This is a genomic window from Glycomyces terrestris, from assembly GCF_003933745.1.
GTDB lineage: Bacteria > Actinomycetota > Actinomycetes > Mycobacteriales > Micromonosporaceae > Glycomyces > Glycomyces terrestris.
Genome location: NZ_RSEB01000002.1, coordinates 457,585 through 512,070, shown reverse-complemented (window position 1 = coordinate 512,070; position 54,486 = coordinate 457,585). Strand labels below are relative to the sequence as shown.

54 protein-coding genes and 1 pseudogene (2 of these 55 cut by a window edge) are annotated in these 54,486 nt (G+C 72.9%); 25 read left to right on the top strand and 30 right to left on the bottom strand.

All coding sequences use genetic code 11. The annotated features are described in order from the left end of the window. A protein-coding gene (locus EIW28_RS07905) for an RICIN domain-containing protein (RefSeq protein ID WP_125247156.1) crosses the window boundary here: on the top strand, window positions 1-1,109 show its final stretch. It extends 1,864 nt beyond the left edge of the window; the window shows 1,109 of its 2,973 coding nt (coding positions 1,865-2,973); the start codon falls outside the window, past its left edge; the stop codon is at window positions 1,107-1,109. A gap of 69 nt (window positions 1,110-1,178) precedes the next feature. Here the strand turns inward: EIW28_RS07905 and EIW28_RS07900 are convergent, their stop codons facing one another. Together EIW28_RS07900 and EIW28_RS07895 are read right to left on the bottom strand one after the other, a co-directional pair. Continuing rightward, a complete protein-coding gene (locus EIW28_RS07900; protein WP_125247155.1) occupies window positions 1,179-2,120 on the bottom strand; it encodes an aldo/keto reductase in 942 nt (313 codons plus the stop codon). 140 nt (window positions 2,121-2,260) lie between these two features. After that, a complete protein-coding gene (locus tag EIW28_RS07895) occupies window positions 2,261-3,037 on the bottom strand; it encodes an SDR family oxidoreductase (protein WP_125247154.1) in 777 nt (258 codons plus the stop codon). A 168-nt stretch (window positions 3,038-3,205) separates the two neighbouring features. Between EIW28_RS07895 and EIW28_RS07890 the strand changes: the two genes are divergently transcribed. From EIW28_RS07890 to EIW28_RS07880, 3 genes are all read left to right on the top strand, one after another. Further along, on the top strand, window positions 3,206-4,057 hold the full coding sequence (locus EIW28_RS07890; protein ID WP_125247153.1) for a helix-turn-helix transcriptional regulator: 852 nt from the start codon (window positions 3,206-3,208) through the stop codon (window positions 4,055-4,057). Window positions 4,058-4,126: 69 nt separating this feature from the next. Beyond that, complete coding sequence (locus EIW28_RS07885; RefSeq protein WP_125247152.1) at window positions 4,127-4,672, top strand: hypothetical protein; 546 nt, start codon at window positions 4,127-4,129, stop codon at window positions 4,670-4,672. 152 nt (window positions 4,673-4,824) lie between these two features. Further along, window positions 4,825-5,640: a class I SAM-dependent methyltransferase gene (locus EIW28_RS07880; protein ID WP_125247151.1), complete on the top strand. Its 816-nt coding sequence runs from the start codon at window positions 4,825-4,827 to the stop codon at window positions 5,638-5,640. Here EIW28_RS07880 and EIW28_RS07875 read toward each other — a convergent pair. Next, window positions 5,622-6,596, bottom strand: a complete 975-nt coding sequence (locus EIW28_RS07875) for an NADP-dependent oxidoreductase (protein WP_125247150.1) — start codon at window positions 6,594-6,596, stop codon at window positions 5,622-5,624. The two genes, EIW28_RS07880 and EIW28_RS07875, sit on opposite strands and share 19 nt — an antisense overlap. Before the next feature lie 408 nt (window positions 6,597-7,004). Between EIW28_RS07875 and EIW28_RS07870 the strand changes: the two genes are divergently transcribed. After that, window positions 7,005-7,616 (top strand): cellulose binding domain-containing protein, encoded by a 612-nt coding sequence (locus EIW28_RS07870; RefSeq protein WP_125247149.1) that lies wholly within the window; start codon window positions 7,005-7,007, stop codon window positions 7,614-7,616. On the opposite strand, the gene EIW28_RS07865 is transcribed toward EIW28_RS07870, so the two are convergent. The 3 genes from EIW28_RS07865 to EIW28_RS07855 form a co-directional block, all read right to left on the bottom strand. After that, on the bottom strand, window positions 7,613-8,095 hold the full coding sequence (locus EIW28_RS07865) for an OsmC family protein (protein WP_125247148.1): 483 nt from the start codon (window positions 8,093-8,095) through the stop codon (window positions 7,613-7,615). The two genes, EIW28_RS07870 and EIW28_RS07865, sit on opposite strands and share 4 nt — an antisense overlap. 61 nt (window positions 8,096-8,156) lie before the next feature. Continuing rightward, on the bottom strand, window positions 8,157-9,302 hold the full coding sequence (locus EIW28_RS07860; protein WP_125247147.1) for a winged helix DNA-binding domain-containing protein: 1,146 nt from the start codon (window positions 9,300-9,302) through the stop codon (window positions 8,157-8,159). A 112-nt stretch (window positions 9,303-9,414) separates the two neighbouring features. After that, window positions 9,415-9,840, bottom strand: coding sequence for an SRPBCC family protein (locus EIW28_RS07855; RefSeq protein ID WP_125247146.1), 426 nt, complete (start codon window positions 9,838-9,840; stop codon window positions 9,415-9,417). Window positions 9,841-10,150: 310 nt separating this feature from the next. Between EIW28_RS07855 and EIW28_RS07850 the strand changes: the two genes are divergently transcribed. Further along, the gene (locus EIW28_RS07850) at window positions 10,151-11,272 is read left to right on the top strand and encodes a caspase, EACC1-associated type (protein WP_125247145.1); all 1,122 of its coding nucleotides are present in this window, start codon (window positions 10,151-10,153) and stop codon (window positions 11,270-11,272) included. 39 nt (window positions 11,273-11,311) lie between these two features. Here EIW28_RS07850 and EIW28_RS07845 read toward each other — a convergent pair whose 3' ends face one another. After that, on the bottom strand, window positions 11,312-12,436 hold the full coding sequence (locus EIW28_RS07845) for an FAD-dependent monooxygenase (protein ID WP_125247144.1): 1,125 nt from the start codon (window positions 12,434-12,436) through the stop codon (window positions 11,312-11,314). A gap of 170 nt (window positions 12,437-12,606) precedes the next feature. Between EIW28_RS07845 and EIW28_RS07840 the strand changes: the two genes are divergently transcribed. The 5 genes from EIW28_RS07840 (at window position 12,607) to EIW28_RS24865 (ending at window position 17,337) form a co-directional block, all read left to right on the top strand. Further along, on the top strand, window positions 12,607-13,548 hold the full coding sequence (locus tag EIW28_RS07840) for a GntR family transcriptional regulator (protein WP_125247143.1): 942 nt from the start codon (window positions 12,607-12,609) through the stop codon (window positions 13,546-13,548). Between the two features lie 129 nt (window positions 13,549-13,677). Continuing rightward, window positions 13,678-14,598 carry an NAD-dependent epimerase/dehydratase family protein gene (locus EIW28_RS07835; RefSeq protein WP_125247142.1) on the top strand — a complete coding sequence of 307 codons (921 nt, stop codon included), beginning with the start codon at window positions 13,678-13,680 and terminating at the stop codon, window positions 14,596-14,598. A gap of 73 nt (window positions 14,599-14,671) precedes the next feature. Then, on the top strand, window positions 14,672-14,989 hold the full coding sequence (locus EIW28_RS07830) for a DUF4190 domain-containing protein (RefSeq protein WP_125247141.1): 318 nt from the start codon (window positions 14,672-14,674) through the stop codon (window positions 14,987-14,989). Window positions 14,990-15,074: 85 nt separating this feature from the next. Then, window positions 15,075-16,220: a trypsin-like serine peptidase gene (locus tag EIW28_RS07825; protein WP_125247140.1), complete on the top strand. Its 1,146-nt coding sequence runs from the start codon at window positions 15,075-15,077 to the stop codon at window positions 16,218-16,220. Between the two features lie 106 nt (window positions 16,221-16,326). After that, entirely contained in the window at window positions 16,327-17,337 is a 1,011-nt protein-coding gene (locus EIW28_RS24865; protein ID WP_187350594.1) for a hypothetical protein, read from the top strand. Between the two features lie 66 nt (window positions 17,338-17,403). Here EIW28_RS24865 and proC read toward each other — a convergent pair. Together proC and EIW28_RS07815 are read right to left on the bottom strand one after the other, a co-directional pair. Beyond that, window positions 17,404-18,123: pseudogene (gene proC / locus EIW28_RS25625) on the bottom strand (pyrroline-5-carboxylate reductase); the annotation flags it as partial. Between the two features lie 122 nt (window positions 18,124-18,245). After that, complete coding sequence (locus EIW28_RS07815) at window positions 18,246-18,815, bottom strand: GNAT family N-acetyltransferase (RefSeq protein WP_125247139.1); 570 nt, start codon at window positions 18,813-18,815, stop codon at window positions 18,246-18,248. A gap of 148 nt (window positions 18,816-18,963) precedes the next feature. On the opposite strand from EIW28_RS07815, the gene EIW28_RS07810 reads away from it, so the two are divergent. From EIW28_RS07810 to EIW28_RS07800, 3 genes are all read left to right on the top strand, one after another. Further along, the gene (locus EIW28_RS07810) at window positions 18,964-20,064 is read left to right on the top strand and encodes a sensor histidine kinase (RefSeq protein ID WP_125247138.1); all 1,101 of its coding nucleotides are present in this window, start codon (window positions 18,964-18,966) and stop codon (window positions 20,062-20,064) included. Beyond that, window positions 20,061-20,720 carry a response regulator gene (locus tag EIW28_RS07805; protein WP_125247137.1) on the top strand — a complete coding sequence of 220 codons (660 nt, stop codon included), beginning with the start codon at window positions 20,061-20,063 and terminating at the stop codon, window positions 20,718-20,720. Before EIW28_RS07810 ends, EIW28_RS07805 begins: the two co-directional genes overlap by 4 nt. 120 nt (window positions 20,721-20,840) lie before the next feature. Further along, a complete protein-coding gene (locus EIW28_RS07800) occupies window positions 20,841-23,711 on the top strand; it encodes a hypothetical protein (RefSeq protein ID WP_125247136.1) in 2,871 nt (956 codons plus the stop codon). 33 nt (window positions 23,712-23,744) lie between these two features. Here the strand turns inward: EIW28_RS07800 and EIW28_RS07795 are convergent, their stop codons facing one another. From EIW28_RS07795 to EIW28_RS07775, 5 genes are all read right to left on the bottom strand, one after another. Then, on the bottom strand, window positions 23,745-24,077 hold the full coding sequence (locus EIW28_RS07795) for a TfoX/Sxy family protein (RefSeq protein WP_125247135.1): 333 nt from the start codon (window positions 24,075-24,077) through the stop codon (window positions 23,745-23,747). 198 nt (window positions 24,078-24,275) lie between these two features. Further along, the gene (locus EIW28_RS07790) at window positions 24,276-24,683 is read right to left on the bottom strand and encodes a VOC family protein (protein ID WP_125247134.1); all 408 of its coding nucleotides are present in this window, start codon (window positions 24,681-24,683) and stop codon (window positions 24,276-24,278) included. Continuing rightward, window positions 24,683-25,297, bottom strand: a complete 615-nt coding sequence (locus tag EIW28_RS07785) for a VOC family protein (RefSeq protein ID WP_125247133.1) — start codon at window positions 25,295-25,297, stop codon at window positions 24,683-24,685. The genes EIW28_RS07790 and EIW28_RS07785 overlap by 1 nt, the downstream gene beginning before the upstream one ends. Before the next feature lie 75 nt (window positions 25,298-25,372). Next, on the bottom strand, window positions 25,373-26,779 hold the full coding sequence (locus EIW28_RS07780; RefSeq protein WP_125247564.1) for a glycoside hydrolase family 43 protein: 1,407 nt from the start codon (window positions 26,777-26,779) through the stop codon (window positions 25,373-25,375). Between the two features lie 233 nt (window positions 26,780-27,012). Further along, complete coding sequence (locus EIW28_RS07775) at window positions 27,013-27,792, bottom strand: helix-turn-helix transcriptional regulator (RefSeq protein ID WP_232013845.1); 780 nt, start codon at window positions 27,790-27,792, stop codon at window positions 27,013-27,015. 50 nt (window positions 27,793-27,842) lie between these two features. On the opposite strand from EIW28_RS07775, the gene EIW28_RS07770 reads away from it, so the two are divergent. Beyond that, on the top strand, window positions 27,843-28,265 hold the full coding sequence (locus EIW28_RS07770; RefSeq protein ID WP_125247132.1) for a DUF2000 domain-containing protein: 423 nt from the start codon (window positions 27,843-27,845) through the stop codon (window positions 28,263-28,265). 107 nt (window positions 28,266-28,372) lie between these two features. After that, window positions 28,373-28,780, top strand: a complete 408-nt coding sequence (locus tag EIW28_RS07765) for an LIC_13387 family protein (protein WP_125247131.1) — start codon at window positions 28,373-28,375, stop codon at window positions 28,778-28,780. A gap of 4 nt (window positions 28,781-28,784) precedes the next feature. On the opposite strand, the gene EIW28_RS07760 is transcribed toward EIW28_RS07765, so the two are convergent. Together EIW28_RS07760 and EIW28_RS07755 are read right to left on the bottom strand one after the other, a co-directional pair. Continuing rightward, window positions 28,785-29,201: a hypothetical protein gene (locus EIW28_RS07760; protein ID WP_125247130.1), complete on the bottom strand. Its 417-nt coding sequence runs from the start codon at window positions 29,199-29,201 to the stop codon at window positions 28,785-28,787. 234 nt (window positions 29,202-29,435) lie between these two features. Further along, the gene (locus EIW28_RS07755) at window positions 29,436-31,775 is read right to left on the bottom strand and encodes an endo-1,4-beta-xylanase (protein ID WP_158630319.1); all 2,340 of its coding nucleotides are present in this window, start codon (window positions 31,773-31,775) and stop codon (window positions 29,436-29,438) included. 213 nt (window positions 31,776-31,988) lie between these two features. Here EIW28_RS07755 and EIW28_RS24125 point away from each other — a divergent pair, with 213 nt between their 5' ends. Further along, the gene (locus tag EIW28_RS24125; protein ID WP_158630318.1) at window positions 31,989-32,456 is read left to right on the top strand and encodes a hypothetical protein; all 468 of its coding nucleotides are present in this window, start codon (window positions 31,989-31,991) and stop codon (window positions 32,454-32,456) included. On the opposite strand, the gene EIW28_RS07745 is transcribed toward EIW28_RS24125, so the two are convergent. Continuing rightward, window positions 32,435-33,070, bottom strand: coding sequence for a TetR/AcrR family transcriptional regulator (locus EIW28_RS07745; protein ID WP_125247128.1), 636 nt, complete (start codon window positions 33,068-33,070; stop codon window positions 32,435-32,437). The genes EIW28_RS24125 and EIW28_RS07745 overlap by 22 nt on opposite strands. Window positions 33,071-33,149: 79 nt before the next feature. On the opposite strand from EIW28_RS07745, the gene EIW28_RS07740 reads away from it, so the two are divergent. Both EIW28_RS07740 and EIW28_RS07735 read left to right on the top strand, forming a co-directional pair. Continuing rightward, window positions 33,150-33,527 (top strand): DUF1761 family protein, encoded by a 378-nt coding sequence (locus EIW28_RS07740; RefSeq protein ID WP_125247127.1) that lies wholly within the window; start codon window positions 33,150-33,152, stop codon window positions 33,525-33,527. 19 nt (window positions 33,528-33,546) lie between these two features. Then, window positions 33,547-33,828: a DUF1905 domain-containing protein gene (locus EIW28_RS07735; protein ID WP_125247126.1), complete on the top strand. Its 282-nt coding sequence runs from the start codon at window positions 33,547-33,549 to the stop codon at window positions 33,826-33,828. A 62-nt stretch (window positions 33,829-33,890) separates the two neighbouring features. Here EIW28_RS07735 and EIW28_RS07730 read toward each other — a convergent pair whose 3' ends face one another. From EIW28_RS07730 to EIW28_RS07720, 3 genes are all read right to left on the bottom strand, one after another. Further along, the gene (locus EIW28_RS07730; RefSeq protein WP_125247125.1) at window positions 33,891-36,578 is read right to left on the bottom strand and encodes a DNA/RNA non-specific endonuclease; all 2,688 of its coding nucleotides are present in this window, start codon (window positions 36,576-36,578) and stop codon (window positions 33,891-33,893) included. Between the two features lie 119 nt (window positions 36,579-36,697). Continuing rightward, window positions 36,698-37,072 carry a RidA family protein gene (locus EIW28_RS07725; protein WP_197717144.1) on the bottom strand — a complete coding sequence of 125 codons (375 nt, stop codon included), beginning with the start codon at window positions 37,070-37,072 and terminating at the stop codon, window positions 36,698-36,700. A gap of 380 nt (window positions 37,073-37,452) precedes the next feature. Beyond that, the gene (locus EIW28_RS07720; protein WP_197717143.1) at window positions 37,453-38,097 is read right to left on the bottom strand and encodes a TetR/AcrR family transcriptional regulator; all 645 of its coding nucleotides are present in this window, start codon (window positions 38,095-38,097) and stop codon (window positions 37,453-37,455) included. A 96-nt stretch (window positions 38,098-38,193) separates the two neighbouring features. Between EIW28_RS07720 and EIW28_RS07715 the strand changes: the two genes are divergently transcribed. Both EIW28_RS07715 and EIW28_RS07710 read left to right on the top strand, forming a co-directional pair. Further along, entirely contained in the window at window positions 38,194-40,371 is a 2,178-nt protein-coding gene (locus EIW28_RS07715) for an MMPL family transporter (RefSeq protein WP_125247123.1), read from the top strand. A gap of 114 nt (window positions 40,372-40,485) precedes the next feature. After that, on the top strand, window positions 40,486-40,896 hold the full coding sequence (locus EIW28_RS07710; protein WP_125247122.1) for a hypothetical protein: 411 nt from the start codon (window positions 40,486-40,488) through the stop codon (window positions 40,894-40,896). A gap of 124 nt (window positions 40,897-41,020) precedes the next feature. Here EIW28_RS07710 and EIW28_RS07705 read toward each other — a convergent pair whose 3' ends face one another. Both EIW28_RS07705 and EIW28_RS07700 read right to left on the bottom strand, forming a co-directional pair. Further along, a complete protein-coding gene (locus tag EIW28_RS07705) occupies window positions 41,021-41,614 on the bottom strand; it encodes a GrpB family protein (RefSeq protein WP_125247121.1) in 594 nt (197 codons plus the stop codon). 142 nt (window positions 41,615-41,756) lie between these two features. Then, window positions 41,757-42,968: a cytochrome P450 gene (locus EIW28_RS07700; RefSeq protein ID WP_125247120.1), complete on the bottom strand. Its 1,212-nt coding sequence runs from the start codon at window positions 42,966-42,968 to the stop codon at window positions 41,757-41,759. Between the two features lie 364 nt (window positions 42,969-43,332). On the opposite strand from EIW28_RS07700, the gene EIW28_RS07695 reads away from it, so the two are divergent. After that, window positions 43,333-43,809, top strand: a complete 477-nt coding sequence (locus EIW28_RS07695; protein ID WP_197717142.1) for an RDD family protein — start codon at window positions 43,333-43,335, stop codon at window positions 43,807-43,809. Between the two features lie 32 nt (window positions 43,810-43,841). Here EIW28_RS07695 and EIW28_RS07690 read toward each other — a convergent pair whose 3' ends face one another. Both EIW28_RS07690 and EIW28_RS07685 read right to left on the bottom strand, forming a co-directional pair. After that, on the bottom strand, window positions 43,842-44,384 hold the full coding sequence (locus tag EIW28_RS07690; RefSeq protein ID WP_125247118.1) for a GNAT family N-acetyltransferase: 543 nt from the start codon (window positions 44,382-44,384) through the stop codon (window positions 43,842-43,844). Window positions 44,385-44,474: 90 nt separating this feature from the next. Next, complete coding sequence (locus EIW28_RS07685; RefSeq protein WP_125247117.1) at window positions 44,475-45,755, bottom strand: heparan-alpha-glucosaminide N-acetyltransferase domain-containing protein; 1,281 nt, start codon at window positions 45,753-45,755, stop codon at window positions 44,475-44,477. Between the two features lie 225 nt (window positions 45,756-45,980). Here EIW28_RS07685 and EIW28_RS07680 point away from each other — a divergent pair, with 225 nt between their 5' ends. From EIW28_RS07680 to EIW28_RS07670, 3 genes are all read left to right on the top strand, one after another. Then, window positions 45,981-46,643, top strand: a complete 663-nt coding sequence (locus tag EIW28_RS07680; protein ID WP_125247116.1) for a response regulator — start codon at window positions 45,981-45,983, stop codon at window positions 46,641-46,643. Then, window positions 46,640-47,773, top strand: coding sequence for a sensor histidine kinase (locus tag EIW28_RS07675; RefSeq protein ID WP_197717141.1), 1,134 nt, complete (start codon window positions 46,640-46,642; stop codon window positions 47,771-47,773). Before EIW28_RS07680 ends, EIW28_RS07675 begins: the two co-directional genes overlap by 4 nt. Before the next feature lie 187 nt (window positions 47,774-47,960). Further along, window positions 47,961-48,680: a glycoside hydrolase family 11 protein gene (locus tag EIW28_RS07670; protein ID WP_125247115.1), complete on the top strand. Its 720-nt coding sequence runs from the start codon at window positions 47,961-47,963 to the stop codon at window positions 48,678-48,680. A 119-nt stretch (window positions 48,681-48,799) separates the two neighbouring features. Here the strand turns inward: EIW28_RS07670 and EIW28_RS07665 are convergent, their stop codons facing one another. The 6 genes from EIW28_RS07665 to EIW28_RS07640 all read right to left on the bottom strand — a co-directional run. Then, window positions 48,800-50,344, bottom strand: coding sequence for an MDR family MFS transporter (locus EIW28_RS07665; protein ID WP_125247114.1), 1,545 nt, complete (start codon window positions 50,342-50,344; stop codon window positions 48,800-48,802). Beyond that, window positions 50,334-50,918, bottom strand: a complete 585-nt coding sequence (locus tag EIW28_RS07660) for a TetR/AcrR family transcriptional regulator (protein WP_158630317.1) — start codon at window positions 50,916-50,918, stop codon at window positions 50,334-50,336. The genes EIW28_RS07665 and EIW28_RS07660 overlap by 11 nt, the downstream gene beginning before the upstream one ends. Before the next feature lie 200 nt (window positions 50,919-51,118). After that, entirely contained in the window at window positions 51,119-52,720 is a 1,602-nt protein-coding gene (locus tag EIW28_RS07655) for a CotH kinase family protein (RefSeq protein WP_125247112.1), read from the bottom strand. Between the two features lie 2 nt (window positions 52,721-52,722). After that, window positions 52,723-53,406, bottom strand: a complete 684-nt coding sequence (locus EIW28_RS07650; protein ID WP_125247111.1) for a DUF4956 domain-containing protein — start codon at window positions 53,404-53,406, stop codon at window positions 52,723-52,725. A gap of 58 nt (window positions 53,407-53,464) precedes the next feature. Beyond that, window positions 53,465-54,319, bottom strand: a complete 855-nt coding sequence (locus tag EIW28_RS07645; RefSeq protein WP_125247110.1) for a polyphosphate polymerase domain-containing protein — start codon at window positions 54,317-54,319, stop codon at window positions 53,465-53,467. Between the two features lie 150 nt (window positions 54,320-54,469). Continuing rightward, window positions 54,470-54,486, bottom strand: partial view of a sensor histidine kinase gene (locus EIW28_RS07640; RefSeq protein ID WP_197717140.1) — the 3' end only. The gene runs 1,492 nt beyond the window's last position; the window shows 17 of its 1,509 coding nt (coding positions 1,493-1,509); its start codon lies beyond the right edge, outside the window — the gene reads right to left on this strand; it ends in the stop codon at window positions 54,470-54,472.

Genomic DNA, 54,486 nt, shown 5'->3' with positions numbered 1-54,486 from the left:
AACCCGGTGGGGGCGATCCGTCGGAGGCGGCGCAGTGGTACCTGTCGTCCACCGGCGACGGCACGTTCGTGCCGGTGAACGTCGGCACGGGCCTGGTCCTGGACGTGTGGGGCGAGGCGACGGCGGACGGTTCGCCGGTGCAGACGTACACGCCGACGTCGGCGGCCAACCAGCGCTGGGGCGTGGTGGACGAGACGGTGCTGCGGGCGCAGCAGGTGCGCTCGTACACGGTGCCGGGGTACGTGCCGGAGCTGCCGGCGACGGTGCCGGGCGTGTACCGGGACGGCGCGCGCGGCGCGCTGCCGGTGGAGTGGGAGCTGCCGAGCGAGTCCACGTGGGACCGGGTCAGGACGGTGACGGTGTGGGGCGAGGCGGTCGACGCGCTCGGGAACACGTTCCGCGCCAAGGCGAAGGTCGCCGTGGACACGTTCTCGGAGACGGCGCCGGCGTCGGCGGTGACGTACCCGGGCTTCACGCCGCCGCTGCCGGCGACGGTGACGGCCTTGGGCGACAACGGGACCGAGGCGTCGGTGCCGGTGGTGTGGGAGGAGCCCGCCGAGGGCGCCTTCGACGACTACGGGACCGTGCAGGTCGCGGGCACCGCGGTGCTCGTGGACGGCACGGAGCTGCCGGCGGTGGTGAACGTGGAGGTCACCGATCCGGTCGAGGCGAACGTGGCGCTCGGCGAGGGGGTCGCGATCTCGGCGACGTACACCGAGCCGGGCTACTCGACGGCCGGGCTGCGCAACGGGGTCCTGACGGACAAGGCGTGGTCGAACTGGAAGTCGGGGCCGTTCAACACCGAGGAGGCGATCACGGTGGAGCTGCCGGAGGCGCGGGACGTGACGCGGGTCGTGTCCCACTTCTGGAGCGACGGCGGCCGCCCGTCCTATGCGGACACGTTGACGGTGCAGTACCTCGACGCGGACGGGAACTGGGTCGACGCGGGCTTCGTGGACGTGCCGACCGACGAGGTCCCGGTGATCGACGTGGAGGTGAACGCGAAGACGTCCGCCGTGCGGTTGGTCATGACCGCCGGTTCCGGCGGGACCGCGGGGTGGATCATCCTGAGCGAGATCGAGGTCTACGCGAAGGCCCCGGCCGCTTAGCGTCCGGGTGGAACACGTCGGGGCCCCCACCGCAGGTCGGCGGTGGGGGCCCCAACGCGTTCGGTTCCGCTAGGCGCCGTAGGCGTCCGAGAGCGCGGTCAGGCCCTCGGCCTCGTCCCGGGTCAGCTCGATCTCGGCCGAGGCGAGGAGCGGGGCGAGCTGGTCGAGCTCGCGGGCCCCGGCGATCGGGGCCGCGATGCCGGGGCGCGTGCGCGTCCAGGCGAGGGCGACCGAGGCGATCGCGGCGCCGCGGTCGCGGGCGATCTCGGCGAGGCGGTCGATGATCGCGAGGCCGGCGGCGTTCAGGTTCTTCCCGGCGGCGGCGCCGCGCACGGACCGCTCCAGGTCGGCCTCGGTGCGGTACTTGCCGGTGAGGAAGCCGCTGGCGAGCGCGTGGTAGGGGAACACGCTGAGGTCGGCGGCGACGGCGATGTCGCGCAGGCCGGGCTCGAAGGTCTCGCGGCTGACGAGGCTGTACTTGGGCTGGAGGGCGACCGGGCGGGCGGCGCCGGTGCGCTCGGTGATGTCGAGCCATTCGCGCAGGCGCTCGGGGCTGTAGTTGGAGACGGCGATGTGGCGCACCTTGCCTTCGGTGACGAGCGCGTCGAAGGCGGCGACGGTCTCCTCCAGCGGGGTGGCGGGGTCGTCGAAGTGGGCGTAGTAGACGTCGATGGCGTCGGCGCCGAGGCGCTTGAGGGAGGCGTCGGCGGCGGCCTTGACGTTCGCGGCCGAGAGGCCCTTGTACTCGGGGTGCTGGGACACCTTGGTGGCGATGAGGAGGCGGTCGCGGTTCCTGGCGAGCCAGGTGCCGATGACGGTCTCGGACTCGCCGCCGGCGTTGCCGGGGGCCCAGGCCGAGTAGGAGTCGGCGGTGTCGACGAGGGTGCCGCCGGCGTCGGCGAAGGCGTCGAGGATGCGGTGGGCCTCGGCTTCCGGAGTGGTCCAGCCGAAGGTGTTGGTGCCGAGGACGAGCGGGTGGATCTCGATGCCGGTCCTGCCGAGCTTGGCCATGTGGTGACCTCCAGGGTCGTTTCCCGGGGCGCACGGTGCTGCGCCGCTGCGGTCCGGCGGAAGCCGGGCCGATTTCTGAAGCGATTCTTTCATACACCCCGGGAACGCCGCGACGGAATCCGGACGACTGTGCGAGCGGCCTAGCTCGCCTGCGTCGTCGGCATGATGACGACCTGCTGGAGGTTGACACGCGGCGGGAGTGCGGCGAGGTGGGCGAGCGCCTCGGCGACGTCCCCGGCTTCGAGGACCTCCATGGTCTTGAAGGTGTCGGTGAGCCAGTCGACCGCGTCGGGCTCGGTGACGTGGGCCTGGAGCTCGGTGCGGACGATGCCGGGCTCGATGACGGCGACGCGCACGCCCTGGGCGCCGAGCTCGGCGCGGAGGGTCCGCGAGTAGTGGCTGACGAACGCCTTCGTGCCGCTGTAGACCTCGAAGGTCGGGAAGAGGTTCTGGGCGGCGATCGAAGAGGTGTTCACCAGGTCGGCGACGCCGCGCTCGGCGGCCGCCCGCAGCAGCTGCGGGGTGAACGCGGCGACGGCGTTGAGCAGGCCCTGGATGTTGACGTCGACCTGGCGCCGCCACAGGTCCTCGCGGACCTCGCCGATCTTGGCGGGGAGCATGACGCCGGCGTTGTTGAACAGGAGATCGGCGGTGCCGAGTTCGGCCTCGACGCGGGCGGCGGCGGCCTTGACGGCGTCGGCGTCGGTGACGTCGGCTTGGAGTGCCAGGGCGGTGCCGCCGTTCGCCGCGACGCGCTCGACGAGGGCGTCGAGGCGGTCGGTGCGGCGGGCGATGACGGCGACCTTCGCGCCGCGGGCGGCGAGGAGCTCGGCGGCGGCCTCGCCGAGGCCGCTGGAGGCCCCGGTGACGACGGCGACGCGGCCCGCGAGCGGCAGAAAGGTGTTCACAGTAGACATGCTGGTTCCTTCGGTGTCGTTGACGTCCAGGGCGTTCGCTCGCCCTGCAATCGAGTACAGCACCGGATCGGGCCCGAAAAGGGGCCCAGGAATCCCCTCTCGTGACTGGTACCGGCAGTACCAGTCGAGCGCCGCCCCGGACCGCGGGCGCGGGGCAGAATTGAGGGCATGGACCAGCGCGCTGAGATCTCGGACTTCCTGCGGAGCCGCCGCGCCCGCGTGCACCCGCGGGACGCGGGCGTCGCCGACGACGGCAGGGTGCGGCGGGTGCCGGGGCTGCGCCGCGACGAGGTGGCGCGGCTGGCGAACATGAGCGTGGAGTACTACACGCGCCTGGAGCAGGGCCGGGCCGGGAACCCGTCGCCGGAGGTCCTGGAGGCGCTCGCGGAGGCGCTGCGGCTCGACCGCTCCGAGCGCGACCACCTCGTGGACCTGGCGGGCCGGCGCGCCCCGAAGCGCCGCGGGCCGATCGCGGCGCAGCGGGTGCGGCCGGGGCTGCTGCTGACGCTCCAGAGCCTGGACTCGGTGCCGGCGTTCATCATCGGCAGGCGCATGGACGTGCTCGCGTCGAACCGGCTCGCGAAGGCGGTCCTCACGGACTTCGACGCGCTCCCGGCGCGCAAGCGGAACCTGGCGCGCTGGTACCTGCTCGACCCGGAGGCGCGCGAGCGGGTCGTGGACTGGGAGACGATCGCCCGCGACTCGGTCGCGGTGCTGCGCTTCGACGCGGGCCGGCACCCGGACGACCGGCAGCTCGCCGACCTCATCGGCGAGCTGACGCTCGGCTGCCCGGAGTTCAGCGGCTGGTGGAACGACCACCAGGTGCTGCGGCGCACGCACGGCACCAAGGGGTACCGGCACCCGGTGGCCGGCGAGATCGAGTTCGCGTACGAGGGCTTCGAGCTCCCCGACGACCCCGACCAGACGCTGTGCGTCTACAACGTCCAGCCCGACTCGCCGAGCGCCGAGGCCCTGCGCCTCCTCGACTCCTGGACAGCCCCGGCGGCCCAGCGCGGCTGACGCCGGGGGCACGGTGTGATGAACCACTACCTTCGCCTGAATTGCCCGTACTGGTTATGATTCACGGCCATGACGTACATCTTCGATGTCATCACCTGGGGCCGGGACGGGAACACGCTCGACGGGCGACTGACCAGCCTCATCGGCAGAGACGCCAGGTTCTACCGCGGGCCCGAGTTCGGGCTCCAGCTCCTCATGGACGCGTGGTTCCAGGGCTTCGGCGCCGTCGACATCGACGACGGCACCGCCAAGGAGTTCGAGGAGTGCTTCGAGCTGTTCCTCGGCAAGCGGGTGTGGATCGACGCCAAGGGCAACGTGCTCGACGAGCACACGAAGGAGCCGGTCGAGCCGAAGGTCAACGCGTACAAGGCGTACGAGGGCCAGCTCGACGGCAGCGCGGGCGCCTGGGGGAAGTACACGATCCTGACGACCAAGCCGCGGGGCGAGGAGTTCCTCAAGCGCACCGAGGCCATCATCGCCTCGTTCGCGATCGAGCCCGAGGGCGACGGCGAGCACGCCGAGTTCACGATCCAGGTCACCGACCCGAGGTACCTGGCGCACATGGGGAAGCACGCGAGCTTCGAGACGGCGTTCACCGGCCACGTGCCGCGGTAGCGGCCCGCGGTTCGCGCGGGCCATGTGCCGCGGTAGCGGGCCGCGGTTCGTGCGCGTCGGCCGCCGCGACCGCGAGCGCCGGCGCCGCCCCTGGCACCCGCACGGGGGAAATGCGCTCGGTCCGCGGACCGGGCGCCGGTAGCATCCTGCGGATGACCTCTTGGGAATGGGACGAGACGCTGTTCGCGGGCGCGGCCGTCCACTACGGACTGGGCCGCGTCCCGTACCCCGCGGACCTGGCCGACGCCGTGCGCGACGCGCTCGGCCTGGACGGCGCCGGCCGGCTGCTGGACGTGGGCTGCGGGCCCGGGTCGCTGACCGTCCTCCTCGCGCCCCTGTTCGCCGAGGCCGTGGGGGTCGACGCCGATCCCGGCATGATCGCCGAGGCCCGGCTCAGGGCGCCCGGCATCCGCTGGGAGCGGATGCGGGCCGAGGAGCTCCCCGCGGACCTGGGGACGTTCCGGGTGGTGTCGTTCGCGCAGTCCTTCCACTGGATGGACCGCGAGCTCGTGGCCGAGCGGGTGCGCGGCATGATCGCGCCCGGCGGCGCCTGGGTCCACATCGGAGCGACGACGCACCGCGGGATCGACGGCGGCGGGCCGCTGCCGCACCCCGCGCCCCCGTGGGACGCCGTCGAGGCGCTCGTCGCCGACTACCTCGGCCCGGTGCGCCGCGCCGGGCAGGGCTTCCTGCCCGAGGGCACCGCCTGGGGCGAGGAGGAGGTGATGCGCCGCGCCGGGTACGCCGGCCCGGAGGTCGTCAGCGTCGGCGCGGGCCGGGTCGAGACGCGCAGTGAGGACGAGGTCGTGGCCGCGGTGCTCTCGCTGTCGAGCTCGGCCCCGCACCTGTTCGGCGACCGGCTCGCCGCGTTCGAATCCGACCTGCGCCAGGTCCTGCGGGAGGCGGCCCCGGACGGCCGCTTTGCCGAGCGCTTCCGCGACGTCGGGATCTACATCTGGCGGCCCTGATCGGCGTCGACCACGAGGACGGTCTTGCCGCGGGATCGGCCGGCCTTGATGCGATCGAGCGCGGCGGCGGCCTCCTCCAGCGGGACCTCGTGGTCGATCCGCAACCGCAGCTGTCCTCTCTGGACTGACTCGGCGAGGGAGGCGAGGGTCGCGGGCCTGGCGTTCGCGTACAGGTTCGAGCCGCGCAGGCCGCGGGCGGCGAAGCGCTCGAGGTCGACGGCGCCGTTCGCGGACACGATGGCGCCGTTCGGCTTCAGGAGCGAGGCGATCGCGTCGATCTCCACGGCCGTGGAGACGAGGTCGATCACGGCGTCGATGCCGTCCGGGTGGGCCTCGCGGACCTGCTCGTCGGTGGGCCCGGCGGTGAAGTCGACGGTCTCGGCGGCGCCGAGCTCGCGCAGCAGCGCGGCCGTGTCGGGGTCGGTGGTGGCGATGACGCGGATGCCCTGGCCGGCGGCGAGCTGCACCGCGGCCTGGCCGACCCCGCCGGAGGCGCCGTTCACGAGGAGGCACTGGCCCGGCCCGGCCCCGGTGCCCTCCACGAAGTCGTGAGCGGCGGCGCCCGCGGTCGGCAGGGCCGCGGCGGTGGCGAAGTCGAGCTTGTCGGGCAGGCGGGCGAGCTTCGCGGCGGGCGCGATCGCGTACTCGGCATAGGAGCCGCGCCCGCGCTGGACGTCCATGAACTGGCCGAAGACGCGCTCCCCGGGCTCGAAGCGCGGGTCGGTGAGGCCGGGCTCGCCGGCGCTGATGACCGTGCCGGCGCCGTCGGAGCCGAGGACGAGCGGGAACAGGTGGTCGACCGCGTCGCGCATGGCGCCCTCGACGACCTTCCAGTCGAAGGGGTTCACGCCCGCGGCGGCGATCTTGACCAGGACCTCCCCCGGGCCGGGTTCGGGGACGGGGAGGTCCGCGAGGCTCGGCTCGGTGTGGAAGTCGGTGACGACGACAGCGCGCATCTCAGGGGTCCCCTTCGGTCTCGCCCGGCGGGCGCCCGGCTGCGCCCGGCCTGAATCTACACCGGTGCGTACCCACCGGAGGCGGTTCGAATGCGGGGAGCGCGGAATGCCGTCCCGAACCCCCGCCCGCCTCTGAGGGGCCGGCCTCGGCGACGCTCGCGAGCCGGTGAGGCGCACGGCCGCCGGCGGGTCCGGCGGCGACCGGGCCCTCCCGCGAACGGCACCCGGACGCGGGACCCGCTCGAAACCGGAATCACAGCGCCCCAACCGGACCGAGACAGGCCAATCGGGGCGTTTCGCCAGCGCATCAGGGCCTTGTACGCTTCAACGTGGACACGACCCCCTCTTCCGCGGTCCCTTGCGCGCGAACGCGTCCGCCCTGCCCTGCCGACCCCTCGGAGGAGACCCATGCGTGCTTGGTCGCACCGCGGCGTGCTGCGCGGAAGGATCCACGGCCGCCTGCTCCTGGTCCTCGTCGCGGTCGCCGCGATCGCCTCGGCCGCCGCCGTGTGGCAGTTCGGGAGCCTGCGCGACGACCACGACCCCGACCTGGCCGAGGCCCAGCTGCCTGCGGGCCCGCAGTTCACCGGGGCCGGCGAGAGCGCGACCCCGAGCCCGTCGGCCTCGCCGTCCGAGACGCCCCCGTCGTCGGCCGCGCCCACGAGCGCCGAGCCGACCACGGCCGAGGCCGAGACGAGCGAGGCGGACCCGGCCGAGACCGTGCCGCCGTGCACCGCCTCCCTGCGCCTGGACAGCGAGTCGGACGACTCGGTCTCGGTGACCGTGGAGGTCGCGAACACCGGGACGGAGCCGATCGACGGCTGGGAGGTCGTGCTCGACCTCAAGCACCTGGAGGTGACCACCACGTGGGGCCTCCAGCACATCGACGGCGACCGCTACGGCGACATCCTGTTCAACGCGGCGATCGAGCCCGGCGACAGCGTCGAGCCGAGCTTCCAGGCCGACACGCAGGGCGCGTGGGAGCTGCCGGCGACCGTGCCGTGCACCCCGGCCGGTTAGGCGCCGCCCTCGACGAGGGTGGTGGGGCGGTGGAGGACGGGGAAGTTCACCGAGTTCGCGATGAAGCAGGTCTTGTTGGCGTCGTGGTGGAGCTCGGCGGCCCGCTCGGCGCGCTCCGGGTCGGCGACGGTGACGACGGGGTTGAGGACGACCTCGGTGATGCGGCCGGAGTAGCCGCCGTCCTCGGTCATGGTGCCGGTGGCGGCGTCCCGGTAGGCGGTGACAACGATCCGCTCCCGCGCGCACAGCGACAGGAACGTGAGCATGTGGCATTCGGAGAGCGAGGCGACGAGGAGCTCCTCGGGGTTCCAGCGGTCCTTCTGGCCCCGGAACGCGGGGTCGGCGCTGCCCTGGAGGAGGGGCTTGCCGGGCGCAGTGATGTCGTGGTCGCGCCCGTAGGAGAGGTACGAGGCGGTGCCCTTGCCGGTGTTGCCGGTCCAGTCGACGGTGACCTCGTAGTGGTGCTCGCGGCCGCTCATGCGGGGCTCCTTCCGATCGGGTTGCCCGAATCGTAGCCGGGGCGGGGGCCGGGCGGCCGGGTCATGCTCCGGAGAGGAGGACGGTCTCGTGGTCGGGGAGCTTGTCCCACCAGTGGCGGTGGCGGCGGTACACGTCGGGTTCGCGGCCGGCGAGCAGCGCGGTGAGGCCCTTCGCTTCGGCGGCGAGGGCGTCCCAGGCGTCGTCGGGGAGCGGGTGGAAGGCGGTGGCCTCCACGCCGCCTTCGACGGTGCGCCAGACGCCCGCGGCGAAGCCGTCGACGAAGAGGATCGGGAGGACGTCGCCGTTGTTGCGGATGAGCGTGGTCCGGTAGTCGGGCGGGACGGTGCGGGCGCGGTCATGGAAGGCGAGGAACACGTTGTCCCACATGGCCATCAGCCGCGGCGGGGCCGGCACGTCCTCGTCGGGGAGGGTCGCGCCGGGAAGGTCGTGGAGGACTTCGCCGTTCGGGCCCTCGTGGACGACGAGGTCGAGGCCGGCGATCGCCTGCTTGACGCGGCCGCGCTGGACCATCGCGAACTGGGCGACGTCGGCGATGCTCACGGGCCCGAAGCCTTCGATGTGGCGCAGGACGAGCGCGGCGAGGGCGCGGTCGGCGGCGTCCTGGTCGCGCAGGGCCGGCGGGTCCGGGAGGGCGGTGTAGGCGACGGTGTCGGCGAAGCCCCACGGGCCGCCGTTCGGGGCGCGCAGGAGCGGCGCGTACTGGCGGATGCCGGGCCAGACCTGCTTGGCGGTGTCGGGGTCGAGGCGCTCGGCGAGCCAGGCCTCGCATTCGCGGGCGGTGCGGACCTCGCCGTGCGCGAAGAGGGCGTCCATGAGCGCTTCGGTGAGCGCGAACGCCTCGGCGCCGGAGAGGCCGGCCGAGGCGATGCGGCCGCCGAGCTTGGCGGCGTACAGGGACGGGTCGGTGGCCTCGCGGAAGGTGCGGTACTCGGCGGCGGCGACGGTGTGGAGGGTCATGCGGACGGGGTTGCCGCGCAGGAGGCGGCCGTCGGCGTAGGCGGCGTCGAGGTCGGCGGGGTCGAAGTCCGCGACGCGGTTCCACAGGCCGATGTACGGCGACACCGGCGTCTGGGACTGAAGGGCGACCGCGCCGCGGACGGCGGCGACCACGTCGATGTCGGCCCGGCGCAGGAGCGACTGGCGGTCGAGGGTGGCGCGATTCAGCCGCCGGGTCGTGAGCTGCATGGTGCGAGGCTATCCGCCGGGACCGACAGGAACGCGGCGTCCGGGCGCGATGGGGTCGATGGCCGCACGGGAGCGGGGCCGGGCCCTGCCGCCCGGCCCCGCGGAGGGGAGGTCAGATTTTCCCGACGTAGGCGGCGCAGGAGTCGAGGAGCATCTGGGTGCCCTCTTTGGCCATGTCGTGCTGCTCCTGGGTGGCGAGGGTCTGCGAGACGACCAGGCGGGTGCGGCCTCCGTCGAGTTCGGCGAGGTCGAGGCGCATGACCTCTTCGCCGTCGGGGGTGTCCATGCCCATGACCAGGGTCTCGTGCTCGACCACGTCGATGTAGCGGCCGGTGATGGGGAACTCCTGGCCGTCGGGGGTGACGACGGTGGCGGTGTAGCGGCCGCCGGGGGTCACGTCGAGGGCGACGGAGCCGGGCTTGGAGTAGCTCCACGCCTCGTAGTGGGGGTTCTCGGTCCAGGCGGTCCACACGGTGGCGACGGGGACGTCGACTTCGGTGGTGAGCGTGTAGCTGTAGCCGTTCTCGTTGGCGGTCATGTCTCGGTCCTCCTATGTTCGGGGCGTTTCGTTTACGTCCATGAAGACGGGGCGGGCGGCGGGGATTCATCGCGCCCGCCGAGGTTTTTCTCCGGGGCGCCGGGGACGGTGCCGGGCCGGGGCCGTGGCGGGGGTTTGCCAGTATTGGAGTCCCCTTTCGAACGGAGGCCGCGATGGCGAACCGATCCGCTGGCGAAGCTGATGTCGACGGCGCTCGGCCGGGTGCGGCCGCACGGGCCGGCGCCGGCGCGGCGCCCGCCGACACGTCCGCTCCGGTGGCGGGTGTCCGAGTGGCCGGCGGGATCGGCTGATGCGCCTTCCTGACGGCGCGAGGTCGCGGGCGCTGCTCCTGGGGACCGCCGCGTACGACCACCTCGCCCCGGTGCCGGCGGCGGTGAACAATGTGGAGGCGATGCGCGAGGCGCTGGTGCGGCGCACCGGGATTCCGGCCGCGCACTGCGAGGCGCTCACCAACGCGAACGACCTGACCGAGGTCGGCGCCGCGGTCGAGCGGGCGGCCCAGGGGGCGAAGGACCTGCTGCTGGTGTACTTCAGCGGCCACGGCCTCGTGGACGACACCGGGATGCTCCATCTCGCGCTGCCGCAGACCTCGCAGGGGCTGCTGCCCTGGAGCGGGGTCCCGTTCGCGTTCCTGCACCGGGCGATCCAGACGGCCCGGGCCGAGGCGAAGGTGATCGTCCTCGACTGCTGCTTCTCGGGGATCGCGACCCAGGTCCTCGCCGACGCGGAGTCGCTGATCCTCGGGCAGATCCGCGTCTCCGGGCACGTCACGCTCACCTCCTCGCCCGCGAACTCGCCGTCGTACGCGTTCGAGGGCAAGCGGCACACCGCGTTCACGCAGGCGTTCCTCGACGTCCTCAAACACGGCAGCCGGCGGGCCGGCGCGCTCCTGACGCTGGACGACGTCTTCCTGGAGCTGGAGCGCCTGGCCGTCGAACGGGACCTGCCGCGGCCGCAGAAGTGCGTCACGCACACCGCCGACAAGCTCGCGCTGGCCGAGAACCGGTACCAGGTGGCGAGGGGCTCCGGTCCGATCGACGACCACGCCTCGCGGCTCGGATCGCGCCCGGCGACCGAGGAGCCGGAACCGCCGGTCGTGCCCGCTCCCCCGGACCAGGCGCTCATCTCGGCCGGGGCGGTCCGGGACGTGCGGTTCAAGACGGTGCGGCTGACCGAGGGCTACGACGAGGACGAGGTGGACGCGTTCCTCGACCAGGTGGCGCTCGCGCTGCTCGAACCGGCCGAGGGGCCGCAGCGGCTCAGCGCCGAGGAGGTGCGGGCCTCGCTGTTCACGACCACGCGGCTGCGCGAGGGCTACGACATGGAGGAGGTCGACTCGTTCCTCGACCTGATCGAGTCCGAGTTCGAACGGCGCCAAGCGATCACGGCCCCGGAGACCGGGAAGGCGTGACGGCGGCCGCGCTCCGCGGGAGCGCGGCCCCGTCCGTCCTCAGTCGATCTCGGCGTCGAGGTCGATGAGGTCCTTGACCGCGTCGGTGCGGCGGGCGGACTCCTCCGGGTCGACGGTCTGGCGGTCGATGAAGGCGAGCTCCTGGTTCGCCTCCGCGAAGGGGCGCATGCGGGTCTCGTAGCGGGCGAAGGCGAGCGCGTGGTCGCCGGTGCGGCCGAGTTCGTCGGCGAGGACGTAGGCGCCGACGAGGGCGAGGCTGGTGCCCTGGCCCGAGAGCGGGGCGGCGCAGTGGGCGGCGTCGCCGACGAGGACGACGCGCCCGGCCGACCAGGCGTCCATGCGGATCTGCGCCATGGAGTCGAAGTAGAAGTCCTCGGCCTTCATCATGCGTTCGATGAAGGTCGGGACCTCCCAGCCGAAGCCGGTGACGCGCTCGGCGACGAGGCGCTTCTGGGCGGCGGTGTCGCGGTGGTCGTACTCGATGGGCTCGGACGCGAAGCCGAGGAAGATGCGCAGTTCGGCGTTGTCGCGCACGGTCATCACGACGCCGCCGTTGACGCCGTCGTTGAACCAGGTCTGCCAGCGGTCGAGGCCGAGGTAGTTCTCCTCGCTGAACACCGAGAGGTAGGTGCCGAGGTGGTTGATGTAGTCCTGCTCGGGGCCGAAGGCGAGGCGGCGGGTGTTGGAGTGGAGGCCGTCGGCGCCGGCGACGAGGTCGAAGCGGCGCGGCGCGGCGTGCTCGAACTCGACGGTGACGCCGTCGTCCTCCTGGTGGATCGCGGCGATCGAGTCGCCGTACAGGTGCTCGACGCCGTCGTTCTTCGCGTGCATGAGGTCGACGAGGTCTTCGCGGAGGATCTCGATGTCGTCGGAGTCGAGGCTGCCGGAGGAGAGCGCGAACTCCTCGGAGCGGAACAGCTCGTTGCCGGCGGGGTCGACGACCGACATGCCGTCGCAGTGGTTGGCGAGGGCGCGGGCCTCGGCTTCGAGTCCCATGCGGCGCAGGACGGTGAGGGCGGCGCCGCGGACGTCGACGGCCTGGCCGCCGCGGCGCTGCGCGGGGGCGCGCTCGAGGACGACGGGGGTGTGGCCCTGTTCGCGGAGCCAGTAGGCGAGTGCGGTGCCGGCGACGCTGGAGCCTGAGATGAGCACGGTCTTCTTCACGGGGGTTCCTCCCTGGGGACTTCCTTGACTGGACTTCCTCGATCGAGACCACCGTAGGAAACATGCCTCTGACCTGCAAATACGCGCCGGAACTGGTCTAGGACAGCGGGGCGCGGGAAGGGCCGCTCGCACTAGGATCTGTCGTAGGACAGACCGAGGAGGGGGCCGCCGTGGCCGAGTCGACCGAGCCGCCGTACGCGCGCATCGCCGCCGAGCTGAGCAGGCGCATCGCGGACCGGGAGCTGTCGCCGGGCGACAGGGTGCCGTCCACGCGGCAGGTCGCCCAGGAATTCGGTGTGGCTCTCGCCACAGCGGCGAAGGCGTTGGACGTGCTGCGGGCCGGGGGCCTGGTGATCACGCGGCCGCGATCGGGCACGGTGGTGGCGCCGCGGCGGGCGGGGAAGGCCGGGGAGCCGGCCGAGCTCACCCGCGAGCGGGTGCTCGCGGAGGCGGTCGAGATCGCGGACACCGAAGGGCTGGAAGCGGTCTCGATGCGGGCGGTGGCCGGGCGCTGCGGCGTGGCCCCGATGACGCTGTACCGGTTCGTGGAGGACAAGGACGACCTGCTCATGGCGATGTCCGATGCCGTCTACGGCGAACTGTCCTATGAGGACGACGAGGGCGCGCCGTGGCGGGAGCGCGTCGAGGCGATCGCGACCGAGCTGTGGCGGGTCCACCGGGCGCACCCGTGGCTCGGGCAGGTCCACCCGCTCACCCGGCCGCTGCCGCTGCCGAACCTCCTCGGCATCGGCGACAGCCTCCTGGGCGCGCTCGAAGGGCTCGGGCTGCCGCCGCGACTCCAGTTCGACGTGCACGTGCTCCTGTACAGCCACATCATCGGCCTGGCCGCGAACTTCGAGCGCGAGGACGAGGCCGTCTCCGACACGGGCCTGTCCGCGGAGGAGTGGACCGACCTGCGGTACGTGCCGACGATGAACGACGACGGGATCATGAACCGCTACCCGCACTTCGCGAAGCTGTTCGGCCACTTCGGGTCCCTCCCCGACGGCTACGACATGGACCTCGACGGGATGTTCCGCCTCGGCCTCGGCCTCCTGCTCGACGGCGTCGAGGCCCTCGCGGCCCGGTGCCGGGCCGAACCGGCACGGTGAGCCGGGCCGCCTGGCACCTGATCGGCTGGGGCGCAAGGGGCCGGGGTGTATAACGGTTCCAGCCGACGCAAGCCCTCATCGGCCGCCCCGGTCCTCCCGGACCGCCCGACTCACGTACGGAGCACCCCCATGACCGATCTCCACGTCGTCCTCGGCGCCACCGGGGCCGTCGGCGCCGCCGTCGCCGCCGAGCTGGCCGCGCGCGGGCACCGGGTGCGGGCCGTCAGCCGCCGCCCGCAGGGCCCCGACGGGTTCGCCGCCGACGTCACCACCCCCGAGGGCGCGGCCGCGGCGTGCGAGGGCGCCGCCGTCGTCTACCAGTGCGCGCAGCCGCCGTACGCGAAATGGGCCGCGGAGTTCCCCGGGTTCACCGACACCGTGCTCAGCGGCGTCGAGCGGGCCGGGGCCCGCCTCGTGATGGCCGACAACCTGTACATGTACGGGCCCGTCAAGGGCCCCATGACCGAGAACCTGCCGTACGCGGCGGCCAACCCGAAGGGCCGGGCCCGCGCGGAGGTCGCGACGCTCGTCCTCGACGCCCACCGCGAGGGCCGCGTGCGCGCCGCGCTCGGCCGCGCCTCCGACTACTTCGGGCCCGGCGGCGTCAACACCATCCTGGGGCCCACGGTCTTCGCAGCGGCCGCGGCCGGGAAGACCGCCCGCTGGGTCGGCGACCTCGACGTCCTCCACACCGTCTCGTACCTGCCCGACATCGCCGCGGGCCTGGTCACCCTCGGGGAGCGCCCCGAGGCGGACGGCAGCGCCTGGCACCTGCCGGTGCTCCCCGCGCCGACCGGCCGCGAATTCCTCGACATGGTGCGTGACGCCGCCGGCGGACGCCTGAAGACCGCCGCGCTCGGGCGCGGCACGCAGCGGCTCCTCGGCCTGTTCAGCCCGGTCGTCAAGGAGCTCGGCGAGACCTGGTACCAGCGCGACCGCGACTGGGTCGTGGACGACACCGCGTTCCGCGCGGCCTTCGGCGAGCCGCGCCTGACCCCGCACGAGGACGCCGTGGCCGCCACCCTCGCCTGGTTCCGCGCGCGGGCCTGATTCGGCGAAAACGCGCCTCCCGGGCCCCCGGGCTTCGTACACTGCGCACATTTCCGTCTCCATTGGAGGGCACATGACGCAGGAATACGACCAGGCCGGGGCCCCGGCGAGGCTGCCCCGGGAGATGAACGGGCTCGCGATCGCCGCGTTCGTGCTCGCCATCGTCGGATGGTGCAGCCCGATCGGCATCCTCGGGCTCATCCTCGGCTACGTCGCCAAGGGCCAGATCGCGCGGCGCAACAACTCCGGCGAGGGGCTCGCGCGGGCCGCGATCATCCTCGGCTGGATCTCGATCATCGCGTTCATCCTCCTCGTCGTGCTGGGCGTCGCCGCCGGCGTCTTCACCGACTGGGACCAGTGGCGCGACGACTGGAAGGACCAGTACAACTAGGCCGGCAGGGCGGGGCCGCCGGCCCCGCCCCCGAATTCGGCCGATCCCCCGCCCGCGCCCCGACCGTCACCTACGCTTCGGGGCCATGGGATCAGACAGGACGAAGAGGACGGTCACCGCGCTCGCCGCGGGCGTCCTCGCCGGGGCCGCGCTGACCGCGGCACCCGCGGCCGCGACCGAGGCCCCGCGGTACCGGGCCGACCAGATCGCGCAGCTCGAGACCGCGGACGTGCCGCTCGCGGCCGGCGAGACCGAGACCGTCGCGCACGAGGACGCCGCGTTCATCAAGGCCCGCTTCGACGGCGTCGTGCTCGGCGGGCGCGACCGGATCACCGTCGCGAGCCCGGACGGGTCCGAGTCCCACGAGTTCGGCGCCGCCGACGTCGCGGACGGCGTCCTGCGGGCCCTGTCGATCGAGGGCGACACCGCCGAGATCCGGCTGTGGGACGCCGCCGACGGCGTGGCCGCGACCGCCCGGCTCGCCGCGTACGCGCGGGGCCTGAACGAGGACGAGCTCGCGTCCCGGCCCGGCGGGGCCGGCCCCGAGAGCGTCTGCGGGCGCGACGACTCGGAGAACGCCGCCTGCTACCGGGAGACCGATCCGGCCGCGTGGGACGCGAGCCGCTCGGTCGCGCGGCTCATCATCGAGGACGAGTACTACTGCACGGCGTGGATCGCCGACGACTCGAACCGGATCATGACGAACAACCACTGCGTGGGCTCGCAGGCCGAGGCGCGGGCCACCGAGGTGCAGTTCGGGTACGAGTGCGTCGAATGCGCGGGCGGCGACACCCGCACGCCCCTGAAGGTGCGCGGCGCGGACGTGCTCGCGACGCACTACACGCTCGACTTCACGCTGTTCACCGTGGACGACTACGCGGCCATCGCGCACCTGCCGCACCTGGTCATCGACCCGCGGCACGCCGAGGTCGGCGAGAAGGTCTTCATCCCCGGGCACCCGGGCGGGAAGCCGCTGCGGATCTCCAGCGAGGACCGGCGGACCCTCGGCGGGCAGTGCCTCATCGACGACAACCGGGCCGACGGGCGCGGGTACGCGACCGACCTGTCGTACTACTGCGACACGCAGGGCGGATCCTCCGGGTCGCCGGTGCTCAGCCGCACCAGCGGGGCCGTCGTGGGCCTGCACCACCTCGGCGGCTGCCCCAACAGCGCGGCGCGGATGGACCTCGTCTACCCGATGATCGCGCCCTACCTGGAGTGGGACTTCTGAGTTTGGGGGCGGCGGGCGGCGGGGCACTCCCCCGCCGCCCGTCCCGTTTCCCGGCGGCGGGCGCCCGCCCTGGCTAGGGTGGGCACCAGCCGATGTGGAGGTTCCCGTGAGCGAGACGGAGCGCGAGGCGGCCGAGGCCGCGCCCGATGAGGAGCCGGAGCGGACGCTCGGGGAGGGCCGCGGGGGCGGGATCGGGCGGGCCGTCCGCTGGGTCGTGGCCGTGCTCGCGTGCGTCCTCGCCGTCGTGGCGGTCACCGGCGCGGTCGCCGCCTACTATGCGCGACTGGAGCTCCTGACGACCGACCGGTTCGTGGAGCGCACCGAGCCGATCGCCGCGGACGAGCGGGTCCAGGCGGCCGTCGCGGACATGGTCACCACCGAGATCACGAACGCGATCGACGTCGACGCGATCGCCGAACGGGCCGCCGGCTGGGCCGGGACCGAGAACCCGCCCGCGTACATCCGGGAGCTCATCGCCTCCGCCGCGGCGACCCTGCGCGCCTACATCGAGACCGAGGTGAACGAGTTCGTCGCGAGCCCCTCGTTCCTGAAGGTGTGGGACGCGGCGGTGACCGAGGCGCACGCCTCGCTCGTCTCGGCGCTGGAGGGCGAGAACGCCGGCTCGCTCAAGGCCGAGGGGAACACGCTCACGCTCGACCTGGGCCGGGTGGTCGAGGTCGTGAAGGAGCGGTTGGCGGAGAACGACTTCGCGTACGCCGCCGACATCCCCGCGGTCGAGGCCGAGTACGTGCTGCTCGACTCGGCGCAGGTGCCCGAGCTCCAGGAGCGGACCGCGCAGCTCGAGTGGGCCGCGACGTGGCTGCCGTGGATCGCGTTGGGCCTCTTGCTGGTCGCGGTGGTGCTCGCGCCGCGCCGGTGGGTGGCGGCGCTCATCGTCGGGGTCCTGGGCGCGGTCCTGGCGGCGGTGGCGCTCGCCGCGCTCGCGGCGGGCCGGGAGCGGTTCATCGAGCAGGCCGGGGACGCGTCCTTCGCGCCGCTGACGTACGACGCGTTCACCTCGGGTCTCAAGGGGACGTACACGGCGATGCTGGTGGCGGCGGTCGTCGTCGCGGTCGTGGCGGTCGCGGCGCTGTTCCTGCGCCGCCGGCGGGCCTAACCGGGCGAGGTCGCGGCCGCGCCTGGCGGCGGCGCCGACCGCGCGCTTGACGGTGTCGTCCACGGCGGCCGCGGTGAGGACGTCGAGGGCGGCGGCCGTGGTGCCGCCGGGCGTGTTCACGCTGTCGAGGAGGTCGGCGGCCGGCCGGTCGCTCGACTGGAGGTGCAGGCACGCGCCGAGGAGCATCTGGTCGACCATGACGCGCGCGGCGGCGCGGTCCATGCCGCCCTCGACCGCGGCCTCCGTCATGGCGTCGGCCAGGTAGAACAGGAACGCCGGGCCCGAGCCGCCGACGGCGGTCACGACGTCCATCATGGGCTCCTCGACGACGACCGTGACGCCGACGCGGTCGAACAGGTCCTCGATCTCGGTCAGGTCGGTGCCGTCGGGGGCGGTGAGCGCGGTCGCGGCCTCGCGGGCGCGGGCGGCGACGTTCGTCATGGCGCGCACCGCGGTCACGCCGTCGGGGAGGCGCCGGGCGAGGGTCGCGAGCGGGACGCCGGCGGCGAGCGAGACGACCGTGGCGTCCGGTTCGAGGGCGGGCGCGATCTCCTGGAGGACGCCTTCGACGGCGCCGGGCCGGACGGCGACGAGCACGACGTCGGCTTCGGCGACGGCGCCCGCGTTGTCGGTGCCGACCTCGACGCCGTACGCGCCGGCGAGGGCGGCGGCGCGCTCGGCGGGCTGGGCGGTGGCCCAGATCTGCGCGGGCGGCAGGCCCGAGTCGAGCAGCCCGGCGAGGACGGCCTCGCCGAGATGGCCGACGCCGAGTATCGCGATGTCCATGGCGCACCTCCTCCGGAATCGCAATCTAACGGCCCCCGCCCACCGGGCTCAGCGTTTCGAACGAATCGGGCGCCGCGCTGGCGCCCCGGTCACGGCCGGGCGCCGCCGGCCGCGCGCGTCCTTCAAGTCCAGTCCCACGGGTGCTCCGCCCGCGGGTTCGACGCCTCGAACAGGACGTGGTCGCGCAGGCGCCCGGTGTTCAGCGAGTAGCACGGCGTGATGCCGAGGCGCCGGAAGCCGTTGCGGGACAGCACGGCCTGGGACGCCAGGTTGTCCGGGAGGGTCTCGGCGCGGAGCTGGTCGAGCGCGAGCTCCCCGAACGCGAGGGCCTTCGCGAGGCGCACGGCCTCGGTGGCGATGCCGCGCCCGGTCTCGGCCGCGGCGACCCAGTAGCCGACGGAGCACGTGCGCACGTACGGGCCCTGGACGATCGAGTTGAACAGGAGTCCGCCCACGGGGCGGCCGCGCTCCAGGATGACGTAGGAGCGGCCGGTGCCCGCCGCGGTGCGGGCCAGCGCGGCGGCGATGGCGTCGCGGACGCCGGGGAGCGTGTAGGTGGCGTCGTCCTCGTCGGGCTCCCAGCGGGCGAGGTGGCCGCGGCTGGCGGCGCGGAGCGCGGCGATGTCCTCGGCGTCCTCGGGGGCGATGGGGCGCAGCGCGACGGCGGGCGGTGCGGGGACGCGGTCGTGCATCGGTCTGTCCCTTCCATCGGTGCCGACCGGTCGAGGCTACTCCCCCGCGCGGGGAAGCGCGCGACCTTCGGATGGCGCCGGGCCGACTTCGGTATGGGATCGGGGCGGAACCGTTGGCCGGGCGGCGCGGGGCGGCTAGGTTCGGCGCATGGGTGCGGAGCGGCGCGGGGCGCGCGGGTGGGCGGCGGACACGGCGCTGTTCGCGGTCGGCGTGTTCCTGTGGCTGTACCTGGCGGCGGACCGGATGCGGATCGGGCTGCCGGACCCGCCGTGGCTGTTCGAGCTGGACCAGCTCGCGGGCCTGGTGGGGCTGGGGCTGCTGTGGCTGCGGCGGCGGTGGCCGACGCAGGCGGCGGTCGCGGCGGTGGTGCTGTCGACGTTCTCGGAGACGACGGCGTTCCCGCTGCTGGTGCTGCTGTTCGCGGTGGTGGTGCGGCGGCCGCTGCGGACGGCGGCGTGGGTGTACGCGGGGGCGCTGGGGGCGGCCTGCGTGTACGCGTGGCTGCGGCCGCAGGAGCTGGGGCTGGTCGGGAACGTGGTGTTCGCGGTGGTCCTGTACGGGGCGGTCGCAGGCTGGGGCATGTTCTCGCGGTACCGGCGGGCGCTGCGGGCGCGGGCGGCCGAGCAGGAGCGGGACGAGCGGGAGCGGGCGCGGCAGCGGGCGCGGGAGGAGCTGGCGCGGGAGCTGCACGACCTGCTGGGGCACCGGTTGTCGCTGCTGAGCCTGCACGCGGGCGCGATGGAGTACCGGGCGGACCTCTCGCCGGAGGAGCTGGCGGGCGCGGCCGGGGTGGTGCGGGAGCAGTCGCGGTTGGCGATGCGGGACCTGCGGGAGGTGATCGCGGTGCTGCGGGCGCCGATCGGGGAGCTGCCGCAGCCGTCGATGGCGGACCTGCGGGCGCTGGTGGAGGAGGCCCGGCCGGGGTCCCGGATCGCGTTCACCTCCACTGTGGAAGGTGACGCGCCGGAGCGGTCGGGGCGGACCGCGTACCGGATCGTGCAGGAGGCGCTGACGAACGCGCGCAAGCACGCCGAGGGCGCGCCGGTCGCGGTGACGGTGTCGGGCGGGCCGGGCGAGGGGCTGCTGGTGGAGGTGGTCTCGGGGCCGGGCCGGGACGCCGGGGAGGGGTCGGGCCACGGCCTCATCGGCCTGGAGGAGCGGGCGGCGCTCGCGGGCGGGCGGCTGGAGTACGGGCCGACCGGGGACGGCGGCTGGAGGGTCGGGGCGTGGCTACCCTGGACGGCATGAGCGAGCGCGTGAAGGTCCTGGTCGTGGACGACGACCCGCTGGTGCGGGCGGGTCTGCGGATGATCCTCGGGGGCGCCGCCGACGTGGAGGTCGTGGGCGAGGCGGGCAGCGGCGCGGACGTGCCGCCGCTGGTCGCCGAGCTGCGGCCGGACGTGGTGCTCATGGACCTGCACATGCCGGGCGTCGACGGGCTCGCGGCGACCGAGCGGCTGCGCGCGGCCCCGGGCGCGCCGGAGGTGCTGGTGCTCACCGCGTTCGAGGCGGACGGGCACGTGCGGCGGGCGCTGCGCGCGGGCGCGGGCGGGTTCCTGCTCAAGGACACGCCGCCGGCGGCGATCGTCGCGGCGGTGCGGAAGGTGGCGGCCGGGGAGCCGGTCCTGTCGCCGGAGGTCACGCGGCGGCTCATCGGGCTCGCGGTCGGCGGCGCCGACGACCGGCGCGCCCCGGCGCGGGAGCGCCTGCGGGCCTTGAACACCCGTGAGACCGAGGTCGCGGCCGAGGTCGGCCGGGGCCGCTCGAACGCCGAGATCGCGGCGGCCCTGCACCTGAGCGTGCCGACGGTGAAGACCCACGTCTCGGCGGCCCTCGCGAAGCTCGGGCTGAACAACCGCGTGCAGCTGGCGCTGCTGGTCAACGACGCGGGCCTGGTGGACTGACCGGGTTCTCGCGGCAGAGTCGCGGACCGCGCCGCCCGGCCGGGCCGGGCCACGGGCGGGCCACGGCCCGCACCCTGGCAGAATGCTGGCACCGACGATCCCCCACCGGACGGAAACCCCATGAGCGATACCGACGCACTCCGTAAGCGCCTCAACGAGATCCGCTGGCAGCTCCGGGGGGAGGCCCGCCTGGCCGCCCTGGAGGAGCACCTGGTCGCCGTCGAGGCGGACGGCGACCAGCCCCTGCTGAACGCCGTACTGGACGCCCTCGTGGACTGCTACGAGTTCTCCCCCGACTCGACGCGGCTCCTCGTCCCGTACGCGCGGCTCCTGCACAACCTCGACACCGCCCCCGAGCACTTCGACGCCGCGCTCCTGCGCTCGGTGTACTGGCAGTTCAAGTGGATCGTGTACAAGCTGCGCGACCACCCGGACGTGCCGCTGGCGTCCATCGAGGACGCCCTGGCGCAGTTCCGGCGCCGGTACGCCGAGGCCGGGCACTCGCTGCACCCGTACTGGGAGGCCGAGCACTGGTTCGCGTACTACATCGGGGACACCGAGCGGGCAGCGCGCGCCGCCGCGATGGTGCGCACGACCGAGCCGGACGACATGAGCGACTGCGAGGCGTGCCGCGTCAACGACATCGGGGACATGGCCGCATGCGCCGGGGACGACGAGGGCGCGATCGCGGCCTGGCGGCCGCTCCTCGACGGCGAGCTGCGGTGCTCGCACGAGCCGCACAACACGCTCGCGGACTCGCTGCTGCCGCTCGCGCGCCTCGGCCGCCTCGACGAGGCCCGCGCCAACCACCACCACGGCTACCGGATCTGCCGCGACAAGGACGACATGCTCGACTACGTCGCCCGGCACATCCGGTTCTGCGCGCTCACCGGGAACGAGGCCCGCGGCATCGAGATCCTGGCCGCCGAGCGGCGCGCCTGGGAGCTGACGCTCAGCCCCGACTCGCGGCAGGAGTGGCTCGAGGGCGTGCAGACCCTCGCCGCAGCCCTGCGCGGGCGCGGCATGGGCGGCGCGCTGCTGGCCGGGCCGGGCGGCCGCGACTGGACCGCCGACGACCTGCACGCGTGGGCCGACGCCGAGCGCCGCGAGCTGTGCGCCCGCTACGACCGCCGCAACGGCACCACCGTCCACTCCGACCGGTCGCGGGAGCGCGTCGAGCCGGCCGAGGCGTACCCGCACGTCCCGTTGGGGCTCAAGGCGATGCCGGTCCCCGAGGCCCCGGCGCCCGCTCCGGCGGCGGCGAGCGCCGCGGCGCTGGAGGCGGCGCTCGTGCGGGCCCGCCAGGGCGTCGAGGACGCCGCCGAGGACCGCGGGGAGCGCTGGATCGAGGTCGCCCGCATCGCCGGGGAACTCGGCGCGTCCCTCGCGCCCGCCGACGAGGCCGAGGCGCTGCTGGCGCAGGCCGAACCGAAGGACGCCCTCGAAGCGGCCCAGGACCTCGCCCAGCTCGCCGGGACCCTCTTCGCGGAGGCCGGGCTGCCGGGCCGGGCGCTGCTGTGCCGGATCGCGAAGGCCGCCTGGGGGATGCGCGAGGACCCGGCCGCGTTCGCGCCGCTCGCGCCGGGCCTCCTCGCCGAGGCCGACGCGCTCGCGGCGGCCGCGCCGGCCGACGCCGCCCGCGCCCGGGCCCAGGTCCTCATGGCGCAGCTCCAGTCCGGGCTCATGCTCGGCGAGCGGCCCGGGCCCGAGCTCGCGGCCGCGTTCGCGCGGGCCGACGCCGACCTCGCGGCGCACGCCGGGCACCGCCGGGCCGCGCTCACGCGCACCCAGCTCGCGATGATGCTGCCGGAGTTCGAGACCGGGCCGCAGGGGCGGCTCGCGGCCCTGCGCAAGGCGTTTCAGCTGGCCTCGGAGGGCGGGTTCCGCTACGAGACGTTCATCAGCGCGTTCCAGTACGGGGCCATGCTCAACCAGGCCGGAGAGCTCACCGAGGCGCTCGCCGTCGCGGAGACCGGGATCGCGGCCGTCAAGCACGACTACCCGGCGTTCCCCGTCGCCGCGCTCCACCTGACCGCCGCGGAGTGCTCGATCAACCTCGGCGAGGCCCGCTCGGCCGAGCGCTACGCGGTGCAGGCCGCGCACTGGTACGACCGCGCCGGGGAGACCGGCTGCGCGGGCGTGGCCCGGCACCTCCTCGGGAAGTCGCTCGCGATGCAGGAGCGCAGCGAGGAGGCCGTGGTCATCCTGGAGGCGGCCCTCGCGGAGCTGCCGGAGATGCACGAGGACGAGCACTGGCGCCTCGTCGACGCCCGCTACCTGCTCGCCGAGAGCCACCAGCGGACCTACGACGCCCGCGCCGGGCTCACCCACGTCCTCGAAGCGCTGCGGCTCATGGACGGCGGCCTCGCGCACCCCAACCCGGCCCTGTACCCGCAGGCCGCGCACCTCGCCGGGGAGCTGCTGGAGCGCACCGGCGAACTGAAGTCCGCAGTGGACGCCTACGGGCGGTCGGCGGCGAAGTGGCGCGGCCTCGGGTCGCTCTCGGCCGCCGCCAACCCGGTCCGGGCCGCGCTGTGGGCGCGGCTGCGCGCCGAGGAGCCCGACACCGCGGCCGTGCTCGACGAGATGGCCGCGCTCGCGATGGAGCTCGAAGCCGCGTGGCGCGACGAGGAGCACCCGGCGGGGTACCGCGACTCGTGCCGCGTCGAGTACGCGAAGACGCTCGCGCAGGAGGCGCGGATGCGCGGCGACGGCGAGGAGACCGAGGAGGCGTGGGCGCGGCGGACGCTGCGCTCGGGCGAGGCGGTCCTGGCCGCCGCCGAGGACGGCGACTACCTCGCCGAGCTCGCGGTCCAGACCGCGCACGGCATGATCGCCGCGCACGAGGAGCTCGGCGACCTCGACGGCGCGGCGGCCGTCGTCGAGCGCGTCACCGCGCGCCTCGGGGACCGCGAGGTCATGCGCCGGGCGCTCGCCGGGCACCTCGAGCAGGTGCGCGAGCGCGCGGCGGAGGACGCCGAGGAGGCGTAACGGGGCGGGAGCCGGGCCGGTCCCGGCTCCCGGTCACTTCCGCGGGAGCGTCTCGGCGAACGCGATGCCGCGCTCGACCCAGGCGCGCAGCTCAACGTCGGAGGCGCAGATGTCGTCGCCGAGCCGGATCCAGCCGGTGACGGTGCGCCCGCCCATGACCATGGGCCCGGCGCCCGGCTCCTCGAGCAGGTCCGGGTAGTCGTCCTTGCCCACGCGCACCATCGCGCCGCCGTCGCCGAGCGCGGCGGCGGCCATGTTGCCGTGGACCATCCAGCCGAGCCCGCCGAACATCTTCCGCTCGAACACATACGGCCGGTTGTCGAACGCGTCCCTGATCCGCTCGGCCAGCCCCTCGTCGTACGCCATCGGGCCATCGTGCCAGGAGGGTCCGACACTCGGGCCGGTTCCGGCGGGGGCGGCGGCGCGGCAGCGGTCGCGGTGCTCCTGACCTGGGGCCGAAAGGCGCGGAAGAGGCGGTGCCGCGGCGGCGATGCGGTCGGGGGTGTCTCCGCCGTCTTCGGGCCGGCACGCCCCGAGCGCCCGGCCGGGGGCCGGGCGCGGGGGTCATGCCTGGGTGATGCGGACGAGGTTGCCGGCGGGGTCGCGGTAGGCGCAGTCGCGGACGCCGGAGGGCTGGTCGGTCGGGCCCCAGGCGAGCTCGGCGCCGGCGTCGCGCAGGCGGCGGTGGAGGGCGTCGAGGTCGGCGGTGGCGAGGGTGATCGCCGCGTACGTGCCCTTGGCCATCATCTCGGCGATCGTGCGGCGCTCGGCCGTAGTGAGGCCGGGGCGGGCGCCGGCGGGTTCGAGGACGAGGGACGTGCCGGTGCCGCCGGCCGGCCCGAGGGTGATCCAGCGCCCGCCCGCGTCGCCCTCGTCGGAGCGGACCTCGAAGCCGAGGGCGTCGCGGTAGAAGGCGAGGGACGCCTCCGGGTCGGTGTGCGGCAGGGACGCGGAGTGGACGACGAGGTCCATCAGGCGCCGGTGCCCTCCCAGACGAAGCCGTCGGGGTCGGTGAAGGACCCGCCGGAGCCGCCGATGGCGATCCGGTGCGAGCCGGAGCCGGCCGGGTCGACGAACGCGGTCTTCGCGAACGCCTTGCGCGGGTACAGCGCGAGCTTCACCGCGCCCTTGTCGGTCGCGAACTCGGTGTACTTGCCGCCGTAGCTCTTCGCCACCTCCAGGCCGTTCGCCTCGTAGAACTTCTTGGCGGCCTTCATGTCGGTGGTGCCCATGAGGAGCACGACCTCGTCGTACTTCCTCTCGGCGGGCTCGGTGTCCTTCTTGGAGGAGGTCACGAGTTTCATGACGACCCCGTCGGGCGTGCGCAGGACGCCGCCGTAGCCCCAGAGGGACTTGACGGGGGCCTTGACGGTCTCGGCGCCGGCCGCGAGGGCCGCGTCGAAGAGCAGGTCCACGTTCGCGGGCTGCGCGGCGACCAGGTCGAGCGTGAAGCCGCGGAACCCGGAGGTCGGCTCCTCGGAGGCGCGGAAGCGGAGCGGGAGGTCCGAGCCGAAGGCGGCGGTGTAGAAGTCCTCGGCGGCCTGGGCGTCGGCGGCCTCGATGGTGAGGTGTTCGATGTAGGTCATGCTCCAAGGCTATTTCCGGGGCGGGCCCCGGCGCTTCTCGATTCGTGATCGCTTCGGCGCCCGCCCCGGCCCGGCTCAGGTGGTGACGCGGAAGGTGGCGTCGGCGCGCTCGACCGCGGTGGCGACCGGGTCGAGGCGCAGCAGGTAGTTGTAGTGCCTGATGTAGCGGGTCGGGTGGTTGTAGGAGGAGAACGAGCTCCACGAGGCGTCGGCGAGGCCGGCCACGCGGTTGAACGTGGCGTCCGCGTTGAACTGCGAGGTCGCCTCGCGCGGGGCGAGCACGAAGTCGTAGTTCAGGTGCCGCAGGTAGTACCCGGGGTAGTTGACGGACTCGAAGGAGACGGCGCTGGAGGAGGCGAGGCCGGGCACGAGGCGGAACTGGGCGTCGGCCCCCGGGCTGACGCCGGCGTCGATCCGCACGTCCAGGTTCGCGTGGCGCACGTACCGGTCCTGGAAGTTGTAGGACTGGAGGCGGTTCCACACCGGGGCCTGGTAGCGGCCCAGGACCCGGTTCTCTTCGGCCTGGGTGAGGTTGAGGACGAAGCCGTGGCGCTTCAGGTTCCCCCCGAGGCTGTACCCGGAGGTGGTGCGGTAGCCGGAGACGGCGGCCGGGTTCGTGGTGAGGACCGGCATGTAGCCGCGGCCGGTGGCGTACTGGTCGAGCCACAGGGCCCACTCGGTGCGGTCGTTGAACTTGGCCCACATGGGGCCCTCGACGCCGCCGCCGGTGAGGTTCGCGAGGTCGCCGAGGCGGGTCCACGCGCCGGTGAGCGAGTTGCCGCCCTCGATGACGATCTGGCTGGTCTTGGAGGCGCGGTAGTAGCGGTAGCCGCCGGTGCTGCCGGCGGCCTCGACGATCTGGGTGTCGATGAGTCCTTCGGAGCCGGGGAGGTTGATGTAGACCTGCGGGGCGCTGAAGGAGCGGAAGTCGGTGGTGCGGGCGCTCCAGATGCGGTGCTTCTTGACGCCGTTCAGGGTCGAGTTGGTGGCCCAGTAGAGGAGGAAGTTCCCGGCCGCGGCGTCCCAGATGGCCTCGGGGGCCCAGGCGTTCCCGGCGTCGCCGATGGACCCGGCGACGTTGAGCAGCCACGGCAGGGACCAGTTGACGAGGTCCGCGGACTCCCAGACGACGAGGTTGCGGCTGCCGCGGTTGGCGGCGTCGTCCCAGGAGGTGCCCGAGCCGATGCGCAGGTCGGTGGCGACGATCCAGTAGCGGTTCCCGGCGGGGTTGCGCACGATGATGGGGTCGCGCACGCCCTGGGTGCCGATGGGGCTGCGGAGCACGATCTGGCCGCGGTTGAGGTCGGTCCAGTTGAGGCCGTTGTCGCTGTGGGCGAGGTAGATCTGCTCGCCGCCGGTGCCCTCGCCGATGAAGTGGGCCATGAGGTAGCCGGTGTAGGTCGTCTGGGCCGCCGCGGCGTCCGGGAAGGCGGCGACGAGGGGCGCGGCGGCGGCCGCGCTGAACAGTCCGCGGCGCGTCATGCGCGCGGAACGGGATGAGGACATTGGCCACTCCTATGTGGGGGCTAGGCAGCCGGAACAGGTGATGTGAAGGCTAACATCGCTCCATCGAAGCAGTCAACATCTTCGATGCAAGGGTGGGGTCAGGGACGCTGGGGAGGCGGCGCGGCCAGAAGTCGGGCGGCGCTGGCAGGCGGCACAGCGGAACGACACAGCGGAACGGCACTGTAAGGCGGCACTGTCAGGAGGCGCTGTCAGGAGGCGAAGCGCGCCGGGGTGGTGCCCACGACGCGCTTGAAGTGGCGGGTCAGGTGCGACTGGTCGTAGAACCCGGTGGCGGCGGCCACCGCGTGGACCGGCCGCCCGGCGAGCAGGAGGCGGCGGGCCCGGTCGATCCGGCGCGTCACCAGGTACTGGTGCGGGGCGATGCCGAACTCGCGGCTGAAGGCGCGCACCAGGTGCGCGGGGTGCGCGTGCAGCTCGGCCGCGGCCTCGCGCAGGCCCAGGCCGGACTCGATGCGGCGGTCGAGGAGGTCCCGCATCGCGAGCGCGAGGCGCCGGTCGCGGACCGGCGCGGCGGCCGGCTCGCGGCGGCGCAGGTGCCGGCGCAGCCGGTCGGCCACGAGCTCGACGCGGCTCTCCGCCTCCAGCTCGTCGCCGGGCCGCAGCGACTCGTGCAGGCGGTGGACCTGCTTGCGCAGCAGCGGGTCGGGGATCTCGGGGCCGTCGACGGCGCGGCCGATGAGGCCGTCGTCCAGGAGGGTCGAGTCGAGGTAGAGGACCCGCTTGCGGAACCCGTGCGGCGTCGCGGACTGGCCGTCGTGCGGGACGTGCGGCGGCAGGAGCGTCACGATCGAGTCGAGCGCGCCGTGCTCGTGCCGGTCCAGGTCGTAGCGGACGGCGCCCTCGTCGATGAGGAGCAGCGTCCACGTCTCGTGGACGTGCATCGGGTAGGCGTGGTCGGTGAAGCGGGCGTGGAACGCCTCCGCGACCCCGCCCACGGCCGGGCGCCACGCCTTGACCTCGACCACCACGTTAAGAACGTACAAGACGCCGGGCCGGTCCGGTTCGTAGCGTTGCCCGCATGGAAGCAGCAGCACCCGTCCGGTTCGACACCAAGATCGCGGTCCTCCTCCGCGCCGACCTCGCCGTCTGGCAGCGCCTGAACGTCACGGCGTTCCTCGTCAGCGGGCTCGGCACCGCCGAGCCGGAGGTGGTCGGCGAGCCGTACGAGGACGCGGCCGGCAACGCGTACCTGCCGATGTTCCGCCAGCCGGTGATGGTCCTGGAGGCGGCGGGCGAGCAGCTCGCGGCCTCGCACGCGAAGGCGCTGGCGCGCGGGATGCGCCTGTCGCTGTTCACGACCGAGCTGTTCGCGACCGGCCACGACGGCGCGAACCGGGCCGCGGTCCGCGCGGCCGACAAGCTCGACCTGGCCGGGATCGGGGTGTACGGCCCGAAGAACGCGGTCGACCGCGTGGTCAAGGGCGCGCGGATGCACCCGTAGCGGCCGGGCCGGGCCCGGCGGCGCCCCGCGGCACGTCCGGGCGTAGGTTCCGGTCAGCGGCCGGTGCGCGAGGCACCGGACCGGACCGGACGAGGAGACGGGCACTGATGCGGTTGACGGCCTTCCGCGTAGGCGCCGCGGCATGGACGGTTACCGGCCTCGTCCACGACGCCCTGGAACTCGCCCTGCCCGGTGACCCCGAGCTGGAGGCGGCGATGCGGGCCGCGTCGGTCCAGCTCGGCCCGGTCTCACTTGAGGCGGCGGCGCTGTACCGCGGGCTGAGCCTCGCCATGGGCCTGGCCATGATCGTCGCCGGCGTGCTGCTCTGGATGATCGCCCGGGCCTTCCGCACCGAACCGGAACGGGCGCGCCCGTTCGGATTCGTCGCCCTGGCCGGCTCCGCCGCCGTACTCGCCTTGGCCGCGTTCATGATTCCCGGTCCGCCGCTGGTGACGTTCGGCGTCGCGACCGCCGCGTTCGCGGTCGCGCTGGCGCCGCGCCGCGCCGCGCGCTGAACCGTCACGCCCGCCGGCGGTCCACGACGGCGGCGGCGATGAGCAGGCCCGCGGTCACGTAGACGAACATGAATCCGCTCGGGCCGATGAGCCATAGGCAGGCGGAGACCCACGCGACGAGCGTGATCGCGACGCCGAGCCCGAAGCGCGTCCCCTGCCGCGCGCCGCGGATCAGCAGGGCGCCCGCGAGCGCGCCGGGGACGACGATGCCTCCCGGCAGTGCCCAGAAGACCGCGACGGACTCCATGTCGGCCTCGCCGGATCGCAGCGTCCCGTCGAGCCATTCGCCCCAAGGCACCTGCGGGACGAACACGGCGGTGTGGAGTACGGCGATCGTGATGAGCGACCACCCGGCGAGGCGGGTGAGCCTCGCGGCGGCCGTCGAAGCGGGTCGTTCGCGCTGTGCTGGGGTGTCGATCATGCCCCGAACCTATGCGCGCCGCGAGGCGCCGGACTCCCCCTCGCGGGCCATTCGGGTCCCCCGCGCGGGGGAGCCGACCAGCGGCGAATGTCGTGCGACCCGGCGCACGCCGCCGCAGGGACCGAGAGGGGCCCCTCGAGGTCGGACCGGTTGCGCCGCAACCGTCGCCTCAAGGGGCCCCGTCGTTTCGGCGGCCGGGTCCGGATCGGACTCCGGCCCGGCCGCGCGGCGTCGCTAGTCGCCCCAGTTAGCGGCGGCCCGGCGGCGGCGGACGGCGACCACGGTCAGGACGCCGGCGATGCCGAGGACCGCGGCCCCGGCGACCGCGGCGGTGAGCGCCGCGCCGGTGGTCGGCAGCTTGCCGCCGCCGCCCGGCTCCTCGACCTCCTCCACGAACTCGGCGATGCCCCAGTTCGCGTTGGTGTTCCAGGACAGGCCGGTCGGGTCGTACCAGGTGTGGACGGCGGTGCGGGCGCCGTCGGTGCCGTCGTTGACCTGGAGCTCCAGGCCGTGCTCGGTGCCGACGGCGGCCTGCTCGGGCGCCATCGCGACGTGGACCTCCACGGTGTAGCCGGTGTCGGTCACGGCCGCGGCGCTGACGACCTCGCCGGCCTCGGGCCCGTTGCCGCCCAAGGTGACGACGTTGCTGAAGCTGATGCGGTACTGGCCGTCGGCCTCGCCGTAGCCGCCCTCCTTCGCGTTGCCGGGGTTGAGGAAGACCTCGACGGAGTCCTGCTCCCACGGGTTGGCGCTGGACTCGTCCAGGGCCGGGTCGGTGACCTCGAAGAGGGCGTACAGGCCCGCCTCGTCCCACAGGAGCGAGACGTCGGCCTTCGCGCCGTCGGCCGAGCCTTCCACGGTGACCTCGGTCGCGACCGTGGAGGCGCCGTCCCAGACGCCGTCCCTGGCGCCGTCGATCTCGGGCGCGGCGTCGGCCAGCGGCACCTGGACGCGGGCGTACTCCGGCTCCTCCTCGTCGGGGATCTCCGGCAGGACGCTCGGGTCCACGATGCCCCAGTAGGCCCACTTGGAGCGCAGCGCGTCGCTGAAGACCAGCGGGCTCTCCAGCGGGCGGGTCTCGGAGCGCAGCCAGGAGCGGCCGTCGTGCAGGCCCCACACGGTCACCGACTCGAGGAGGTCGCCGTGCTCGCGGTACATCGCGAACAGGTCGCGGAAGTAGTGGCCCTGCTCGATGAGGCGGGCCTCCAGCTGCGGGAACTCCTCCCCCTCGCCGGGCGCGCCGATGGCCACGTCGAGTTCGGTGACCGCTTGCAGCACACCGAGGTCGGCGAACTTGAGCAGGCTCTCCTCGACCTGGTCGATGGAGGTGTTCAGGTTGACGTGGGTCTGGTGGCCCACGCCGTCGACCGGGACGCCCGCGGCGAGCATGTCCTCGACCAGGCCGTAGAGGTTGTCGCGCTTGCCGGGGTTCTCGGTGCCGTAGTCGTTGATGAACAGCTTGACGTCGGTGGCGCCCACGGCGTCGAACTCGGCGCGCGCGATGCGGAACGCCTCGTAGACGTACTCGGGGCCCTCGAAGATCTCGTACCAGCGGCTGTGGCGGTAGACCTCGGCGTTGTTGTCGCTGATGACCTCGTTGACGACGTCCCAGGCCCAGATGCGGTCCCCGTAGTGCTCGGCGAGCGCCCCGATGTGGGCTTCGAGCCGGTCGAGCATGATCTGGCGGTCCTCGTCGGAACTCCCCAGGGGCTCACCGGCGTTCGGGTGCCCGGCGGGGTACTCGAACCACCATTCGGGGACCTGCGTGGTGTGCCACAGGAACGTGTGGCCGTAGATCTCCATGCCGTTGGCCTCGGCGTACTCCACGAGCTCGTCCGCGGCGTCGAAGGTGAACTCGCCCTCGGTCGGCTGGATCGCGTCGGGCTTCATGTGGTTCTCGGCGGTGATCTGGTTGAAGTGCTTGTTCAGCAGCTGCCCCGAGGACTCGACCAGGTCGCGGCCGTCGACCGCGGCCCCGATGCGGAAGTCGTCGGCGACGACGTCCTTGAGGTTCGGGATGTCGGGCTCGATCCCGGGCGGCTCGAGCTCGGTGACGGTGAAGTCGTCGATCCAGTAGGAGGCGTCCACAGTGGGCGACTCGACGTAGAACGTCAGGCTCGTGGCGGGCGAGGCGATGCTGTACTCGCCGCTCAGCTCCGTCCACTCGGCGCCGGCCGGGGCCTGGTAGACGACGGAGTCGTAGGAGGTGCCGTCGGCGGTCTCGCGCTGGACGGTGGCGGTGAGCGCCTCGCCGGCGCTGCCGTCGGCGAAGCGCACGGACAGGGCGATCTCGTAGACGCCGCCGGGTTCGACCACGTCGGTCAGGTCGAGCGAGGGGCCGTGCCAGTCGGCGGAGCGGCCGGTCGTGAGCAGGGCGCCGTCCTCGACGGCGAGCGAGACCGGCCCGCGCGGGGCCCAGTCCCCGACGGTGCCGTCCTCGAAGTCCGAGGAGTACACGACGCCGTCCTGAGCGGCGGCGGCAGGGGCGAACGCGAACGCCGCCGCGGGCAGGAGCAGGGCTCCGCCCACCAGCGCGGGCAGACGCCGGCGCCGTTCGCGTGCTTGATGATTCATGGGTTGCAGGCTCCATCGCGGAGGAGGGATACGAGACTCCGAAAGTTTCGGTATTTCCATGAAACTTTCAGGTGAGGGTGGGGCCATGATATGCACGACTTCGATCGCTGTCAATCTGCGTCCCGGATCGCGTGAACGGCGGGTGCACAAGAGCTGAACGGCCGATCACCACAGGACCGTTCGGCGGCGCGGCGCGCGGCGTAGAACGGAAGGATGCACGAATCCGCGCTGCCGCAGCGGGAGGCCGTCGACCTCTCCCTCTTGAAAGACATTGTGGACACGCACGACCGGTCGGGGCCGTTCGCGCTGGCGCAGAGCGCGTTCGACCGCGCGCGGGACTGGTCGCCGCGGGACTTCGCCTTCGCCGCCAAGCGCCTCGCGGACGCGGGCTACCTCGACGTCCAGTACGGGCCCGGCGGGTTCGTGCGCTACGTGCGCGGCGTGTCCGCGCAGGCCCGGCACCTGGTCGCCGGGAGGCCCGGGCGCGCCGCCGTGCCGGAGCCGGGGCTCGACGCCCTCCGCGGGCAGCTCCAGGACCTGCTGTCCCGGGCCGCTCGAGCGCTCCAGTCGGAGCCGGACCACCCGCAGGCCGCCCGCTGGCGGGCGGTCCTGGAGGCGGGCCTCGACCTGAGTCCGGCGGCCGCCGAGGGCGCGGCCCTTCACGCCCCGTCGGGGCCGTAGCCGGCGAGGAAGAGGTCCACCGCGGCCGCCACCGGCGCGCCGTCCGGGGCCGCCTCGTCGGCGTCGGTCAGCAGCAGCCGGTTCAGCGGCGACCCGATGACGAGCCAGGTGAACTGGTCGGCCGCCAATAGCGGGTCCGGAATGGACAGACGGCCCTGCTCGCAGAGCTCCCGGAGCGCGTCGGCGAGCGCGCGGATGTTGCGCTCCCAGCTCGCTTCGAGATAGCCCGCCGCCACGTGCGGAAGGCGCCTCGCCTCGGCGGTCACCAGGCGGCGCATGTTCAGGACGTCGCGACTGAGGACGCCGCGGCGCATCACCTCCGCGAGGCCGGCGAGGTCGGCGCGGGTGTCGCCGCCGGCGACGAGCCGTTCGAGGTGCGGCCGCATCGCGTCGCGCCCCGCGTCGGCCCAGGCGCGCACGACCGCGGCGAACAGGGCGTCCTTGGACGGGTGCTCGCGGTAGAGGGACGCCTTGGAGATCTGCGCCCGGGCCGCGACGGCGTCCATCGTGGTTCCGGCGTAGCCGCGTTCGAGGAAGACTTCGCGGGCGGCGGCGAGGAGCTCGGCTCCGGTCCTGCCGGGCGGGCGGCCGCGCCGGGGGGCGGTGTCAGTCATGCCGCGATTTTAGTACTTGACGGGACTGAATACGAGGGCTAGGGTATTTCAGTACTACCAAGTACTGAAGGAGCCCGCCATGATCCTCGCCATCGCGGTCGCCACGATCGCCTCGTTCGTCTTCAGCGCCGTCCTCTACGGCGCTCCACCGGTCGCCGCGTACGTGCGGCGGCACAGCACGCCCCGGCCGGGCCTGGCCGTCCCCGTCCAGATGGGCGCGGTCGTCCTCCGCAGCCTCGTGGCGGCCTGCCTCGTCGCCGGCCTCATGCACACCGCCGGCTGGACCGGCGCCGGCGCCGGGGCGCTCCTCGGCCTGGCCCTCGGCGCGCTCCCCACCGCGATCCTCACCGGGGCCGTGGTCCACGAAGGCATACCGGTGCCCCTCGCCGCGCTCCACGCCTTCGACTGGGTCGCCAAACTCGTCGTCATCGGCGCGCTCGTCGGCCTGCTCGCCTAAGCTGCCAGGAGGAGGAATCATGTCCGCAGGACCGCTCGACATCCACTTCACCGCCGCCCTCGGCAAAGTCCGCCCCGGCGACACCTGGACCTGCGTCCAGCTCCCCGACTCGGCCGCCGTCTTCGGCACCCGCGGGCTGGTCAAGGTCGAGGGCACCGTCGACGGCGTCCCGTTCCGCGGCGCCTTCATGGCCCTGGGCGACGGCACCCACAAGCTCCCCGTGGCCGCCGCCGTCCGCAAGCGGATCGGCAAGACCGACGGCGACACCGTCGAAGTCCACCTCACCAAGCGCCTGAACTGAACGCCCCGGGCGCTCGGCTCGCCTCGCGCGGAAGGCGGACCAGGGACCGGCCGCGGGGCCGCTCAGCAGGGGCCGTTGAAGACGAGGCCGCCGAGCACCGAGTTGCGCACGCACAGGTCGAGGTCGAGCCCCTTGTTGCCGATCGCGACGATGCGGATGCCCTTGAGGCTGCCGTTGTTGCCGTCGTACTGGGGCTTCACCAGGTAGAAGATGTCCTGGTTCCGTGAGAGCCGCCTGACGATCTGCTCGGCCCGCTTCATGTACGGGTCGTTGTTGGCGCGCTGGAAGCAGGTGACGAGGTTCGCCACGTCGGTTCCGCTGCCGCCCAAGGTGTTCGCGATGAGGTGGCAGCGGGAGCGCTGGCCCTGACTCGCCCGGCCCGGGTTGCTGGTGGGCCAGTCCCAGGGCTCGATCGAGGACGACGCCGGGGTGCCGCCGGTGTAGGAGCCGCCGCAGAGGTAGACCCAGGCGCCCTGGGCCTGGTCGCCCGCGTTGCGGGTGGCGGTGTTGCTGGGCGCGACCGCGCTCTTGGCGGGCGCGTAGACGGGTTGGCGCATGGCGGAGGTGCACTCCTCGTCGGGGTCGCGCCAGACGACGTCGGTGATCCGGTCGTGCTCGTCCACGGTCACCGCTCCCCGCGCCTTGAGCTGCCCGAGCAGGTCGGTGCCGGCGAGGAGGCCGTTGAGCAGGTCGAGTTGGGCGGTCGAGACCGAGGCGGTCGCGGTGCCGCACAGCTGACCGGCGCTCCAGGTGGAGCGCCCGACCTGGTTCGACACGGTGACCTGGTCGAGGGCGGGGCCGGTCCCGGTGCAGGCGCCGCTGTCGCGGAGGCCGTCCTGGAGCTGCTCCCCCAGGGGCGCGGTGTCGGTCAGGGCGTTCGGGGAGGCGTCGCCGGTGAGCAGGTCGGGGTTCGGGTCGGCCTCGATCGTGACCGAGACCGGGCAGCCGTTCGCGACCGCGTCGGCGAACGCGGACGACGCACTGGTGTCCATTGAGGACAGCGCGTCGGCGGCCGCGGCGCCGGCGTCCCGACCGCCGTCGCCCGTGACGATCTCGCACCGCGACGTGGCCGGATCGCCGCTGTCGCTGATGATCTCGACCGCCGTGATCCGGCCGTCGGCGTCGAGCCGCGGGAGGAACGAGACGGTCGGCTCGGCGGGGTCGGCGAGGGCGCGCAGGGCCGCGTCGAGTCCGGCCTGGTAGAGCGCGTAGTCGTCGGCGAACAGGTTCGACTGGTGGCCGGCGATGCCCGACCAGCCGCGGAACCGGTCGCCGTACCCGGCGAGCCGGGACTGGACGGGGAGCGGGCTGTAGTCGCCGAGGCCGGGGTCGGCGCTGGAGGCCCATTCGGCCGACGTGAGGGCGGATTCGGGGGCCACCTCCTCGTCGAGCATCCGCTCGACGGTGTCGAGGACGGCCGGTTTCATGGCGGCGTCGACCATGCCCATGATCGAGTCGAGCCAGTACTGGTAGGCGGTGCCGAGCCGGTCGGCGAGCCGGCGGTACTTGTCCTCGTCGTCGCCGTGGAGTTCCCTGGAGTAGACGACGGCCGCGTAGTTGACGGTCACGCTGGTCGTCTGGCCCGGCGCCGGGGTCGGCGCCTGGTTCGCCATGCTCAAGGTCGGCGTCGAGGCGGTCTGGCCGGGCTGGATGACGCCGAGGTCGTGCCGCTGCGGGCCCATGCCCGGCGTCGCCGAGACCTCCACGACCGCGCTGCCGGCGGCGGTGCCGGTGTTGGTGACCGCGGCCGACCAGGTGCAGGTCGGGGTGTCGCAATAGGACGCGTTGACCTCGACTTCGAACGCGGGCTGGCCGGTCGGCAGGTCCGCCTGCGGCGGTGGCGGGACCGCGTCGGCCGGGGGCGCGGCCTCGGCGCTGTCCGGGTCGGCGGACGGCGGCGCGGTCGACTCCCCCGCGACCGTGCTCGACGCGGCGGACCTGACGGTGTCGGCGCCGCTCTGGTCGAGGCGCGCCGGCTGGATCGCGATGCTCTCGCCGCCGGTCAGCGACCCGTACGGCCGCGCCTCGGCCCCGGCGCCGTCGACGGCCGGGACGACGACGAGGTCCGTGTCCGCGGCGGCGGCCGAGCGGAACATCCCCGAGTGGATCGGCCCGGTCAGCAGGAGCACTTCGGACGGCAGGGTGTCGGTGCGGATCAGCGTCCAGTCCAGATAGGTCGAGGCGATGACCGGGATGCCCTGGTACGTCGTCACGGCCGGGTCGACGGCGCCCTCCTCGTCGATGGACCGGATCAGCTCCGCGAGCGCGGCCGGCGTGAGGTCCGTGGTGATGTCGATGGGGAACGAGAGGCCGTCGTCGGGCTGCACCCACGTGCCGGCGGCCCCGGCCGCCCGCCCGGGAGCGCGGCGCCCCCACCAGCCGGCGTCGCCCCACACCGCGGTGCCGTCCGGTGTGGACCTGACGGTCGCCGAGCCGGACGTCCCGTCGAGGATGCTCTGCTCGGCGTAGCCGTCGGCGGTGACGGCCATCCACCCCGAGGAGACCACGCCGTCCGCGGCGGAGAGGGTGTACGCGGCGCTGACGGCGTCGGCCTCGGCGTACACGGCGCCGGGATCGTCGGCGATGACGCCGACCTGCTGCGTCCCGGCGCGGTCGATGACGAACACCGCGGCGACGAACGCGGTGAACATGACGAGGACCGCGGCGAGCCACAACTCGCCGACCCGGTCGAGCCAGGACCTGCGCGGAGCCGCCGCGGGAGGGAAGGGCTGAGGGTGGGCGCTGTTCATGGAGCGAGCATCGGCGACCGGGTCCTCACCCCATCACCGATCGATCACTCAGCGGCCATCGACCGGACCGGACGGCGGCGGAGCCGCGGCGGTCGCGGTTCACGATCGCGGCCGGCCGTTCACGGGCGCGCGTCGCCCCTGGCGCCGAGGTCGGCGACGGCTTCGATCTCGATCAGGAATCGCGGGTCGATCAGGGCGCTGACTTCGACGAGGCTGGCGGTCGGGCGCGCGGCGGGGAGCGCGGCGAGCGCGGCTTCGCGGAAGGCTTGCAGGTCACCGATGTCGCGCAGGAAGTAGGTCACCTTGACGACCGCGTTCCAGTCGAGGTCGTGCGCCGCGAGGTGGCCGGCGATCTTCGCGAAGACCAGAGCGGTCTGCCCGGCGATGTCCGGGGGCACGGCGCCGTCGTCGGCGACGGGGACCTGGCCGGAGATGAACAGCAACGGGCCGTAGGCGATGCGGGTGTCGGTGAAGGTGCGCGGGTTCGAGGTCACGACGACCATGATCGCACCGCCGGAGGGGCACGGGCGCCGGGTGCGGGCCGGGGCCTGGAACCCGGGTTCGTCACCGGTCGCCTGGGACGGTGAGGCGGTCCATCGGGCCGCCGGGGTGCGGCGGCGGCGGTGTGCTCGGAGTGGGCGTGAACCTGCATGCCCTGGAAGTCGCCCTCCTGCGCGGCAGACTGTGCGCCGCGGGTCGTCGTCGGCGATCGCGTTGCGGGCCAGGGCGAGGTGCGCGTCACCCGCGTCCACGGCACGACCCCGAGCGCCTGCCGGAACCGGCCGGTCGGCGTCTGGACAGCGGTCTCCGCGGTTCGTTCGCCGCCGGCGAGCGGCCTGCGGCCAAGGGGCGCTTGCGGACCCGGTTGCGACCGCTACGTCGAACGGTGCTGTTCGAGGGCGACCGCGAGGTAGGCGTGGAGCGCCTGCTTCGCCTCTCGTGCGACCGCGGGGAGGTCGTCGTCGGAGGCGGCCATGATCAGTGGGAGCAGGCCGCGGAACATGTGGATGGCGACGCCCGCGGCGAGGCGGCGCTCCGCCGCGGGCAGGTGCGGGGCGCGCGCGGCGAAGATGCGGTCGAGGTGCTGGAAGATCAGCTCCTGCGCGGGCCGCTTCGCCTGCGCCAGTTCGGGAGTGATGCCCGGGTCGGCCAGGAGGATGTGGAAGCCGGGGTTGGCGCGGTCGAAGGCGATGATCGGGTCAAGGACGCGGTCGAGCAGGTCGCGGAGCGGGAGGTCGGCGCCGTCGACGGCGAAGGCCGCGCCGTGGGCGGCCTCCAGGCGCTCGACGTAGCGGGCCATGAGGGCCTCGGCGATCTCCTGCTTGCCGCGGAAGAACTGGTAGAGCGTGCCCGGCGAGGCGCCCGCGGCGGCGGCGATGGCGTTCGTGCTCGCCTTCGCGTAGCCGTGGGTCGCGAAGACCTCGGCGGCGGCGTCGAGGAGTTCGCCCATGCGCTTCTCCCCGCGGGCCTGGCGCTTCCGCGCCGGCTTGGCGGTGTCGTCTGCTGTGGCCTCGGTCATAGGCACCTTCCGGACTTGATATTACGAGCGACCGCTCGTATTTTTATTTGCGAGCGCTCACTCGCATTCTCAGTCTACGCCGGTCAGGAGACCCCGATGACGCCGCACGCGCCACCCCGCCAGACCACCGCCATGCACCGCTTGGGGCGCTTCGCGTTCCGGCGCCGCCGCGCCGTCCTCGCCACCGCGCTGCTCGTCCTCCTCGCCGCCGCGTTCACCGCCTCCGGGACGATGAACGCGCTCGTCCTCTCCCGCTACGAGGTCCCCGGCTCCGAGTCGATCACCACCGCCGAGCGCCTGGACCGGGACTTCGCCACCGGCTCGGCCAACGTCCTGCTCCTCGTCACCGCTGCCGACGGCGACGTCGACTCCCCCGCCAGCGCGGCCGCCGGGGCCGCGCTCGCTGCGGAACTCGGCCGCGCCGACGACGTGGTCCGCGTGCACTCGTACTGGGACGGCGCCTCGCCGGCCCTCCGCAGCGACGACGGCAGCCAGGCGCTCGTGACCGCTTACGTCCCAGGCGAGGTGACGTACGTGCGCGAGGAGGTCCTGCCGCGGCTCAAGGCCGAGTTCGAGCGCGGGGACGGTCCGCTGGCGGTCGCGATCGGCGGCTCCGACGAGCTGTTCCGCGAGGCCGCGCAGATCGCCCGCGAGGACTTCCTGCTCGCCGAGGCGATCGTCATCCCCGGCCTCCTGGTGCTCCTCATCGCCATCTACCGCCGCCCGGCGGCCGCGTTCCTCACGGTCGGGGTGGGCCTGTTCGCACTCGCGGTGTCGCTGGCGGCGGTGCGGTTCGTCGCCGCGCAGGTGGAGGTCTCGACGTTCGCCGCGAACCTGATCCTGGTCATGTCGATGGGCCTGGCGGTGGACTACTGCCTGTTCATCGTCAACCGGTACCGCGAGGAGGCGCTCGCGCACGACCGGGCCGAGGCGGTGGCCCGCACCGTCGCCAGCGCCGGCCGGACCGTCGTCTTCAGCGCCGTGACGGTGGCCGCGAGCCTGTCGGTGCTGCTGTTCATGCCGTTCCCGTTCCTGCGGTCCTTCGCGTACGCGGGCATCATCGTGCCCGCCGCGGCCGTGGTCGGCGCGGTCGTGGTCCTGCCTGCGGCACTGGCCGTCTGGGGCCGCCGCGTCGAGCGCCGGAGCCCGCAGCGGCCGCTCGCCGAGGGGCGCTGGTTCCGGCTCGCCGGCGCGGTCGTGCGCCGCCCGCTCCTGTGGGGAGCCGGGGCGCTGGTGCTCGTGCTGACCCTGGCCTCGCCGCTGCTGGACGTGCGCTTCGGCGTGCCCGATGAGCGGGCGCTGCCGGAGGACGCGGCGAGCCGCGTCGTCACCGACCAGGTCACCGGGAACTTCACCGCGGAGGAGACGGACGCGCTGCTCGTCCTGGCCGAGGACGCCGACGCGGCGGCCCTCGCCGCGTACGCCGCCGAACTGTCCCGAGTGGACGTCATCGCGCGGGTCGACTCGGCCGCGGGCGCGTTCGCCGAGGGCCGCCCGGTCGCGCCCGCCGACACGGAGCGGTTCGCCTGGCACGGCACGGACACGTGGCTGTCGGCCGTCCCGACCACCGAGGCGATGCGCGACGACCCGTACGCGATGGTCAGCGAGGTCCGCGCCGTCGAGGCGCCCTTCACGACCGCGGTCGCGGGCTACCCGGCGGCCCTGGCCGACTTCAGGGACGCGCTGCTCGACCGGTTGCCGCTGCTGCTGGCCCTCATCGTCGCGATCACGGTGGTGATCCTGTTCCTCATGACCGGCAGCGTGATCGCGCCGCTGAAGGCCACCGTCCTGAACGGACTGTCCATGGCGGTCATGTTCGGGGCCATGGTGTGGGTCTTCCAGGAGGGGAACCTCGCCGGGCTCATCGGGTTCACGCCGCAGGGCTCGTTCGAGCCGTCGATCCCGATCCTGATGTTCTGCATCGCCTACGGGCTCTCGATGGACTACGAGGTGTTCATGCTCGCCCGCATCAAGGAGGAGCACGACCGGACCGGCGATCGCACCGCCTCGATAGCCGCCGGCCTCCAGCGCTCGGCCCCGCTGGTGACCGCCGCCGCGCTGGTCCTGGCGTTCTCGTTCGCGGTGTACGCGACCGGCGACGTGGTCTTCCTCCAGATGCTGGGCCTGGGCATGGCGCTGGCGGTCGTCGTGGACGCCACCGTCATCCGCGGCGTCCTCCTGCCCGCCCTCATGCGCCTGACCAGCCGTTTCAACTGGTGGGCCCCGCCGCCGCTGCGGCGCCTGCACGACCGCGTCGGCCTCCGCGAAGGCTAGCCGCCGAGCGGCGGCGCGAACCGTGCCGGCTCAGATTTTTGCGGCCGAAGCGGGGCAACCGCGTGAAGCCTTGCGGCGTATCTAGCTTCGTTTGCTCACGTCGGACAGGCCGGCGTGATCCGTTGCGACACTTGGAGAATCAATGCTCAAGAGTGGGCCACAAGGTTCGCGGTCACCTGCGCCATCGGCGTCGGACTCATCGCCGGGACCGGGAGCGCCGCCTTCGCGGCCGACACCTGGCTGATCCTGTCCGACATCGACGGCCGCCAGGTCGGCGCCATGCAGCACGTCGACGACGGCGACTCGTTCCGGGTCTACGACTCGAACCGCGACGGCCACAGCGTCGAAGGCTGCCTCCAGTCGTGGACCCCCCGGACCGGCTGGGTCACCCTCCGCTGCAAGAACAACGACTCGGGAGCGGGGACGTACGAGAGCTTCAACTTCGACGTGATCACCGGGATCCCCTACCGGATGCGGCTGTGCAACGCCCTGGTGCCCTGCGCCACCCAGGGATTCAACGAGTAGCCGGAACCCCGGCCGCGGTCCCGCGTCGGGAGGGGGGAACGGCTCGCGCCGTTCTCCCCTGTCGCGTCGCGTCCGTCGAAGTCCACGCCGCCGCTGTGGCCCGTCCCTCGCCTCGAACAGCGGCTCAGAGCAGTCCGTGTGAGCGGAACATCCGCTCGTAGATCTCCTGGATCACCGGCTGCTTGCGGCGGTTGTACTCGGTGACGATCTCGCCCGCCGCGTTCGCCTCGGCGGCCGCGGCCGTCTTGGCTTCCTGGTACCTGGCCAGGTCCTCGGGATGGTCGATGAGCCACTGCCGGAACATGCGCTGCCGCTCGACCTCGGGGCAGCCCGGACCCCAGACGTGGAGGTTCGCGTTCGGGCGCGCGGACTTCAGGGCGCGGTGCTCATGCCAGGCGGGCTCGCGGATGACGAGCCTGAACCCCGCCTCCTCCAGCTCGGGCAGGTACGCCGACTCGTCGGCCGGGTCCGCGACGGTCAGGGCGATGTCGATGACCGGCTTCGCCGCGAGGCCGGGCACCGACGTCGAGCCCACGTGCTCGACGCTCAGGGCCTTGTCGCCCAGCGCCGCTCTGACGCGCGCGGCCAGCTCCTGGAAGCGGGCCGGCCAGGCCGGGTCGTACGCGGCGATGGCGATCGCCACCGGCTCCGGCCGCCCGCCGACCCAGATGCTGTCGTCGCGCGGGGTCTCGTGATGCCGCGTCAGGTCTTGACTCATCGATGCGCCTCCTTCGGGCGCCCAATTCTCACATGCTGACCGGTATGGGCCAACCTGATTACCTCGCCGAGCCGCCCCCGGCGGAGGAAGCGCGCGGAGGTCGCCGCGTTCGGTGCCGGCCACGCCCCGATCGGTCGATCGTCTAGGCGCGGCGACTCACCACGGCCCGGAACCGCTTCGGCGTGGTCACCGCGCCCCACCGGCGCCGCGGCGGGCCCGGCCGCGTCGTGACCGTCCGGTCCGCGAGCAGGTCGGCGGCGGTCTCCAGCACCGCGTTCGCGATGTGGACTCCAGTGCAGATGCGCGGACCCGCGCCGTAGGGCAGGTACGCGTGCGGGTCGTGGACGTCAGCGGCGAGCCACCGCGCCGGATCGAACCGGCTCGGGTCCTCGCGCCACCAGCGCGGGTCCGTGTGGAGCAGGAGCGGACTGAGGAAGACCGAGTCGCCCGCCGGGACCGTGACGTCCCCGAACGCGGTGTCCTCCAACAGGATTCGGCTGGTGAGCGTCACCGCCGGGTAGACCCGCAGGGTCTCCCGCACGACGGCCCGGTTCCATTCCTCGCGGTCCACCCCCGCCGGCCGGGATGGGCCGTGGGCGGCGTGAGCGGCCAGCAGCCACGCCAGGCCGGTGCCGCCGACCGTGTACAGGTTCTCGAGATTGATCGACAGCGACTGCGCGACTTCGAGGTCGGAGAACGCCGGCCGGTCGCCGTCGCGGGCGTCCACGAGCAGATCGAGCAGGTCCGAGGGCGGCTCCGCGGCGTCCCGGATCGCGCGCCGCGCGCCGACGTGCGCGACGAGGGCCCCGATCCACGCGTCGTTCGCGCGGCGGCGGCGGCGCGTCAGCGGGGACAACCACTCGGGCAGTTGGACCGAGGCCGAACCCGCCTCCAGAAGGAGGTCGCCCACGGCGGCGAAGGCGTCCCGCCGGTCGCCCTCCAGGTCGCGGACGAAGATGCCGCCGGCGGCGTCGAGGACGGCGTGCTCGCAGTCGCGGAGGCGGATCGGCGAGCGCCCCGGAGCGTCCAGGAATCGCTGGAGGGCACTCCGGATGACCGGTGCGGTCCGTTCGGCGACCTCGCGGCCGAGGCGATGCCACTGGGCGGTGCGCCTGGTGGCCATCCACGTCTCGACGCGATCGCGCAGGAGCGGCCGCTCCGCGAGCTTCTCGGGCGGCGCCGGCGCGTCGACCCGGGTCTCGCGATTCGTGCGGGCCAGCGCCCAGTGCACCCACGCGGGGCGGGCGACCGCGACCTTCCCCGGTGCGAAGGCGAACACGTCGCCGTATTCGTTCCGCAGCCGCTGGAGGCAGGCGATCGGGTCGCGGTCGAAGTCGTCGGGGGGAAGGCCCAACGGCCGCCGCGCCGGTCCTGGGAGCGGTACCGCCGAGTCCCCTGAATCGTTCTCGCTCAAGGGAATCGGGCGGATGTCGGCACTGCGACCGTTGGGAGTCGTCATTAGAGCCAGTAGTGCCAGGCGTACCAGCCGCGGGTGCCCTGCTTGCCTCCGACGGCGCGTACGGCGGCTGCCTTGACGAGACTGCGCATGCGTCCTCCATTCATCCGGGCGGCCAGAAGCCGCTTCGCGATTCGTACCTCGAGTACAGCAGCCGGCGGCCGCGGGATCGAGGCAGAGAACCGGCGGGACAGCGGCAGGAATCGCGCCGGAGCGCCGGCGGCGGCCGTTCATGCGCGGCTCGCGCGTTACAGTCGCCGCCATGGCAGCGAAGCAGGTCGAGAGGTTCGGCAACGGCGTCCCCTACGTCCCCGCCGGCGGATGGGCGAAGTGCCTCGCCTGGCTGATCGACGCCGCGGTGTTCGTGCTCGGGCTGCTCGCCGGCGCCGCGGCGCTGGCGGCGGTCGACGCTTCCCGGGGCCTCGACGGCGCGGTGATCGCGCTGGCCATGATCGCCTGGTGGCTCGTCCTGCCGCTGCTGTACGGGCTGTGCCTGCGCAACGGCCGCGCGCTCGGCGCGCTGTGGACCGGCACCCGCCTGGTGCGGGTGAGCGACGGCGGCAGGATCGGCGCGAAGGGCCCCTGGGCCATGTTCGTGCGGCTGATCCTGCTGCCCGCCGCGATCATCGGCGCGCTCACCGGCGGCGGTCTCTCGGACGGCACCCTCCAGCGGACCAGCATAGACATCGCGCGCACCCGCCGACTGCACGCCCAGGGCCACCCGCTGCCGCCCCGCTGAGCCGCGACCGGGTCGCCGCGCGCGACGGTGCGCTACCGGCTCATGACCTTCTCGAGCCTGAAGAAGCCCTCGTCTTCGACGGCGGGGCCCTGGCGCAGATCGGCGGCCGGGGCGTGCGGATCGGCGTGGCGCTCGTTGAAGAACTCGACGATGTGGAACCCGCACTTGTTGACGTAGAAGTGGAGGTTGCGCCGCTCGAAGGCGGGCGTGCCGAGTTCCCAGACCGCGGTCTGCGGGTAGCGGGCCTCGATCGCGTTCCACGCCGCCAGGCCGAGGCCCCGGCCGCGGTGATCGGAGGCGATGTAGAACAGCGCCAGCGAATTGCGATGCGTGCGGGAGTCGATGTGCAGCACGGCCCCGCCGACCCGTGCCCCGTCGAGCAGCAGGTGGTACACGGCCGCTCCGGGCGACTGGAACGCCTGCTGCACGTCCGCGTCGGACGGGATCGGGCCGTCGTCGCCATCGATGCCGTACTCGGCGGCCGCTTCAGTGAACGCCTGCTGCAACGCGTTCTGGAAGGCCGGCAGGTCGGAAGCGGCCGCGAGTGCGAGCGTGATGTCGAGATCGCCGGTCATGGCGGTGTCCTTTCATGTAGCGGTCTGGGCCGCTGAGCCGAAGCGCCCGCTCCGGCTCAGCGGCCTTCCCCGTTGCGCCGAGCCCCAGGCTCAGCGCACGAACTTGGCGACGCCGGTGGCCCAGTGCATGAGGTGTTCGAGCGGGCCGCGCTTGAAGAAGCGGGACCACAGGAACGCGAAGGCGACGGCCGCCAGGCAGAACCAGGCCCAGGCCCGCAGCTCGGGGACCACGCTGGTCGCCGACTGCGGCGGGACCAGGCCGATGCCCCACAGGTGGGCGACGTACAGGGTCAGGGACATCGCGCCGACCGCCGTGATCGGCGTCAAGAGCTTGCGGGCCGGCGCGGAGCGGTCGAGCAGGGCCACGCAGGCGGTGATGACGAGCATCGCGATGCCGATGTTGCCGGTCAGCTCGAACATGGTGCCCGAGTGCGGGGAGGACTCGAGCAGGAACCGCAGCATGTCCGGCGACCACGGGCTCACGCCGTCGGGGACCATCGCCCCGGATGAGCCCGGCGAGGAAGACATGTCCGAGCCGGAGCTCCAGCTGCCCGACCCGGCCATCGCCGGGCCCGCGGCGAACACGACGTCGCGCAGTACCCAGGAGAACCCGTACCCGAACGCGGCCAGGCCGGCGCCGACCCAGGCCAGGCGGAACCGGATGCGCCTGGCGGACAGGTCGAGCTTGCCGATCGCCATGCCCGCGAAGATGTAGGCGAGCCACGGGAAGGCCGGGTAGAACCCGGTGAACAGCAGCGAGACGATGCCGTCGGCGCCTGCGCGGGCGAGCGGGTCGAGCGCGTCGACCGCGCTGATCCAGCCGGGTCGGGCCATGGTGAACCAGTAGAAGACCACCGAGCCGACGGCGGCGACAGCGGCCGAGAGGATCGCGAGGGTGCGCGTTCCGCAGCGGATGAACGGCAGCGCCAGCAGGAAGTACAGGCCGTAGAAGGCGAGGATGATGATGTCGACGCCCATGGCCGCCGTCAGGGCCGAGCCGAGGGCGATCAGCAGGAGCGAGCGGATGACGATCCTGACGATCCGCCGGCGGCGTTCGAGAGCGGGCCGGGGCCGGCGTCCGCCGGCGAGGAGCACCAGCGAGAGGCCGGCGAGGACCGCGAAGAGCGCCGCGGAGCGGCCGTGCGGGATCTCCATGATCGCGTTGACGACCGGGTTGTCGAAATGGCGCCGGGGGCCCACGTGCGAGTAGAACATGCCGAAGACGGCGAGCGCGCGGGCCAGGTCGAGCCCGAGGACCCGGCCGAGCGAGGCGGAGCCGCGCTCGGGCTTCGGCTCCAGCGGCGGAGCGTCGCGGCCGTCGCGGACCAGCCGCAAGGTCGGTTCGTCTCGCAAGGAGTTCGTGTCAGTCATAGGGCCAGCTTGCGGCGGTGGCCACGCCGTCTCATCCGGCGAGCGGCCACCGCCCCGCCCCCGGAGGCGGGAACCGTCCCGCCTCGTGGGGGCAACCCGGCCGCCGACTGGCCGATCAGCCCCCGCCGACTGGCGGAAGTCGACGTTCGGGAGCCGCGAACTGCGCGCGGCGGGGCCGCGGCGTGCTAGGAATCAACCCGTGGCACCGACAAGCGAGGAGCGGCCGTGATCCGGGTGTTGATCGTCGACGACGAGGCGCTGATCCGCAGCGGCTTCGAACTCATCCTCGACGCCGCGCCCGACATCGAGGTGGTCGGCGCGGTCACCGGCTCGCGCGCGGTGGCCGAGGCCCAGCGGCTGCGCCCTGACATCGTCCTGCTCGACATCCGCATGCCCGACGTCGACGGCCTCACGGTGCTGCGCCGGCTCCGGGCCCTGTCCTCGCCGCCGACGGTCGCGATGCTCACCACGTTCGACAACGACGAGTACGTGGCGACCGCGCTGCGCGAGGGCGCGGCCGGGTTCCTCCTCAAGGACACCCGCCCGGCGCAGCTCGCGCTCCAGGTCCGCACGCTCGCCGCCGACGGCGTGGTCCTGTCCCCGAAGGTCACCGCGACCGTCGTCGACGGCTACCTCACGGCCCGCCGGCGCCCCGCCGGCGCCGACGCCGTCGACGCCTTGAGCGACCGGGAGCGGGCCGTTCTCGTGCTCCTCGCCGAAGGCATGTCCAACACCGACATCGCGGCCCGGCTGTACCTCAGCGTCGGCACCGTCAAGGACCACGTCTCGGCGATCCTCACCAAGCTCCGCGTCGCCAACCGCGTCCAGGCGGCGCTCGTGGCCCAGCGGGCCGGGCTCCTCGACGACGACGACGGCGGGCGGCGGTGAACGCCGCCTCGGCCCGGCTGCGGGCCTGGCGGCACTCCGGATCGCGCTGGCCCGCCGTGGCCGCCGACGCGGGACTCGTGGCCGTGGCGGCGGCCGACCTGTGGTTCAACCACCTGCCCGTCGAAGCGTGGTGGGACCACGTCGTGCTCGCCGTCGGGGTCCTCGCGCTGATGCTGCGCCGCCGGCACCCGCTCGCGGTCTTCGCGGCCACGTTGCCGATGCCGTTGCTCATGGGCCAGTCGGCGGCGTCGCTGATCGCGCTGTTCACCGTCGCGTGCGCGACGCGGAACCGGTGGCTGCTCACCGGCTGCGCCCTGGTGTACGCGCTGTTCTCGATAACCACGTGGTGGGGGGACGGCTCGCTCCGGTTCGACTCGTCCTGGCTGGTGTGGGGGGCCTACGCCCTGGCGCCCGCCGGCGCGGCGGTGTTCCTCGGCCAGCTGGTCCAGACCAAGCGGGAGCTGTCGCGGCGGCTCGAGGAGATCAGCGAGGTCCGCGAGCACGAGCAGGCCCTGGCGGCCCAGAAGGTCCTGGCCCAGGAGCGCGCGCACCTGGCGCGGGAGATGCACGACGTCGTCTCGCACCAGGTGAGCCTGATCGCGGTGCGGGCCGGGGCGCTCCAGGTGAGCACCCGGGAGCCGATCGCGCAGGACGCCGCCGACACGATCCAGACGCTCGCCGCACGCACCTTGGACGAGCTGCGGCACATGGTCGGGGTGCTGCGGGCCGGCGGCGGCGGGGAGGTCGGCCTGGCCCCGCAGCCGACGCTTGCGGGGCTGGGCGAACTCGTGCGCGGCGCCGGCGTCGAGGCCGAGCTGCACACCGGGCCGCTGCCGGACCTGAGCCCTCCGGTGCAGCGGGCGATCTACCGCACCGTGCAGGAGGCGCTGACCAACGCCCGCAAGCACGCCCCCGGCGCGGCGGTGCGCGTCCGGGTGGCGGAGGAGGACGGCGCGGTCCTGGCGGAGGTCATGAACACGCCGCCCACCCGCGCGGTCGTGCCGCTGCCGAGCGCGAAACACGGCCTCATCGGCCTCGAACAGCGCGCGGAGCTGCTGCGAGGAACCTTCGAAGCGGCCCCGACGGCCGATGGAGGCTGGCGGGTCGCCTTGCGCGTGCCCTCGAACTGACGCTGCCGCGAATGCGAAGCGTGCGGATAGTCGTTCTGCGCCGACCCGCTCCCCCGGCGCACCGCTGCGCCCCACGGAGCTCAGGGCGACTACAGACTGAAACTTCCGAAGAAGATTCCGAAAGTTTCCCGAAACTTATTGACGTTGCTCGATGCGGTGCGCATACTTCTCAAATCGACATTCTTCGATGCAACTTGGAGGACTCATGTCTGAGGCACAGCCCCGGAAGGAACCCGCGACCCCGTTCAGCCGCAGGGGACTCCTGCTCGGCGGCGGGGCGCTCGCCCTCGGCGCGGCGTCGGCGCTCGCCTTGCCGGGCACCGCGAACGCGCAGACGCTGACGCAGAACGCGACCGGCATGCACAACGGCTACTACTACTCCTTCTGGACCGACAGCCAGGGCCGGGCCTCGATGACCCTCGGCTCGGGCGGGAACTACAGCTCCCAGTGGAACGGCGCCAACAACTGGGTCGGCGGCAAGGGCTGGGCCAACGGCGGCCGCCGCACCGTCAACTACAACGGCTGGGTCAACCACGGCAGCAACGGCTACCTGGCCCTCTACGGCTGGACGTCGAACCCGCTGGTCGAGTACTACATCGTCGAATCGCACGGCCCGTACAACCCCAGCAGCGGCGCCTCGCACCGCGGCACCGCCTACATCAACGGCAGCAACTACACCCTCGGGCACTCCATGCGCTACAACGCGCCTTCGGTGGAGGGCACCAAGACGTTCGCGCAGTACTGGAGCGTCCGGCAGAACCTCCGCAGCAGCGGCACCATCGACACCGGCGCCCACTTCGACGCCTGGGCCCGCGCCGGCATGAACCTCGGCGCGTTCAGCTACTACATGATCATGGCGACCGAGGGCTACCAGTCCACCGGCAGCTCCAACATCACCGTCAGCTGACCCCAGTGGAGGGAGGCGCGCCGCGCGCCTCCCTCTCCATGCCTCGGGTCGGGCGTTCGAGATCTGCGCTGACCAGCGGATGCCCGGAGCCCGCCCGGTCTCCGCCCGGCCGGCGACGATCAGTGCGCGGGCGTGTGGTCGGTGCCATCGCGGAGCTTCCGGTCCGGCAGGAAGAGCGCTAGCGCGGTGCCGACGAGGATCACCGGGACGAGTCCGAGGAAGATCGGGAGCAGCGCGTCGGCGTAGGCGTCGATCACCTGATCGCGCAAGGCGTCCGGGAGCGAGCGGACGATCGCGGGGGTGATCGACTCGGCGCCGGCGCCGCCGAAGTCCGTGCCGATCCCCGCCAGGCCGTCGGTGAGCCGGTTGGTGAAGATCGCCCCGACGACCGCGACGCCGACGGTCGCGCCGATCTCGCGGAAGAAGTTGTTCGACGACGTGGCCGTGCCGACCTCCGACTGCGGGAACGCGTTCTGCACCGCCAGCACCAGGTTCTGCATGACCAGGCCCATGCCGGCACCCAGCAGCGCGATGTAGGCGCACAGGAGCGCCACCGGAGATGCAGGGTCGAGTGTGGACATGAGCCAGATGCCGACCGGCATGACCAACATGCCCGCGATCACGAACCCCTTGTACCGCCCGAGTTTCGACACGAGTGCGCCCGATGTCGTCGCCGTGAGCATCATGCCGGCGACCATGGGGATGAGCAGCAGCCCCGACTCGGTGGCCGAGTACCCGTACACCATCTGGAGGTAGGTCGGCATGTAGCTGATGACGGCGAACATGCCCAGGCCGATGGCGATCATGCCGATGAGCGTCGCGATGGAGAAGACCGGATTCTTGAGCATCCGCAGCGGGATGAGCGGCTCGGCGGCGCGGCGCTCCACGACGCCGAACAGCAGCGCGGACACGAGCGAGACCGCGCCCAGCCACAGGATCGTCGGCGAGGTCCACTCGTACTCGGTGCCGCCCCAGGTGCACACCAGGATCAGGCTGGTGACGGCGGCGGCCATGAGCGCGGTGCCGAGGTAGTCAAACGTGATCTTGACCTGCTTGCGCGGCAGTCGGATCGCGAGCGCGCTGATGGCGAGCGCGGCGGCCCCGAGCGGCAGGTTGATCCAGAACGCCCAGCGCCAGTCCGCGTTGTCGGTGATCCAGCCGCCCAGCAGCGGGCCGGCGACGGCGGCGAGGCCGAACACGGCGCCCATGGGGCCCATGAACTTCGCGCGCTGGCGGACGGGGACGAGGTCGGCGATGATGGCCTGCGACATGATCATGAGCCCGCCGCCGCCGAGGCCCTGGAGGGCGCGGAAGGCGATGAGCTGCGGCATGTCCTGCGCGAACCCGGCGAGGCCGGAGCCGGCGACGAAGACCGCGAGGGCGGCGAGGAAGAGCCGGCGGCGGCCGAGGAGGTCGCCGAGCCTGCCGTACACGGGCATGCCGATGGTCGCGGCGAGGATGTACGCGGTGGTCACCCAGGCCATGTGGGACAGGCCGTCGAGCTCGCCGACGATGGTCGGCAGCGCGGTGGAGACGATGGTCTGGTCGAGTGCGGAGAGCAGCATCGTGACCATGAGGGCGGCGTAGATCCACCCGAAGTGCGACGGCAGCTTGGAGCGCTCGGCGGTCGGCCCGACCGGTTCGTCGAGGATGTCAGCGGTCATGGCGGACTCCGAGCGCGGGAAGGATGACGGCGTCGATGTAGGCGGTCAGGTACTCCTCGTCCGGGAGCTCGCCGACGATCATGGGGCGCACGACGACGGGCGCCAGGAGCAGTTCGTGGACGAAGCGGCGCCCCGGTGGGTCGGGGTCGATCTCGCCGCGCGCGATCGCGCGGTCGATGACGGCCTCCACGGCCAGCTCTACGGGCTCGGCGATGACCTCGCGGACGGCCGCGGCGAGATCGTCGTCGGACCGGCCGGCGTTGTGGATGCCGGCCATCAGATCGTGGTCGGCGGGCGCCGTGCGCGACATCGGCCCCACCCCGGCGAGGAGGTCGCCGCGGAGCGACCCGGTGTCGACCGTCTCGAGCGGGTGCGGCTTCAGATGCCGGATCGACTCGACGACGAGGCGCGGCTTCCCGTTCCAGCGGCGGTACAGGGTCGCCGTGCTGGTGCGGGCCTCCGCCGCGATCTGCTGCATGGTGACCTTCTCGTAGCCGTGCTCGCTGACGAGCTTCACGACCGCTCCGAAGATCTCGGACTCGCGCTCGGGCGAGAGCCGTGAGCGTCCCTCCACCGGCCGCCTCCTATCGAAACGAAGTGTTTTCGTTTCAATATATCCGGCGAGCCGGCGACCGACAACCGAGGCCGGGAAGCGGAGGCGCGTCACGGCGAGGGCGGCGCTGGGAGTCCGACGTTGAACACGGCCGGCGCACGACTCCTCGGCCGGGTGCGACGGGGGCCGGCCCTCGCCTGACCGGTCCCCGTCGCACCGGATCATCCTCCCGCGCCGAGTCGGACTGCCAGGAACTCCTCGCGCTGCTGGATGACCGACGTGAGCGACTCCGCGGATTCCGCCACGTCGGCAGCGCCGTTGAGGTCGGCCGCCGCCGCGGCGGTGTCGACCGCTTCCAGCGCCGCGCCACTGGCGTAGAGCCGCTCGAACAGATCGGCGTAGGCCTCCATGTAGACCTCTTGAAACACGTCGGAGTCGAGGAAGCGCTGCTTGAACTCCCCTGCGCCGGACGACATGCCGCCCATGCCCTCGGGCATCGCACCGCCCTCGGGGATCTCCATGCCGTCCGGCGCTTCCATGCCTTCGGGCATCTCCATGCCCTCGGGAAGCTCGCCCATTCCGCCTCCGCCGCCCATGATGGACGCGGACTCGTCGGGGGCGAGTTCGGCGCTCGTCAGCGCCAGGTCGAGGTCCCAGGTGATCACCGAGAGCAGCCCGGTGTCGTAGTCGTACCAGAGGTAGTAGTTGCCGCCGGGGCCCGACATGTCGTCGCCGTTTGCGATGAGGTTCTGGAGCGCGGCGTAGTTCGCGAAGGACTCGACGTCGACCCATTCGGCGAGCTCGGCGTCGAACGCCGCGTCGTCGGCCGCGTCCAGCCATTCCAGGAAGTCGATGATCGGCTGCATGTCGGCCGAGCCCTCCATGGTGACCTGCTTGAAGTCGTCCTCGTATTCACCGGGGTCCTGGCCCTGGTACGCGAACCGGCCCCCCGCCCGTCCCTTGTAGAGCACGCCCTCGCTCGGGCCGTACTCCTCCTCGGCCCAGGTCACGTCCATGGCGTCGACGACCCGGCGGGTCACCGCCTCGGAACCGTTGACCGAGACCTTCGAGTAGGTCCAGTCGTAGCTCGGTTCGCCGCCGGCCTCGACCAGCTCCAGCGCGACGGCCTCGGTCAGGGTCGAGCCGCCCGCGCCGGAGTCGACGCGCAGGGTGATCTGCTGGTTGCCCTGGTAGACCTGTCCGTCGATGTACTTGGAGAAGTCGACCAGCCACGGCAGCGACTCGGGGTCGTCAAAGCTCAGGGCGCCGCCCGTGCCACCGAGACCGCCGCCGCGTTCGGGCATCTCCATGTCCTCGGGCAGCTCGCCGCCACCGGGGAACTCCATGCCTTCGGGCAGCTCGCCGCCGCCGGGGAACTCCATGCCTTCAGGCATTTCCATGCCTTCGGGCAGCTCCCTGCCGCCCATGGCGCCCTCGCCGCCCCCGCCGAGACTCGCGAGCGTCGAGTTGCCCTTCAGCCGGATGCCGACGTCGTCGACGGTGACGCCGTCGATGGTGATGTCGGCCTTGATCCACGTCTTCTCACCGGAGTCCTGGAAGGTCGCGATCATCTGCTGATAGTCGTCCTCGCTGTACTCGAGGCCGATCTCGTGCGCCACCGAGGTGTCGAACAGGTCCACGGTGTTCTGCACGTCGGCGGTGATCACGAACCCCTCGTTGGCGTCGGAGGTCACCACCGCGCTGACGCGGATCGTGCCGACCGCCAGGACCAGGACCGCGACGAGGCCGATCGCGCCGGCGACGAGCTTCCAGTAGTGCCGCACGCTGACCGGGAGCCGGTGCCGGAGTGCCTTGGCGCCCACGGCTACAGATCCGTCTGGTCGTAGCCGGTCAGCACCGTCGCCTGCTGGCCCTGCGTCACGTCGCGCAGAGCGGCGAGCAGGTCGGCGGGCCTCTTCCCGGACTTGAGCTTGACGGTGAACGTCATCTCCGTCAACGCCCCGCCCCTGATCGTCTCCATGCTCACCTGCTCGAACTCGTCGGTGAAGCGGATCAGGACGTCGTCGACGTCGCCGGACAGGTCCTCGTGCGCCGGCACCTGCACCTTGACGACCTGGCGCTCGACGCTGTGCGCGAACCAGTTGAAGCGGTGCATGATGAGCAGCACCAGGCAGATCACGGCCGTCGCGATGACCGCCAGCAGGTAGAACCGGGTGCCGCAGGCCATGCCCACGCCCATGACCAGGAAGATGTACCCGACATCGCGGGTCTCCTTGAGCGCGTTGCGGAACCGGATGATCGACAGCGCGCCGACCAGGGCGAACGCGCGGGCGACGTTGGAGCCGACGATCAGCATGATCATCGCGATGATCATGCCCATGACGATCAGGGTCTGCACATAGGACTGGCTGTAGGAGACGTTGCGGTGAGTCCGTCGGTACACCAGCGAGATGACGCAGCTGAGTACGAACGAGAGGCTCAGCGAGATCGCGATGTCGGCGACGCTGAACTCGCCGGAGAGGTCGGTGAAGTCGGTCAGGAAATCCATTTGAGAGCGCTGCTTTCCGCAGGTCGAGGGCGAATGCCCGATCGGTTTATGAAGGCGGTCAACGAACGCCGGAGGCCGCGGGCGCGGCGCTCTCGGGCTCGGCGTGGACGGCGAAGTCGTCCTCGGTCGGGAGGTGGAACACCGAGCGCGGCGCCCGCCCGAACGCCTCGATGCTCTGGCAGTACTTCGAGACGCGCACGATGGCCATGCCCAGTCGCGCGGCCGTGTCGGTGACCCAGTACGGGACCCGCTCGTTGGCCTTGACCTCCACGACCGCCTTGTGCGGCGGGATGATGAGCCGGTTCTCGACCTCGGCGCCGAGATGGAAGTCGCGGTCGCGGCCCCGCACCCGGTGGTCGATCGTCACGCGCAGGCCCAGGTCGGCGTCGGAGCCGAGGTAGGCCTCGCGGTTGTAGGCGGTGATCGCGGTCGGACGCAGCCGGTGTCCCTCGACCAGGCCGAGGACCTCCTCGAGGAACGGTCGCTGCTCGGGCGTGTGGTCGATGAGCACGCGCTCGTCGCACAGCCGCCGGGCCTGGAGGTAGGGCGCCTTCACGCGCCGCTTCTGCGTGACGCGGTTGACCCGCTGCTTGATCTCGATGTACACCGGGGTGTCGTCGCGCAGCTCGTGCCGTTCGCCGTACGCGCGGATGCGGACCTTGCGGCGGAAGCGCAGGCCCTCGATCTTCTCCCAGTAGTAGCGCAGCGACGTCGAGTCGTAGTACAGGCTCGTGACGGGGTAGCCCCCGCGCACGGTGAACGGGTCGGCCTCCATGCGGGCGGCCAGCTCCTCGCGGAGCCTCGGGACCTGGTCGTACGGCAGCAGGTACTTGATCTCGAATCGGTTGAACGAGTGCAGCGCACTGGCGGTGCGGCGCAGGTGCGCTGCATCTCCTCCGCTGAGTCGGCTCATCGACGCTCCTTGCGTGCTCGGGAACGCTGACGAGTCAACCCAGTGAACATACTGATGAACTCAGGGTGAACTCAAAGTTGCCTCAGAGAAACACGCAGAAGCGAAGAATCGTGCAGAAGGAGCCGCCTCACCGGCGGCTCGGCGATGGATTCACTTCTCGGGCAGCA

What these genes read in the sequence shown, in the direction of transcription:
- EIW28_RS07785 (WP_125247133.1), bottom strand. Translation starts at nt 25,297, where the DNA reads ATGACCTACATCGAACACCTCACCATCGAGGCCGCCGACGCCCAGGCC.
- EIW28_RS07870 (WP_125247149.1), top strand. Translation starts at nt 7,005, where the DNA reads ATGCGTGCTTGGTCGCACCGCGGCGTGCTGCGCGGAAGGATCCACGGC.
- EIW28_RS07670 (WP_125247115.1), top strand. Translation starts at nt 47,961, where the DNA reads ATGCAACTTGGAGGACTCATGTCTGAGGCACAGCCCCGGAAGGAACCC.
- EIW28_RS07790 (WP_125247134.1), bottom strand. Translation starts at nt 24,683, where the DNA reads ATGGACCTCGTCGTCCACTCCGCGTCCCTGCCGCACACCGACCCGGAG.
- EIW28_RS07730 (WP_125247125.1), bottom strand. Translation starts at nt 36,578, where the DNA reads ATGAACAGCGCCCACCCTCAGCCCTTCCCTCCCGCGGCGGCTCCGCGC.
- EIW28_RS07780 (WP_125247564.1), bottom strand. Translation starts at nt 26,779, where the DNA reads ATGACGCGCCGCGGACTGTTCAGCGCGGCCGCCGCCGCGCCCCTCGTC.
- EIW28_RS07885 (WP_125247152.1), top strand. Translation starts at nt 4,127, where the DNA reads ATGACGTACATCTTCGATGTCATCACCTGGGGCCGGGACGGGAACACG.
- EIW28_RS07695 (WP_197717142.1), top strand. Translation starts at nt 43,333, where the DNA reads ATGGCAGCGAAGCAGGTCGAGAGGTTCGGCAACGGCGTCCCCTACGTC.
- EIW28_RS07685 (WP_125247117.1), bottom strand. Translation starts at nt 45,755, where the DNA reads ATGACTGACACGAACTCCTTGCGAGACGAACCGACCTTGCGGCTGGTC.
- EIW28_RS07770 (WP_125247132.1), top strand. Translation starts at nt 27,843, where the DNA reads ATGGAAGCAGCAGCACCCGTCCGGTTCGACACCAAGATCGCGGTCCTC.
- EIW28_RS07815 (WP_125247139.1), bottom strand. Translation starts at nt 18,815, where the DNA reads ATGCACGACCGCGTCCCCGCACCGCCCGCCGTCGCGCTGCGCCCCATC.
- EIW28_RS07645 (WP_125247110.1), bottom strand. Translation starts at nt 54,319, where the DNA reads ATGAGCCGACTCAGCGGAGGAGATGCAGCGCACCTGCGCCGCACCGCC.
- EIW28_RS07835 (WP_125247142.1), top strand. Translation starts at nt 13,678, where the DNA reads ATGACCGATCTCCACGTCGTCCTCGGCGCCACCGGGGCCGTCGGCGCC.
- EIW28_RS07890 (WP_125247153.1), top strand. Translation starts at nt 3,206, where the DNA reads ATGGACCAGCGCGCTGAGATCTCGGACTTCCTGCGGAGCCGCCGCGCC.
- EIW28_RS07865 (WP_125247148.1), bottom strand. Translation starts at nt 8,095, where the DNA reads ATGAGCGGCCGCGAGCACCACTACGAGGTCACCGTCGACTGGACCGGC.
- EIW28_RS07760 (WP_125247130.1), bottom strand. Translation starts at nt 29,201, where the DNA reads ATGATCGACACCCCAGCACAGCGCGAACGACCCGCTTCGACGGCCGCC.
- EIW28_RS07805 (WP_125247137.1), top strand. Translation starts at nt 20,061, where the DNA reads ATGAGCGAGCGCGTGAAGGTCCTGGTCGTGGACGACGACCCGCTGGTG.
- EIW28_RS24125 (WP_158630318.1), top strand. Translation starts at nt 31,989, where the DNA reads ATGCACGAATCCGCGCTGCCGCAGCGGGAGGCCGTCGACCTCTCCCTC.
- EIW28_RS07880 (WP_125247151.1), top strand. Translation starts at nt 4,825, where the DNA reads ATGACCTCTTGGGAATGGGACGAGACGCTGTTCGCGGGCGCGGCCGTC.
- EIW28_RS07855 (WP_125247146.1), bottom strand. Translation starts at nt 9,840, where the DNA reads ATGACCGCCAACGAGAACGGCTACAGCTACACGCTCACCACCGAAGTC.
- EIW28_RS07705 (WP_125247121.1), bottom strand. Translation starts at nt 41,614, where the DNA reads ATGAGTCAAGACCTGACGCGGCATCACGAGACCCCGCGCGACGACAGC.
- EIW28_RS07875 (WP_125247150.1), bottom strand. Translation starts at nt 6,596, where the DNA reads ATGCGCGCTGTCGTCGTCACCGACTTCCACACCGAGCCGAGCCTCGCG.
- EIW28_RS07740 (WP_125247127.1), top strand. Translation starts at nt 33,150, where the DNA reads ATGATCCTCGCCATCGCGGTCGCCACGATCGCCTCGTTCGTCTTCAGC.
- EIW28_RS07860 (WP_125247147.1), bottom strand. Translation starts at nt 9,302, where the DNA reads ATGCAGCTCACGACCCGGCGGCTGAATCGCGCCACCCTCGACCGCCAG.
- EIW28_RS07850 (WP_125247145.1), top strand. Translation starts at nt 10,151, where the DNA reads ATGCGCCTTCCTGACGGCGCGAGGTCGCGGGCGCTGCTCCTGGGGACC.
- EIW28_RS07720 (WP_197717143.1), bottom strand. Translation starts at nt 38,097, where the DNA reads ATGACCGAGGCCACAGCAGACGACACCGCCAAGCCGGCGCGGAAGCGC.
- EIW28_RS07765 (WP_125247131.1), top strand. Translation starts at nt 28,373, where the DNA reads ATGCGGTTGACGGCCTTCCGCGTAGGCGCCGCGGCATGGACGGTTACC.
- EIW28_RS07665 (WP_125247114.1), bottom strand. Translation starts at nt 50,344, where the DNA reads ATGACCGCTGACATCCTCGACGAACCGGTCGGGCCGACCGCCGAGCGC.
- EIW28_RS07690 (WP_125247118.1), bottom strand. Translation starts at nt 44,384, where the DNA reads ATGACCGGCGATCTCGACATCACGCTCGCACTCGCGGCCGCTTCCGAC.
- EIW28_RS07830 (WP_125247141.1), top strand. Translation starts at nt 14,672, where the DNA reads ATGACGCAGGAATACGACCAGGCCGGGGCCCCGGCGAGGCTGCCCCGG.
- EIW28_RS07810 (WP_125247138.1), top strand. Translation starts at nt 18,964, where the DNA reads ATGGGTGCGGAGCGGCGCGGGGCGCGCGGGTGGGCGGCGGACACGGCG.
- EIW28_RS07895 (WP_125247154.1), bottom strand. Translation starts at nt 3,037, where the DNA reads ATGTCTACTGTGAACACCTTTCTGCCGCTCGCGGGCCGCGTCGCCGTC.
- EIW28_RS07735 (WP_125247126.1), top strand. Translation starts at nt 33,547, where the DNA reads ATGTCCGCAGGACCGCTCGACATCCACTTCACCGCCGCCCTCGGCAAA.
- EIW28_RS07755 (WP_158630319.1), bottom strand. Translation starts at nt 31,775, where the DNA reads ATGAATCATCAAGCACGCGAACGGCGCCGGCGTCTGCCCGCGCTGGTG.
- EIW28_RS07650 (WP_125247111.1), bottom strand. Translation starts at nt 53,406, where the DNA reads ATGGATTTCCTGACCGACTTCACCGACCTCTCCGGCGAGTTCAGCGTC.
- EIW28_RS07745 (WP_125247128.1), bottom strand. Translation starts at nt 33,070, where the DNA reads ATGACTGACACCGCCCCCCGGCGCGGCCGCCCGCCCGGCAGGACCGGA.
- EIW28_RS07715 (WP_125247123.1), top strand. Translation starts at nt 38,194, where the DNA reads ATGACGCCGCACGCGCCACCCCGCCAGACCACCGCCATGCACCGCTTG.
- EIW28_RS07900 (WP_125247155.1), bottom strand. Translation starts at nt 2,120, where the DNA reads ATGGCCAAGCTCGGCAGGACCGGCATCGAGATCCACCCGCTCGTCCTC.
- EIW28_RS07825 (WP_125247140.1), top strand. Translation starts at nt 15,075, where the DNA reads ATGGGATCAGACAGGACGAAGAGGACGGTCACCGCGCTCGCCGCGGGC.
- EIW28_RS07800 (WP_125247136.1), top strand. Translation starts at nt 20,841, where the DNA reads ATGAGCGATACCGACGCACTCCGTAAGCGCCTCAACGAGATCCGCTGG.
- EIW28_RS07795 (WP_125247135.1), bottom strand. Translation starts at nt 24,077, where the DNA reads ATGGCGTACGACGAGGGGCTGGCCGAGCGGATCAGGGACGCGTTCGAC.